The sequence below is a fragment of the Sphingomonas sp. LY29 genome (assembly GCF_035593985.1).
Classification (GTDB): domain Bacteria; phylum Pseudomonadota; class Alphaproteobacteria; order Sphingomonadales; family Sphingomonadaceae; genus Sphingomicrobium.
Genome location: NZ_CP141587.1, coordinates 226,509 through 281,969 on the forward strand (window position 1 = coordinate 226,509; position 55,461 = coordinate 281,969).

General features: G+C 64.5%; 57 protein-coding genes, 2 tRNA genes and 1 other RNA gene (2 of these 60 running past the window's edge). 32 read left to right on the plus strand and 28 right to left on the minus strand.

All coding sequences use genetic code 11. The features are described from left to right. From SH584_RS01135 to SH584_RS01145, 3 genes are all read left to right on the plus strand, one after another. Nucleotides 1–203, plus strand: the 3' end of a protein-coding gene (locus SH584_RS01135) for a pyruvate dehydrogenase complex E1 component subunit beta (RefSeq protein ID WP_324807893.1). It extends 1,189 nt beyond the left edge of the window; the window shows 203 of its 1,392 coding nt (coding positions 1,190–1,392); its start codon lies beyond the left edge, outside the window; the stop codon is at nt 201–203. 4 nt (nt 204–207) lie between these two features. After that, nucleotides 208–819: a hypothetical protein gene (locus SH584_RS01140; protein WP_324807895.1), complete on the plus strand. Its 612-nt coding sequence runs from the start codon at nt 208–210 to the stop codon at nt 817–819. A 113-nt stretch (nt 820–932) separates the two neighbouring features. Next, nucleotides 933–1,346, plus strand: coding sequence for an EF-hand domain-containing protein (locus SH584_RS01145; RefSeq protein WP_324807897.1), 414 nt, complete (start codon nt 933–935; stop codon nt 1,344–1,346). On the opposite strand, the gene trmFO is transcribed toward SH584_RS01145, so the two are convergent. After that, complete coding sequence (trmFO, locus tag SH584_RS01150) at nt 1,343–2,701, minus strand: methylenetetrahydrofolate--tRNA-(uracil(54)-C(5))-methyltransferase (FADH(2)-oxidizing) TrmFO (protein ID WP_324807899.1); 1,359 nt, start codon at nt 2,699–2,701, stop codon at nt 1,343–1,345. The two genes, SH584_RS01145 and trmFO, sit on opposite strands and share 4 nt — an antisense overlap. Nucleotides 2,702–2,741: 40 nt before the next feature. On the opposite strand from trmFO, the gene SH584_RS01155 reads away from it, so the two are divergent. Both SH584_RS01155 and SH584_RS01160 read left to right on the plus strand, forming a co-directional pair. Continuing rightward, on the plus strand, nt 2,742–3,131 hold the full coding sequence (locus SH584_RS01155) for a VOC family protein (protein WP_324807901.1): 390 nt from the start codon (nt 2,742–2,744) through the stop codon (nt 3,129–3,131). Further along, nucleotides 3,128–3,559: a DUF488 domain-containing protein gene (locus SH584_RS01160; RefSeq protein ID WP_324807903.1), complete on the plus strand. Its 432-nt coding sequence runs from the start codon at nt 3,128–3,130 to the stop codon at nt 3,557–3,559. The genes SH584_RS01155 and SH584_RS01160 overlap by 4 nt, the downstream gene beginning before the upstream one ends. On the opposite strand, the gene SH584_RS01165 is transcribed toward SH584_RS01160, so the two are convergent. From SH584_RS01165 to SH584_RS01175, 3 genes are all read right to left on the minus strand, one after another. Beyond that, nucleotides 3,556–4,023, minus strand: coding sequence for a host attachment family protein (locus SH584_RS01165; RefSeq protein WP_324807905.1), 468 nt, complete (start codon nt 4,021–4,023; stop codon nt 3,556–3,558). The genes SH584_RS01160 and SH584_RS01165 overlap by 4 nt on opposite strands. 64 nt (nt 4,024–4,087) lie before the next feature. After that, entirely contained in the window at nt 4,088–6,826 is a 2,739-nt protein-coding gene (gyrA, locus tag SH584_RS01170; protein ID WP_322841358.1) for a DNA gyrase subunit A, read from the minus strand. Between the two features lie 184 nt (nt 6,827–7,010). Further along, the gene (locus SH584_RS01175) at nt 7,011–7,769 is read right to left on the minus strand and encodes a YaaA family protein (RefSeq protein ID WP_324807907.1); all 759 of its coding nucleotides are present in this window, start codon (nt 7,767–7,769) and stop codon (nt 7,011–7,013) included. Between the two features lie 180 nt (nt 7,770–7,949). On the opposite strand from SH584_RS01175, the gene SH584_RS01180 reads away from it, so the two are divergent. The 3 genes from SH584_RS01180 (at nt 7,950) to SH584_RS01190 (ending at nt 10,943) form a co-directional block, all read left to right on the plus strand. Then, complete coding sequence (locus SH584_RS01180; protein WP_324807909.1) at nt 7,950–9,185, plus strand: tetratricopeptide repeat protein; 1,236 nt, start codon at nt 7,950–7,952, stop codon at nt 9,183–9,185. A 150-nt stretch (nt 9,186–9,335) separates the two neighbouring features. Next, nucleotides 9,336–10,820: a sensor histidine kinase gene (locus SH584_RS01185; protein WP_324807912.1), complete on the plus strand. Its 1,485-nt coding sequence runs from the start codon at nt 9,336–9,338 to the stop codon at nt 10,818–10,820. A gap of 46 nt (nt 10,821–10,866) precedes the next feature. Then, nucleotides 10,867–10,943: transfer RNA gene (locus SH584_RS01190), tRNA-Ile, on the plus strand. A gap of 189 nt (nt 10,944–11,132) precedes the next feature. Here SH584_RS01190 and SH584_RS01195 read toward each other — a convergent pair. The 6 genes from SH584_RS01195 to SH584_RS01220 form a co-directional block, all read right to left on the minus strand. Then, nucleotides 11,133–11,209, minus strand: a tRNA-Pro gene (locus SH584_RS01195). A gap of 140 nt (nt 11,210–11,349) precedes the next feature. Further along, nucleotides 11,350–11,619, minus strand: coding sequence for a hypothetical protein (locus tag SH584_RS01200; protein ID WP_322840573.1), 270 nt, complete (start codon nt 11,617–11,619; stop codon nt 11,350–11,352). A gap of 32 nt (nt 11,620–11,651) precedes the next feature. Beyond that, nucleotides 11,652–13,040, minus strand: coding sequence for a M28 family peptidase (locus SH584_RS01205; protein ID WP_324807916.1), 1,389 nt, complete (start codon nt 13,038–13,040; stop codon nt 11,652–11,654). 50 nt (nt 13,041–13,090) lie between these two features. Further along, nucleotides 13,091–14,161 carry a PA0069 family radical SAM protein gene (locus SH584_RS01210; protein ID WP_324807918.1) on the minus strand — a complete coding sequence of 357 codons (1,071 nt, stop codon included), beginning with the start codon at nt 14,159–14,161 and terminating at the stop codon, nt 13,091–13,093. Between the two features lie 41 nt (nt 14,162–14,202). After that, nucleotides 14,203–15,957 (minus strand): lytic transglycosylase domain-containing protein, encoded by a 1,755-nt coding sequence (locus SH584_RS01215; RefSeq protein ID WP_324807920.1) that lies wholly within the window; start codon nt 15,955–15,957, stop codon nt 14,203–14,205. Next, entirely contained in the window at nt 15,954–16,658 is a 705-nt protein-coding gene (locus SH584_RS01220) for a uracil-DNA glycosylase (RefSeq protein ID WP_324807922.1), read from the minus strand. The genes SH584_RS01215 and SH584_RS01220 overlap by 4 nt, the downstream gene beginning before the upstream one ends. Before the next feature lie 127 nt (nt 16,659–16,785). Here SH584_RS01220 and SH584_RS01225 point away from each other — a divergent pair, with 127 nt between their 5' ends. Genes SH584_RS01225 through SH584_RS01245 form a run of 5 tightly spaced genes read left to right on the plus strand, consistent with a single transcriptional unit; the run spans nt 16,786 to nt 23,401 of the window. After that, complete coding sequence (locus SH584_RS01225; RefSeq protein WP_324809418.1) at nt 16,786–18,432, plus strand: electron transfer flavoprotein-ubiquinone oxidoreductase; 1,647 nt, start codon at nt 16,786–16,788, stop codon at nt 18,430–18,432. Nucleotides 18,433–18,475: 43 nt separating this feature from the next. After that, on the plus strand, nt 18,476–20,059 hold the full coding sequence (locus SH584_RS01230; RefSeq protein ID WP_324807923.1) for a tetratricopeptide repeat protein: 1,584 nt from the start codon (nt 18,476–18,478) through the stop codon (nt 20,057–20,059). Beyond that, nucleotides 20,056–20,877 carry a 4-(cytidine 5'-diphospho)-2-C-methyl-D-erythritol kinase gene (locus tag SH584_RS01235; protein WP_324807925.1) on the plus strand — a complete coding sequence of 274 codons (822 nt, stop codon included), beginning with the start codon at nt 20,056–20,058 and terminating at the stop codon, nt 20,875–20,877. The genes SH584_RS01230 and SH584_RS01235 overlap by 4 nt, the downstream gene beginning before the upstream one ends. 8 nt (nt 20,878–20,885) lie before the next feature. After that, the gene (locus SH584_RS01240) at nt 20,886–22,232 is read left to right on the plus strand and encodes an NAD(P)H-hydrate dehydratase (protein ID WP_324807927.1); all 1,347 of its coding nucleotides are present in this window, start codon (nt 20,886–20,888) and stop codon (nt 22,230–22,232) included. Next, nucleotides 22,229–23,401: a class I SAM-dependent RNA methyltransferase gene (locus SH584_RS01245; protein ID WP_324807929.1), complete on the plus strand. Its 1,173-nt coding sequence runs from the start codon at nt 22,229–22,231 to the stop codon at nt 23,399–23,401. Before SH584_RS01240 ends, SH584_RS01245 begins: the two co-directional genes overlap by 4 nt. Here SH584_RS01245 and SH584_RS01250 read toward each other — a convergent pair. From SH584_RS01250 to SH584_RS01260, 3 genes are all read right to left on the minus strand, one after another. Further along, nucleotides 23,398–23,829, minus strand: a complete 432-nt coding sequence (locus tag SH584_RS01250) for an MAPEG family protein (RefSeq protein WP_324807931.1) — start codon at nt 23,827–23,829, stop codon at nt 23,398–23,400. The two genes, SH584_RS01245 and SH584_RS01250, sit on opposite strands and share 4 nt — an antisense overlap. Nucleotides 23,830–23,903: 74 nt before the next feature. Then, nucleotides 23,904–24,983 (minus strand): 1,9-bis(guanidino)-5-aza-nonane synthase, encoded by a 1,080-nt coding sequence (locus SH584_RS01255; protein WP_322840563.1) that lies wholly within the window; start codon nt 24,981–24,983, stop codon nt 23,904–23,906. Between the two features lie 92 nt (nt 24,984–25,075). Beyond that, on the minus strand, nt 25,076–26,293 hold the full coding sequence (locus tag SH584_RS01260) for a type III PLP-dependent enzyme (protein ID WP_324807934.1): 1,218 nt from the start codon (nt 26,291–26,293) through the stop codon (nt 25,076–25,078). Nucleotides 26,294–26,482: 189 nt separating this feature from the next. Between SH584_RS01260 and SH584_RS01265 the strand changes: the two genes are divergently transcribed. Next, the gene (locus SH584_RS01265) at nt 26,483–27,430 is read left to right on the plus strand and encodes a threonine ammonia-lyase (RefSeq protein WP_324807936.1); all 948 of its coding nucleotides are present in this window, start codon (nt 26,483–26,485) and stop codon (nt 27,428–27,430) included. On the opposite strand, the gene SH584_RS01270 is transcribed toward SH584_RS01265, so the two are convergent. Continuing rightward, nucleotides 27,427–27,693, minus strand: a complete 267-nt coding sequence (locus tag SH584_RS01270; protein WP_324807938.1) for a hypothetical protein — start codon at nt 27,691–27,693, stop codon at nt 27,427–27,429. The two genes, SH584_RS01265 and SH584_RS01270, sit on opposite strands and share 4 nt — an antisense overlap. 32 nt (nt 27,694–27,725) lie before the next feature. Here SH584_RS01270 and SH584_RS01275 point away from each other — a divergent pair, with 32 nt between their 5' ends. Further along, nucleotides 27,726–27,893 (plus strand): hypothetical protein, encoded by a 168-nt coding sequence (locus SH584_RS01275; RefSeq protein WP_322840558.1) that lies wholly within the window; start codon nt 27,726–27,728, stop codon nt 27,891–27,893. Nucleotides 27,894–27,904: 11 nt separating this feature from the next. Here the strand turns inward: SH584_RS01275 and SH584_RS01280 are convergent, their stop codons facing one another. Beyond that, on the minus strand, nt 27,905–28,561 hold the full coding sequence (locus SH584_RS01280) for an alpha/beta hydrolase (protein ID WP_322840557.1): 657 nt from the start codon (nt 28,559–28,561) through the stop codon (nt 27,905–27,907). A gap of 111 nt (nt 28,562–28,672) precedes the next feature. Here SH584_RS01280 and SH584_RS01285 point away from each other — a divergent pair, with 111 nt between their 5' ends. From SH584_RS01285 to ettA, 9 genes are all read left to right on the plus strand, one after another. Further along, the gene (locus SH584_RS01285) at nt 28,673–29,743 is read left to right on the plus strand and encodes a cysteine desulfurase family protein (protein ID WP_324807940.1); all 1,071 of its coding nucleotides are present in this window, start codon (nt 28,673–28,675) and stop codon (nt 29,741–29,743) included. Beyond that, nucleotides 29,740–30,849: a cysteine desulfurase family protein gene (locus SH584_RS01290; protein WP_324807942.1), complete on the plus strand. Its 1,110-nt coding sequence runs from the start codon at nt 29,740–29,742 to the stop codon at nt 30,847–30,849. Before SH584_RS01285 ends, SH584_RS01290 begins: the two co-directional genes overlap by 4 nt. Continuing rightward, entirely contained in the window at nt 30,846–31,181 is a 336-nt protein-coding gene (locus tag SH584_RS01295) for a 2Fe-2S iron-sulfur cluster-binding protein (protein ID WP_324807944.1), read from the plus strand. Before SH584_RS01290 ends, SH584_RS01295 begins: the two co-directional genes overlap by 4 nt. Nucleotides 31,182–31,219: 38 nt before the next feature. Then, nucleotides 31,220–31,314: signal recognition particle sRNA small type (gene ffs, locus SH584_RS01300), an RNA gene on the plus strand. A gap of 49 nt (nt 31,315–31,363) precedes the next feature. Further along, nucleotides 31,364–31,804 (plus strand): hypothetical protein, encoded by a 441-nt coding sequence (locus SH584_RS01305; RefSeq protein WP_324807946.1) that lies wholly within the window; start codon nt 31,364–31,366, stop codon nt 31,802–31,804. A gap of 10 nt (nt 31,805–31,814) precedes the next feature. Continuing rightward, the gene (locus SH584_RS01310) at nt 31,815–33,446 is read left to right on the plus strand and encodes a DNA polymerase III subunit gamma/tau (RefSeq protein ID WP_324807948.1); all 1,632 of its coding nucleotides are present in this window, start codon (nt 31,815–31,817) and stop codon (nt 33,444–33,446) included. Between the two features lies 1 nt (nt 33,447). Further along, complete coding sequence (locus SH584_RS01315) at nt 33,448–33,771, plus strand: YbaB/EbfC family nucleoid-associated protein (RefSeq protein WP_322840552.1); 324 nt, start codon at nt 33,448–33,450, stop codon at nt 33,769–33,771. A 100-nt stretch (nt 33,772–33,871) separates the two neighbouring features. Then, entirely contained in the window at nt 33,872–35,485 is a 1,614-nt protein-coding gene (locus SH584_RS01320; protein ID WP_324809420.1) for a long-chain fatty acid--CoA ligase, read from the plus strand. A gap of 83 nt (nt 35,486–35,568) precedes the next feature. Beyond that, on the plus strand, nt 35,569–37,242 hold the full coding sequence (gene ettA / locus SH584_RS01325; protein ID WP_324807951.1) for an energy-dependent translational throttle protein EttA: 1,674 nt from the start codon (nt 35,569–35,571) through the stop codon (nt 37,240–37,242). Nucleotides 37,243–37,297: 55 nt separating this feature from the next. Here the strand turns inward: ettA and SH584_RS01330 are convergent, their stop codons facing one another. From SH584_RS01330 to SH584_RS01340, 3 genes are read right to left on the minus strand one after another with little or no spacing between them, the layout of a single operon-like run. Then, nucleotides 37,298–37,735 carry a DoxX family protein gene (locus SH584_RS01330; RefSeq protein ID WP_324807953.1) on the minus strand — a complete coding sequence of 146 codons (438 nt, stop codon included), beginning with the start codon at nt 37,733–37,735 and terminating at the stop codon, nt 37,298–37,300. Next, nucleotides 37,735–38,262, minus strand: a complete 528-nt coding sequence (locus tag SH584_RS01335) for a pyridoxamine 5'-phosphate oxidase family protein (protein ID WP_324807955.1) — start codon at nt 38,260–38,262, stop codon at nt 37,735–37,737. The genes SH584_RS01330 and SH584_RS01335 overlap by 1 nt, the downstream gene beginning before the upstream one ends. Before the next feature lie 57 nt (nt 38,263–38,319). Continuing rightward, on the minus strand, nt 38,320–39,045 hold the full coding sequence (locus SH584_RS01340; RefSeq protein WP_322840548.1) for an NYN domain-containing protein: 726 nt from the start codon (nt 39,043–39,045) through the stop codon (nt 38,320–38,322). Nucleotides 39,046–39,160: 115 nt separating this feature from the next. On the opposite strand from SH584_RS01340, the gene SH584_RS01345 reads away from it, so the two are divergent. After that, nucleotides 39,161–39,490, plus strand: a complete 330-nt coding sequence (locus tag SH584_RS01345; RefSeq protein WP_324807957.1) for a glycine zipper domain-containing protein — start codon at nt 39,161–39,163, stop codon at nt 39,488–39,490. 18 nt (nt 39,491–39,508) lie between these two features. Here the strand turns inward: SH584_RS01345 and SH584_RS01350 are convergent, their stop codons facing one another. After that, the gene (locus SH584_RS01350) at nt 39,509–40,144 is read right to left on the minus strand and encodes a carbonic anhydrase (protein ID WP_324807959.1); all 636 of its coding nucleotides are present in this window, start codon (nt 40,142–40,144) and stop codon (nt 39,509–39,511) included. A gap of 68 nt (nt 40,145–40,212) precedes the next feature. Here SH584_RS01350 and lipA point away from each other — a divergent pair, with 68 nt between their 5' ends. Together lipA and SH584_RS01360 are read left to right on the plus strand one after the other, a co-directional pair. Then, nucleotides 40,213–41,142 (plus strand): lipoyl synthase, encoded by a 930-nt coding sequence (lipA, locus tag SH584_RS01355; RefSeq protein WP_324807961.1) that lies wholly within the window; start codon nt 40,213–40,215, stop codon nt 41,140–41,142. Continuing rightward, nucleotides 41,142–41,603, plus strand: coding sequence for a type II toxin-antitoxin system RatA family toxin (locus SH584_RS01360; protein WP_322840544.1), 462 nt, complete (start codon nt 41,142–41,144; stop codon nt 41,601–41,603). Before lipA ends, SH584_RS01360 begins: the two co-directional genes overlap by 1 nt. Here the strand turns inward: SH584_RS01360 and SH584_RS01365 are convergent. Together SH584_RS01365 and SH584_RS01370 are read right to left on the minus strand one after the other, a co-directional pair. Further along, nucleotides 41,564–42,064, minus strand: a complete 501-nt coding sequence (locus SH584_RS01365; protein WP_324807965.1) for a CinA family protein — start codon at nt 42,062–42,064, stop codon at nt 41,564–41,566. The genes SH584_RS01360 and SH584_RS01365 overlap by 40 nt on opposite strands. After that, nucleotides 42,061–43,218: a bifunctional 2-C-methyl-D-erythritol 4-phosphate cytidylyltransferase/2-C-methyl-D-erythritol 2,4-cyclodiphosphate synthase gene (locus SH584_RS01370; RefSeq protein WP_324807966.1), complete on the minus strand. Its 1,158-nt coding sequence runs from the start codon at nt 43,216–43,218 to the stop codon at nt 42,061–42,063. The genes SH584_RS01365 and SH584_RS01370 overlap by 4 nt, the downstream gene beginning before the upstream one ends. A 50-nt stretch (nt 43,219–43,268) precedes the next feature. Here SH584_RS01370 and dusB point away from each other — a divergent pair, with 50 nt between their 5' ends. The 5 genes from dusB to hflX are packed head-to-tail and all read left to right on the plus strand — an operon-like array spanning nt 43,269 to nt 49,746. Next, on the plus strand, nt 43,269–44,267 hold the full coding sequence (dusB, locus tag SH584_RS01375) for a tRNA dihydrouridine synthase DusB (RefSeq protein WP_324807967.1): 999 nt from the start codon (nt 43,269–43,271) through the stop codon (nt 44,265–44,267). 52 nt (nt 44,268–44,319) lie between these two features. Beyond that, nucleotides 44,320–46,575, plus strand: a complete 2,256-nt coding sequence (locus SH584_RS01380) for a sensor histidine kinase (RefSeq protein ID WP_324807969.1) — start codon at nt 44,320–44,322, stop codon at nt 46,573–46,575. After that, nucleotides 46,575–47,954: a nitrogen assimilation response regulator NtrX gene (gene ntrX / locus SH584_RS01385; protein WP_324807971.1), complete on the plus strand. Its 1,380-nt coding sequence runs from the start codon at nt 46,575–46,577 to the stop codon at nt 47,952–47,954. The genes SH584_RS01380 and ntrX overlap by 1 nt, the downstream gene beginning before the upstream one ends. A gap of 8 nt (nt 47,955–47,962) precedes the next feature. Beyond that, nucleotides 47,963–48,451 (plus strand): RNA chaperone Hfq, encoded by a 489-nt coding sequence (gene hfq, locus SH584_RS01390; RefSeq protein WP_322840538.1) that lies wholly within the window; start codon nt 47,963–47,965, stop codon nt 48,449–48,451. Continuing rightward, nucleotides 48,448–49,746: a GTPase HflX gene (hflX, locus tag SH584_RS01395; protein ID WP_324809422.1), complete on the plus strand. Its 1,299-nt coding sequence runs from the start codon at nt 48,448–48,450 to the stop codon at nt 49,744–49,746. The genes hfq and hflX overlap by 4 nt, the downstream gene beginning before the upstream one ends. Here the strand turns inward: hflX and mazG are convergent. The 7 genes in view from mazG to SH584_RS01430 are tightly spaced (at most 43 nt apart) and all read right to left on the minus strand, a layout consistent with a single transcriptional unit that may run on beyond the window. Further along, nucleotides 49,726–50,466 carry a nucleoside triphosphate pyrophosphohydrolase gene (gene mazG / locus SH584_RS01400; protein ID WP_324807973.1) on the minus strand — a complete coding sequence of 247 codons (741 nt, stop codon included), beginning with the start codon at nt 50,464–50,466 and terminating at the stop codon, nt 49,726–49,728. The two genes, hflX and mazG, sit on opposite strands and share 21 nt — an antisense overlap. Before the next feature lie 43 nt (nt 50,467–50,509). Next, nucleotides 50,510–51,094: a retropepsin-like aspartic protease family protein gene (locus tag SH584_RS01405; RefSeq protein WP_324807975.1), complete on the minus strand. Its 585-nt coding sequence runs from the start codon at nt 51,092–51,094 to the stop codon at nt 50,510–50,512. Further along, entirely contained in the window at nt 51,091–51,675 is a 585-nt protein-coding gene (locus SH584_RS01410; RefSeq protein ID WP_324807977.1) for a retropepsin-like aspartic protease family protein, read from the minus strand. Before SH584_RS01410 ends, SH584_RS01405 begins: the two co-directional genes overlap by 4 nt. Then, complete coding sequence (locus tag SH584_RS01415; RefSeq protein WP_324807979.1) at nt 51,672–52,439, minus strand: MBL fold metallo-hydrolase; 768 nt, start codon at nt 52,437–52,439, stop codon at nt 51,672–51,674. The genes SH584_RS01410 and SH584_RS01415 overlap by 4 nt, the downstream gene beginning before the upstream one ends. Continuing rightward, the gene (locus SH584_RS01420) at nt 52,436–53,212 is read right to left on the minus strand and encodes a TatD family hydrolase (protein ID WP_324807980.1); all 777 of its coding nucleotides are present in this window, start codon (nt 53,210–53,212) and stop codon (nt 52,436–52,438) included. The genes SH584_RS01415 and SH584_RS01420 overlap by 4 nt, the downstream gene beginning before the upstream one ends. Beyond that, entirely contained in the window at nt 53,212–54,717 is a 1,506-nt protein-coding gene (gene metG, locus SH584_RS01425) for a methionine--tRNA ligase (protein WP_324807982.1), read from the minus strand. Before metG ends, SH584_RS01420 begins: the two co-directional genes overlap by 1 nt. Nucleotides 54,718–54,741: 24 nt before the next feature. After that, nucleotides 54,742–55,461, minus strand: partial view of a DNA polymerase III subunit delta' gene (locus SH584_RS01430; RefSeq protein ID WP_324807984.1) — the 3' portion only. 252 nt of this gene lie beyond the right edge of the window; only the last 720 of its 972 coding nucleotides appear in the window; the start codon falls outside the window, past its right edge; the stop codon is at nt 54,742–54,744.

Here is a 55,461-nt window from a genome sequence, read left to right on the forward strand (position 1 = left end):
TCGAGGAAGGCTGGCCGACCTGCTCGATCGCGAGCGAGATCATCGCGATCTGCATGGAAGAAGGCTTCGACGACCTCGACGCGCCGGTGATGCGCGTGACCGACAAGGACGTGCCGCTGCCCTATGCCGCCAACCTCGAAAAGCTGGCGCTGGTCAAGGCGGACGACGTCGTCGCGGCGGCGAAGGCGGTCCTCTATCGCTGAGCCGATGCGGGATCTCGACCTGGTCCGGCATTATTGGCCGGTCGAGTTGCGGCCCGCGTTCGATGCGCTGATGGGCATCGACGATGCGATGGCCGACGTCGTCATGACGTCGACGCAGCCGGCGCTAGGCGCGATCCGCTTGGCATGGTGGCGCGAGGCGCTCGAGCGGCTCGACACGTCGCCGCCTCCGCCCGAGCCGAGATTAAAGGCGGTCGCCGACGAACTGCTGCCGCGCGGGATCAGCGGAAAGATGCTCGGCAGTATCGAGGAAGGCTGGGCGGCGGCATTCGAGGAGATGCCCGATCCGCGGGCGATCCGCGTGCGCGGCGAGCGGCTTTTCGCAGTCGGAGCGAAGTTGCTCGGCTGCGACGATCCCGATCTTGCCGAAGCAGGCGGAATATTCGCGCTGGGCGATGCGACACGGCGGGGGATTCTGCCGATTCCGGCGGCCCATGACGTCATCAGCGCACGGTACCCGACGAAGCTGCGGCCGCTGACGGCGCTGGCCCGATTGGGACTTCGCGATCTTCGCAACGGCCGCGACGTCGAACCCGAGGCGACGCCCGGCCGCGCCGCAGCGCTGCTGTCGCACCGATTATTCGGGACGATCGGCTGAAGCGGATTGATCTGCCGCCGCACCGGACCTAACAAGTGTAAGCCGGATCGCCCCCAATGTTGGAGGGGCCGATGACTCGTTTCCTTGCCGGTGTTGCTTCCTGTTTCCTACTGATGACCGGCGCCTTCCTGCTGTGGCAGGGACGAGCGCAAGGCTCCGCCCAGTTCACGGCACCGCCGCCGGCGCCGCGTCTAGCTGCCATGCCGACTACGGCGCCCACCTTCCTGTCGCCGATTCCGGAGGCGCCGAGCGCCGATCCCAAGAGCAGGGAAGAAAAGCGCTTCGCCCGCGCCGACAAGGACGACAACGGCCGCATCACGCTGGCCGAACTGGTTGAGCCACGGCGCAAGGCCTACGCGAAGCTCGACCTCAATTCCGACGGGAAGCTCAGCATCGAGGAGTGGGCGGTCAAGACGATCGACAAGTTTGCCGAGGCCGACGACGACAAGAGCAAATGGCTGACCCCGGCCGAATATGCGACCACGGCGCCGAAGCGGAAGGCCAAGCCGGCCTGCGCGTGTAGTTAGGCTTCGGCCTTCTCCAGCTGCGGCTCGACCCACTCGGCAAGCGCCTCGCGCGCCCGATCAGTGTAGAGCTTCTTGCGGTCGGCTTTCTTGCTCTTTGGACCAGTCAGCGGCGGCATCAGCCCGAAGTTGATGTTCATCGGCTGATAGGTTTCGGCATCGGCGCCGCCAGTGATGTGGCCCAGAAGCGCGCCGAGCGCGGTCTCGGGCGGCGGCGGAGCGAGTGCCGCGCCGGCGATCTCGGCGGCGGCGAAACGCGCCGCAAGCAAGCCGATCGCGGCGCTTTCGACATAGCCTTCGCAGCCGGTGATCTGGCCAGCGAAGCGAATGTTAGGCTGTGCCTTGAGGCGAAGCTCGCGGTCGAGCAGTTCGGGCGAGCGAATGAAGCTGTTGCGGTGGATTCCGCCCAACCGCGCGAACTCGGCATTTTCCAAGCCGGGAATGGTCCGGAAGATCCGCACCTGTTCGGCGTGCTTCAGCTTGGTCTGGAAGCCGACCATGTTCCACAGCGTGCCGAGCGCATTGTCCTGCCGAAGCTGGACGCAGGCATAGGGCCAGCGACCATTGGGGTGCTCGGGCGTCGCGGTGTGCGGATTGTCGAGGCCGACGCCCTTCATCGGGCCATAGCGAAGCGTCTCGACGCCGCGTTCGGCCATCACCTCGATCGGCATGCAGCCTTCGAAGTAGGGCGTGTCCTTTTCCCACTCCTTGAATTCGGTTTTCTTGCCCTCGTTCAGCGCCGCGACAAAGGCGCCATATTGCTCCTTCGTCATTGGGCAGTTGATGTAGTCCTTGCCGCCCTTGTCCCAGCGCGCGGCCATCCAGCAGGTGTCCATGTCGATGCTGTCGCGGTGGACGATGGGCGCGATCGCATCGAAGAAGGCGAGGGCATCGGCGCCGGTTACTCCGGCGATCGACGAAGCCAGACCCGGTGCGGTCAGGGGGCCGGTGGCGATGATCGCGAGGCCGTCGGTCGGGAGAGTATCGACTCGCTCCCGCACGACCTCGATATTCGGATGAGCTTCGATGCGGCGCGTGACTTCGCCGGCGAAGCCTTCACGGTCGACCGCGAGCGCCGAACCCGCCGGAACCTTGTGAAGATCGGCGGCGGACATCACGAGCGAATCCAACGCGCGCATTTCCTGGTGAAGCAGGCCGACGGCGTTGTTTTCGGCATCATCCGAGCGGAAGCTGTTCGAACAGACCATCTCGGCAAGCCGGTCGCTGTCGTGCGCAGGCGTGGTGTCGCCCCCGCCGCGCATCTCGCTCAAGCGAACGCGAATGCCTGCCTCGGCAAGCTGCCACGCGGCCTCGGAACCGGCGAGCCCGCCGCCAATGATGTGAACCTGATGCGTCATGGCGGCGTTTCCTAGTCGCAATGGGAAGAAGCCGCAAAGCATGATCGACCATATGGGAATCGCCGTCCGCGATATCGGCGCATCGCGGAGATTCTACGATGCGGCGCTTGGCGCGCTCGACATGAAGGTGAACATGGAAGCGATGCCGGACCAGACCGAAAGCGGCGGGACCGCGCTGGGCTATGGCGCAGGTGACGAAAAGATCTTCTGGATCGCCGACAACGAGCGACCGGGCGAGGGCACGCACGTCGCCTTTAAGGTCGAGCGCCGCGACCAAGTCGACGCCTTCCACGCCGCGGGACTGAAGGCTGGCGGCCGCGACAATGGCGCGCCCGGCCTGCGTCCGCATTACGGGCCAAACTATTATGCCGCCTTCCTGCTCGATCCCGACGGAGCGAACATCGAAGCCGTTTGCTACGCCGACCGATGAAGCTCTTCACGATCGGATATGAAGCGGCGACGCAGCCCGACTTTATCGCGGCGCTGAAGTCGGCCGGCGTCGAGCGTGTGATCGACGTGCGTGCGCTGCCGCTGTCGCGGCGACCGGGTTTTTCGAAGACCCCGCTGAAGAATGCCTTGGCGGAGGAGGGGATCGATTACGTGCACCTCAAGGCGCTGGGAACGCCCGCCGAAGGGCGCGAGGCAGCGCGGAAGGGTCGCCACGAGGATCTCAAGCGGATCTATGCCCGCCAGCTCGAACTGCCCGAAGCGATGGTGGCGGCCGAGCAGATGAAGGAATTGGCGGCAGACAAGCCGAGCGCGCTGCTATGTTTCGAACGCGATCCCGCCGGATGCCACCGGTCGCTCTTGTGGCGATCGGCGGCACCCGACTGGGACGTGGAGCATCTGTTCGCTTAGACGTCGGCGGGCTGTTCCGCCTTGGTGTGATTGACGATCAGCTTTTCGATGTCGGCGATCGTGTGGCCGGTCATTTCCTTGGGAATCTCGCACACGACGCGGCGCTCGGCCTCCTTGTGCAGCTTCTTGCGAAGCTCACCGAGAGTGCGCGGCGGGGCGACGATCGCGAGCGCCTCGAAGTCGTTCGACAGCGCGCGCTTGTTCACTTCTTCCGCCGTGCTCTTGGCCCAGCGATCTTCTTCGAGCTGGTGGAAGTCGGTTTCCTCATAGCTGGAGCGGCCGCTGCCGACCGACGACTGGACCGAGCCCGGCGCATCGGTCTTCATTTCGCCATCGCTCGCGTCTTCACGCTCGTCATGCGCCTCGGTACGCAGGTCGATCTGGTTCACATCGCCTTCGTTCCGGAAGAACAGGGTCTTTCGACCATCGGTCACGAGGACGAGGGCGTTGTTGACGAGCGGCATGGAGGTCTCCTTCACATTGACGATTGACTAGCCAACGCGAGGGCGACCGCCCACGTTCCGTCCCTTATTCGCCGTCGTCGGGGCCTGCCGCGAGATCGCTTCCGACTGTCGCGCCGTCGTCCGGGGCGAGCTCGCCGCTGACATCGAGGTCGATCTCATCCTCTTCGCTCTCGTCGATGCGCGCGACGCTGACGACCTTTTCGTTCGAGCCGACCTTGAAGATCGTCACCCCCTGCGTGTTGCGCCCGGCGATGCGGATGCTGCCGACCGTCGTGCGGATGACCTTGCCCTGGTCGGTGACGAGCATCAGCTGCTCGCCCGGCTTCACCGGGAAGCTGGCGACCACGCCGCCGTTGCGATCCGACGTCACGATGTTGGTGATGCCCTGACCACCGCGATTGGTGCGGCGATATTCGTAGGTCGAGCTGCGCTTGCCGAAGCCGTTTTCCGTGACGGTAAGGAGGAACTGCTCCTTTTCCGCAATCTCGGCATAGCGTTCCTCGGACAGGCCCTCGGCGGACGCATTGTCGCGCCATTTGGGACTGCGGAGATACGCCTCGCGTTCTTCCTGGTTGGTGCCGACGCGGCGCAGGATCGACATCGAGATGACCTGGTCGTCGCCGAGCAGGCGGACACCGCGAACGCCGGTCGACGAACGCGACTGGAATTCGCGGACATCGGTCGACAGGAAGCGGATCGCCTTGCCATTCTTCGTGGCAAGCAGGACGTCGTCCTCCTCGGTGAGGAGCTTGACCGCGATCAGCCGGTCGTCGGCGTCGCCTTCCTCGTCCTCGCCAAACTTCATCGCGATCTTGCCCGCGGTCGGGATGTTGGTGAAGGCGCCCATCGAGTTGCGCCGCACCGTGCCCTTGCAGGTGGCGAACATGATGTGGAGATTGTCCCACTCCGCCTCATCCTGCGGAAGCGGAAGGACGGTGGTGATGACCTCGCCCTCGGCCAGCGGGAGCAGGTTGATCATCGGGCGGCCACGCGCAGTTGGTCCGCCCTCGGGAAGGCGCCACACCTTCTTGCGATAGACGCGGCCGAGATTGGAGAAGAACAGCACCGGATTGTGCGTCGAGGTGACGAACAATTCGGTGACGACGTCCTCGTCCTTGGTATTCATGCCCGAGCGGCCCTTGCCGCCGCGCTTCTGTTCGCGGAACAGCGCGAGCGGGGTGCGCTTGATGTAGCCGGTCATGGTCACGGTGATGACCATGTCCTCACGTTCGATCAGGTCCTCGTCGTCGAGGCCATCGAAGGCGGCGGTGATCTCGGCCATGCGCGGGGTCGAGAATTCGGCGTCGACGACGTCGAACTCCTCGAGCATGACTTCGTAAAGCCGCGCGCGATTGCCAAGAATCTCAAGCAATTCGGCAATGGTCTTGGCAAGCTCCGCCAGCTCGCCGCCGATCTCGTCGCGGCCGAGCGCGGTGAGGCGGTGGAGGCGAAGCTCGAGGATCGCCTTCACCTGTGCTTCGGACAGGCGATAGGTGTCGCCACCGGCCTGCGGTTCGACCGCCTCGACCAGCGCGATGTATTCGCGGATGTCGCCGATCGGCCAGTCGCGGTTGAGCAGTTTCTCACGCGCTTCGGCGGGGCTCGCCGAGCCGCGGATCAGGCGAACGACCTCATCGAGGTTGGTGACCGCGACGACCAGGCCGAGCAAGATGTGCGCCCGCTCACGTGCTTTCAGCAGCTCGTGCTTCGAGCGGCGGGTAATCACTTCTTCGCGGAACTTGACGAAGCTTTCGATGATGTCGCGAAGGCTCAGCGTCTCGGGCCGGCCGCCGCGGATCGCGAGCATGTTGGCCGGGAAGGACGATTGTGCCGGGGTGTGGCGCCACAGCTGATTGAGCACGACCTCGGGGGTCGCGTCGCGCTTCAGCTCGATAACGATGCGCACGCCTTCGCGGTTCGATTCGTCGCGGATGTCGCTGACACCCTCGATGCGCTTGTCCTTGGCGGCTTCGGCGATCTTTTCGACCAGGCCGTTCTTGCCGACCTGGAAGGGGATGGCGGTGAGGACGATCGACTGTCGGTCGCCGCGGCCGGTTTCGACCACCGCACGGCTGCGCATCAGGATCGAGCCGCGACCGGTGGTGTAGGCGGCGCGAATTCCCGCGGTGCCGAGGATCAGCGGAGCGGTCGGGAAGTCGGGGCCCTTCACATATTCCATCAGGCCCTCGCTGCTGATCGTCGGATCGGCGACGTAGGCGCGGCAGGCGGCGATGACTTCGCCAAGGTTGTGCGGCGGAATGTTGGTCGCCATGCCGACCGCGATCCCGCCCGCGCCGTTGACGAGCAAATTGGGGAAGCGCGCGGGAAGGACCTGCGGCTCGCGCTCCGACGCGTCGTAGTTGGGCTGGAAAGTGACGGTGTCCTTGTCGAGGTCGTCGAGCAGGAAGCCCGCCGCCTTGGCAAGCCGCGCCTCGGTGTAGCGCATCGCCGCGGGGGGATCGGGATCCATCGAACCGAAGTTGCCCTGGCCGTCGATCAGCGGGAGCCGCATCGACCAGTCCTGGGTCATCCGGGCGAGCGCGTCGTAAATCGCGGTGTCGCCATGCGGGTGATATTTACCGATGACGTCACCGACGATGCGCGCCGATTTGCGGTAGGGACGGTTGTAATAGAACCCGTTCTCGCTGGCCGAATAGAGGATGCGGCGGTGGACCGGCTTCAACCCGTCGCGCACGTCCGGCAGCGCGCGACTGACGATCACCGACATGGCGTAATCGAGGTAGCTGGTCTTCATCTCCTCGACGATGGAGATGGGAGCGATATCGCCGCCGGCGGGGGGCATGGTCTGGTCGGAAGGAGGCTGGGTCGCCAAGGGAAATCCTGTCGAGAAATGGTCGTTTTGCGGGGGACGGAACCGGGCCGGCGCTGCCGCCGGCTTCCCCCTTCCTCCTGCTAGCCCAACGGGAGGGCGAACGCCACCCCGCGCGCACGCTTACGCGTGTACGCGCACGAGGGATTGGCGGGCTTCAGCCCTTGACGAACAGCGGACGGTCGGGGGTCGAGCCGTCGGTGTCGAAGCGCCAGCCGTCGCGGTCGAAGTCGGGCAGGGCGTCGGCGTTTTCGATCCGCTCCTCGCACAACCAGCGCGCCATCGTCCCGCGGGCGACCTTGGCCGGGAAGCTCTGGAACTGAAGGCCCTTGGCGGTGCGGTTGCGAAAGTCGGGGGCGATGATGCGGACGCGCTTGGGAAGTTGGTCCTTTACCACCGCGAAATACTCGTTGCTGGCGAGGTTGATCAGCACGTTCGAGCCGTCGCGGCGGAGGTCGGAAGCGAGCCGCTTGGCGACGCGGTCGCCCCAATGATCGACCAGCTTGCCGCCCTCGGGCGACCAGCGTGTGCCCATCTCCAGGCGATACGGGCGGATCGCATCGCGTGGACGGAGCATCCCGTAAAGGCCTGAAAGAATGCGCAAATGATCCTGCGCATAGTCGATCGTGTCGGCGTCGGCGCTGGTGGCGTCGAAGCCGCGGTAGACGTCGCCGGCGAAGGCGCGCATCGCGGGGCGCTCGATCGGCTTGGAGCGTCCGAATCGCTTGAACCGCTGATGATTGAGGAGCGCGAGATCGTCGGAGATGTGCATGAGCTCGCCCAAGCCCTTCGGCCCGATGTCCGCGGCAGCGCGCGCGAGGCGGCTTGCGTCGGCCGCGAACGGGGGACGGGTCGGGGTTTCGGGATAGGACGATTCGAAGTCGAGCGTCTTGGCGGGCGAAAGGAGGATGATCACGCGGCCGCGCTAGCGGGGGGCGCGGCGTCCGTCAAAGGCGGTTCAAACACGGTTCAGCGTTTGCTCGTCATCGCGCCTTTTCCACTTCGGGACCTGCCGCTATGGGGTTGGCCCGCAACGAAATACCCCCACGTCGCCGATCGAGATCGAACGATCCGGACGGCGAACCAGGAGACCAGCATGACGTCGACTTCCACTGCGCTTGGCCTGTTGTTCGCAAGTCTCGCGCTGACCGCTTCACCGGCGCTGGCCCAGCAGCCGCCCGCCGCCGCGGCGCCCGCAGCCCCGCAATATTCGATCAGCAAGGACGCCCAGGCCGAAGTCATCGCGCTGAAGACCGCGGTCGAGGCCAAGGACGTCGCCACCATCCCCGCCAAGCTCGCGGCGGCGCAGGCCAAGGCGAAGACCAAGGAAGATCGCTACGTCATTGCGCGGCTCGAGCTTAAGGCGGCGGCCGACGCCAAGAATTCGGCCGGCATGATGCGCGCGCTAGAGGCCGTCTCCGCCTCGGGCGTGGCGACACCCGCGCAGATCACCAATCTGTACACCGATGTCGGTGCGCAGCTTTACGAAGCGAAGGATTATGCGGGAGCTGCGAGCGCCTATGAAAAGGTGACGGCGCTGGCTCCGAACGACATCCAGGCGACGGTGCTCCTGGCCGAAGCGCGCAACGGGCAGGGCCGCAAGGCCGAGGCGGTCGCGCTGATCCAGAAGGCGATCGCCGCGCGGAAGGCGGCTGGCCAGAAGGCCGAAGAGAATTGGTACAAGCGTGCGGTCGCGCTGTCCTATGAGGGCAAGCTTCCGACGACGCCTTCGCTGGCGCGCGAATGGGCAAGTGCCTATCCGTCGGCCACGGCGTGGCGCGACACCATCAAGCTGACCCAGCAATCGGGCAACTTCGGCGAAGAGGCGACCCTCGACATCATGCGGTTGATGCACACCGCCGGCGCAATCGAAGGTGATGCCGACCATTTCAACTTCGCCCAGAAGCTGGTGGTGAAGGGCTATCCCGGAGAGGCGAAGGCGGTCCTGGAGCAGGGCTTCGCCGCCAACAAGATCAGCAAGTCGAACGCATCCTTCGCGGCTTTGTACAAGGAAGCGACGACCAAGTCGCAGGGCGACCGCGCCTCGCTCGCGGCGTCGGCCAAGTCGGCCGTCGCCGGTGCGGCTGCCAAGCCGGTGCTGAACACCGCCGACGCCTATTACGGCTATGGGGACTTTGCCGAGGCGGCGACGCTTTACCGTGCCGCGCTGACCAAGAGCGGCGTCGACAAGAACATCGCCAACCTGCGCCTCGGCATGGCGTTGGCGCGGTCGGGGGACAAGGCTGGTGCCAACGCGGCTTTCTCGGCCGTGACGGGTCAGCAGGGCGAAGTCGCGAAGCTGTGGATGGCCTATATGGCGACGCAGGCTTAATCGCCGCGAAGTGAATTTGGGGGCGTCGGAACGATTGGTCCGGCGCCCTTTTTTTGTCCCAAAATCGGACAGTTAACAATGGGTTTCTGTTAATTTGGCGAGTTAATGCATTTAGATGCGAACACCTCACTCCGAAGCCCGGGAAATCGATTGAGATTTGACGACCGCCTCAAGACGGTAATGACCCAGTCGGTCGCGGACGACCGCGACCGGGCGGTACGTTGGCGCCAGCTGGTCCACCTGCTGTCGCGTCCGCACGACCATCTGGATCCCGCCTTGTCGGAGGCCGCGCTGACCATGGTGCGGAGCGAAATGGGTGCCGTCGATCCTTCGGTCCGTGCGGCGACAGCCCGGAGCATTGCCGGGCGACCGGTACCGGCCGCCCTGTTGCGGCTGTTCGTCAAGGAGCCGATGTCGGTGGCGGCGCCGCTGATTGCCTCCGCGCATCTCGACGACACCGAGTGGGCCATGCTTCGGCGGGACTCATCGAACGAGGTTGCTGCCTTCATCGACACGCTCCGCCCGCCCGCACCCGAAGAGACGGTGGTTACGGCGCCAGAAGTGATTGCCGAACTTGCGAAGCCCGAAGTCGAGAAGCCGAGCCCGCGCCATGATCCGGTGCCTACCGCGCCGGCGGCTGCTCCGACCGGGCCAAACCTGTTTCGGTGGGAATGCGATGCGTCGGGGCAGATCGCTTGGGTCGAAGGCGCGCCGCGCGGCGCATTGATAGGTCGTGCCATTGCGGCGGAGGAGGGCGCCGACCGCCTGCTCGTTCGTGCTTTCGCCGATCGGATTCCGTTCGACGGCGCGACCCTGACCTTTCCGGCGCCGGCGCTCGACGGCGAATGGCGGCTGAGCGGGATCCCGGCCTTCTCGCCGAGCGACGGCCGGTTCATTGGCTATCGTGGCATCGCCCGCCGCGACGGGGACGATCAGGTGCAGGTGCCATCGTCGGCAATCTCCGCAATCGGCAGCGCCGATGCGGACATGCTTCGCGAGACGATCCACGAGATCAAGACCCCTTTAAATGCGATCATCGGGTTCGCCGAAATTATCGACGGGCAATATCTCGGCCCGGCGCATCGCAACTATCGGAGCCGCGCCGCGGAAATCGTTACGCAGGCACGCGTCCTTCTGGGTGCGATCGAGGATCTGGACTTCGCCGCGCGGATGAGGAGTTCGCGGGCATCGGCAGGTGCCGCCACCGCGCTCGACACCATGCTTCCGCCATTGACCGATGAACTGGTCCGGCGCGCAAAGGGTCGCGACGTCGAACTGCGGGTCTCGCCGCCGAAGCGCGGGGTCCGGTGTCGGCTTGAGCAGGATCTGGCCGAACGACTGCTGCGACGCCTGATCGGTGCAGTCATCGACGCAAGCGTTCCCGGGGAACGAATCCAGGCCTCATTTCGGGAGGATGCCGGGATGTGCGTGCTCGATTTGTCGCTTCCAGTCTCGGCGCAGGGGTTGAGTGACGAGCGACTGTTCGATCCCGCCTTCGCGACCGCTTCGGAAGACGGACAATCGCCGCTTGGCCTTGGCTTCGCGCTTCGGCTGGTGCGGGGACTTGCGAGCCTGGCCGGCGGGAAAATCACCACGAACGCCGGCGGTCTTTCGCTCGGCATTCCCAAAGCCTGACTTGCGCGCCGGTCGATGTCGCCGCTATCGCGCGGCATCGCAGGTGGGGCCTGTAGCTCAATTGGTTAGAGCAGGCCGCTCATAACGGCTTGGTTGCGGGTTCAAGTCCTGCCGGGCCCACCAATGCACGAGATTAGCGGAGCTAATTTCGAGACGCAAAATGTCGGGGGCAAGGCATCGAAGAGAATGTCACGGAGTACATCCGTGACGTCGATCCGGTCGCTGCGCGCCGGTCGGCCGGCATTCGCAGTCTCTTCGCGCTGCTTCCCTATTGCTTTGCAATCGGTCGCTACGCTCGGAGGCTCATGCAAATGGTCGGGGAGATAGGATTCGAACCTACGGCCCCCTGGTCCCAAACCAGGTGCGCTACCAGACTGCGCCACTCCCCGACGCGCCACGCGCCTAACAACAAAGCGCGGCGACGGGAACCCGTAATCCCGACGACCTTCGCAATTCATTCAAGTCGAGGCGCGAAGGGCAGCGTCACTTCCGGTTCGAGAAGCGACGCCACCGGAACGCATGTCTTAACCTAGTTGGCGTTCGCCGTGGCGCGCTCGCCATCGGTGTCGACATCGACATCAATGCTGACGTTGTCGACCTTGTCCTCCACCTTGTCGGCGGTCTGGGCGACGTCGTTGGCGATCTGGCCTCCAATCTGCTCGGCCTTGGCCGCGGCGGCCTCGACGCCATTTTCAGCGATGTCGGCGTTATACTGAACGCTGACCTGATCGTTCTGGTCGTCCGTGGTGACCTGGCAGGCGGCGAGCGCGAGCAGGGGCAGGGTGAACAGGATTCGCATATATTCCTCCGTTTGGTCGTGTCTTGATGGCATCAACGCCGGCGACGCGGCTTCGGCTCCTCGATACCGCCAGACAGGATGGCGAGCACCGCGGTCCATGCGGCGACGTTCTGGCGAAGCTGGACGGGATCGACCTTGTCCAACGTGTCGTCGGGGGTGTGGTGATAGTCGAAGTAGCGGGTTCCGTCCTGGCTCAGCCCAACCCCCGGCAGGCCGTCGGCGAGCATCGGGCCGATGTCCGAACCCTCGGCCTGTTCGAACGAGCCGGTGTTGATGCCGAGCGGCGCCAGCGCGGCGGCGATGGCGCGGGCTTCCTGACGGCGTTCGGCCCCAAGCTTGCTGTTGACCTGCCAGATGCGATCGGCGCCGAAGTCGCTTTCCATCAGCGCATAGTGCGGCTTCTTGCCGTGGCGGGCGCGGTAGTCGAGGCCGCCGAACAGGCCGACTTCCTCGGCGCCGAACCAGACGATGCGGATTGTGCGCAGCGGGCGGCCCGCGTCCATGATCCGCTTGGCGGCGGCGGCGGAAATGGCGACGCCGGTGGCATCGTCGATCGCGCCGGTCCCAAGGTCCCAGCTGTCGAGGTGGCCGCTGACGAGGATCGGCGGAAGGCTGGGATCACGACCGGGGACCTCGGCAATGACGTTGCCCGACTGGCGGGTGCCGAGATTGCGGCTGACAAGGGTCAGGCGCATCTGAACGGGAAGACCGCGCTTCAGGATGCGCGCCATTTGCTCGGCATCGGGAACCGTCAGTGCGCCCGCGGGGATCGGCGTCGCGCCGTCGGCGAAGCTCTGCACGCCCGCATGCGGATTGCGATGATGGTCGGTGCCGATCGAGCGGATGACGATTCCGATCGCGCCCTTTTTAGAGGCGAGCGTCGGACCCTGGCGGCGCGGCGCGCCGAACTGGCCGTAGCTGGAGCCGTCCTGCGTCGGCATCATGCGATGGTCGATGAAGACGATCTTGCCCCGGACCGCGGAGTCGGGCGCGGCGCGCAAGGCGTCGATGCTGTCGAAAGCAACGATTTCACCGGTAATTCCCTGCGGCCCGGTCGAAGCGCTGTTGCCGAGTGCGGCGACGACCATCTTCTGGGGGAAGGGCGAAAGTATCTCGGCGCTTTCGAAGCCGCGTTCCCACACCGGCATGTCGAAGGTTTCGACCCGGACGTTCGAGAAGCCCATCGCGCGGAGCTTGCGGACCGACCAATCGCGGGCGCGGGCTTCGGCTTCGGTCCCTGCCAGCCGCGGGCCGACTTCGGTGGTGAGGCCCTCGGTAATGTCCCACGCGTATTCATCCTTCAACGCGGCGTCGCGAAGTGCGACGACCTTTGCGTCGACCGCGACCGGCGGCAGGGGGGGAGTTTGCGCGAAGGCGGGGGTGGCGACGGCGGCGAGCAGCAGGGCTTGGAATCGGTTCATGGCGCGCACGCTAGCCAGCGGGGCGAGGCCTGTCACCATGGGCCTGTCACCTACAGCAATCGCAGTTGATTTCCGTGCGGCGCCTCGAAGAGGTCGGAGCGTAGCGCGAACTTGGCGCGGCCGAGGCCATGCCGCTTCATCGCCTTTTCGAAGCGGGCCTGCAGCAATTCGCCCCAGACGCCTTGACCGCGCATGCGCGTGAAGAAGCCGGGATCGTTGTCGCGGCCGCCGCGCATCGCCCGGATCGTCGCCATGACCTTGCCTGTTCGGTCAGGGTAATGGGCGTCGAGCCAGGCGCGGAACAGCGGCGCGACCTCGTGCGGCAAGCGGACGGGAAGGCAGAAGCCGCCGCGTGCGCCAGCCTCCGCTGCCGCCTCGACGATCGCTTCGAGTTCATGGTCGGTGATGTGCGGGATGATCGGCGAGATCGAGACATAGGCCGGAACGCCGGCGTCGGTCAGTTGGCGGATCGCGGCCAGTCGCTTGCGCGATGATGGAGCGCGGGGCTCGAGCGTCGCGTGGATGGACGGGTCGAGCGAGGTCACCGAGATGGCGACCGAGGCGAGTCCGAGCCTCGCGGCGGGTGCGATAATATCGAGGTCGCGAAGGAGGCGGTCGGACTTGGTGGTGATCGTGAACGGGTGCTTCGTCTCCAGCAGCAATTCAAGCACCGACCGCGTGACCCGCCACTCGTCCTCGATCGGCTGATAGGGGTCGGTATTGGTGCCGAGCGCGATCGGCGCGACCTCGTAGCCCGGGCGCGAGAGCGCGGCATGAAGCAGCTTGGCCGCTTCGGGTTTGACGAACAGCCGGCTTTCGAAATCCACGCCGGGCGACAAATCGTGATAGGCGTGGGTCGGCCGAGCGAAGCAGTAAATGCAGCCATGCTCGCACCCGCGATACGGGTTGATCGAGCGGTCGAAGCCGATGTCGGGCGAGGAATTGCGCGTGAGGATCGATTTGGGTTTTTCGATCGTCACCGTCGTCCGACGCGGCACGATGCCGTCGAGTTGCTCGACGCTGTCGAGCCAGTCGCCATCGACGACCCGCTCCGCCACGTTGAAACGGGTGGGGGTCGGATTGCGCGATGCGCCGCGTCCGTTGATCGATTCGACCGGCATAACCTCATGATGCGCCGGCCACTAGAACAAAGCAAGAACCGTCAGCGGGACTTCGCGGGAAAAGCTGGCCATTTATGTTGGGCAAGCGAGGTCAGCGTTGGCGTCTGCGTGCCAGCCAACCCTTGGATCACCCACATATTGCGGAGGATCGTTGGCACGTAGAAACGGGTCTCCCAATAGGGAATGCTCTCCATCCACAGCAGCGGATCGCCGCGGTCGTAATAAGCCCAGCGCGACACCGGCACGGGGCCGGCGTTGTAGGCGGCTATGATCTTGGGGAGTTGCCCCTGCGTGGCGCCGTGGCGGCGGAGGAGTTCGATGAAGGCTTGGCCGTAATCGATGTTGGCGAGGGGATCCTTCAGTCCCGCCACGCTGATCGACGTGCCGCGCTGGCGCGCCGTGTCGCCCGCGGTGCCGGGGCGAACCTGCATCAGGCCGACCGCTCCCGCAGGGCTCACAGCTTCGCTGCGGAACGTCGATTCCTGGATGATGTGGGCATAGGCAAGCGCCGGCTCGACCCGCCAGCCGTTGTAGGGCGTCCAATTGGGGGCGGGGTAGCGGTCGGCCGGATCGGATGAAGCGCCCGGCTGGCCAAAATGCGCAAGCCAGAACTGCGCGCCGGCAAGGTCCATTCGGTCGGCGATGCGGATCAGCGCGCGGTGATCCGATGGGCTTCCGATCTTGGCTTGGTGCCGGAGCAGTTCCTCGGCTTGAGCGCGCCGACCCAGCGCAATCAATTCGCGAGCGCGGACGATGTTGGGCAGCGCCTCGACGCGGGGAAGGTCGCGCACCTCGGCTGGCTTGGGCAGGCGCCCGTCGAGCCCCAGCGTCTCGCGCGCCATCAGGCCGTAGAAGCTTTCCTGTGAGCGGGCCGCGGCCTTGAGGAGTGGAGCGACCTCGCGCGGTCGGCGGCAAGCCTGCGCCGCGCGGGCGGCCCAATAATGAGCGCCGGCCTGCGTTTCCATCTCGCGGGCCAGGCGCCCGGACTCGCGGAACGAGATGAGCGCGGCGTTGCAATCGTTCAGACGCCATGACGCCAGCCCCGAGACCCACGCGGCCTGCGCGCTCCACTCACCGGTCGCGCCCTGACGACCATAGTCGGCCACGCGGCGGGCGTCGGCATCGCGGCCGCCGATGAAGTACATCCAGGCGACGCGATGCGCGGCCTCGGCGCGCGCCTCGAGCGAGAGGCTGCTGAAAGACTGGAGCATTAGTTGTTCGGCGCCGGTGCCGTCGTCGACCTTTACGTAGGGTTCGAGCGCGAGGCGAAGATGGTCGGCGAGGGGTTCGCCGGCGACGGGACGCGTGCGCCCCCGCCGTGGCGCGCTGCCGAGGCTGATCGTGCGCCGCGCGGTGAAGTAGGGCGGAAGTTCGATCGCGCCGCGGGTCTGCGCGAGCCGGGCGAGCTGCTCGGCCTGAGGGAGTTCGGGCGCCTGCGCGATCAGGGAAAGGACCGACGGCGCGTCGACCGCGGGCGACCCGCGCGCGGTGTAAAGCTCGGCGAGGGCGAGCGGTTTGAGCGGGTGCGCGGGAAGGGCGGCGATGCCGAGCCGTGCGCCTTCCCAATCCGCCGAATCGATCGCGGAGAAGACTCCTCGCCAATCCTTGGGAACGGGACGGACGATCACTGGCGGAGCGACTGGCAGGATCGGAGCGGGGAGGGTGATCGATGGGGTAGGCGTGGGCACCGGCTGCGTCGGCGCCGGATCGAGCGGCGCCAGCGGGTCATCGATTTCCTGCGCGAAGGCCGGACCGGCGAGCAAGGTCGACGCCAGAAGGAAACACGCAAACTTCATCGGTCGCTCTCGCTCATCAATAACAGGAGGTCGCGCCAGGCCAGCGCCTTGTCGGAGGGGCGCTGAAGCAGCCAGCGCGGGTGGAAGGTAGCGATCGTTCGCACTCCCTCCACCTTGTGAATTCGGCCGCGCGCCCGTGCGAGCGGCTCGCCGAGAAGGGCGCGCGTCGGGGCATCACCCATCAGGATCAGGCGCTGCGGCTTGGCATGGCGAATATGGTCACGGGCGATCATGCCGCACGCATCGAGTTCGTCGCGGCCAATGCGGGCGCCGGGGGCGTGAAAGCAGGCCAGATTGGCGTGATAAGCATCCTCGGCATCGACGCCGATCGCGGCGAGCATCTTCGTTACCAGCTCAAAAGCGTCCCCACCGATCGGGCGGCGGTCGGACGCGTCGTCACCATCGGGAAGGTCCGACAAGAGCATCACCGGCGCGGATTCCGTGCCGCGCGGGGCAACGCGGACCGCGCCGGCCTGATCAAGGGGGAGACCGGGGGCGCTGTCCAACCATGCCCGGAAGGAAGCGAAATCGGCGGGCTTATCGACCTTGATCGCAACCGTTTCAGCAACGGCGGCGGCTGGATCGCCACGAAGCCATGCGCGCGGCTGCTCACCGACGGCGACATCGACGCCGGCTTCGGCCCACCAATCGAGCAAGCTGTCGATTGCCGCCCGATTGAGGATATTCGTTTCCGCGCCCATGCCGCCACCTTCCACCAAGGTTGACGGCGCGGTCAAGGAATTGGCAGGGCTGTACCGTCGGAATATCGGCGCGCGTGACGAGAGGCGCGACGAACCGGCCGCTACAGGGGACGAAAGTGAGAAGCGCATGAGCGACCGGGAATCGATGGAATATGACGTCGTCGTCGTCGGCGCCGGGGTCGCGGGCCTGTCGGCCGCAATCCGCCTGAAGCAGCTGGCAGCTGCCGAGGACCGCGAATTGTCCGTCTGCGTGCTCGAAAAGGGCAGCGAGGTCGGGGCGCATATTCTGTCCGGCGCGGTGATCGACCCGCGCGCCCTGACCGAACTCATTCCCGACTGGCAGGAGAAAGGCAGTCCGTTGACGGTCCCGGTAACCGAGAATCTACACTGGGTGCTGACGAAGAACGGCAAATATTCGCTGCCCGCGTTCCTGATGCCGCCGTTTATGCACAACAAGGGCACCTATAGCGCGAGCCTGGGCAATCTGACGCGCTGGCTTGCGGGGCAGGCCGAGGAGCTTGGCGTCGAGATTTTCCCAGGGTTCGCCGCCGCCGAAATCCTGTTCAACGACGACGGCAGCGTCCGCGGCGTGGCGACCGGGGACATGGGCGTCGCTCGCGACGGCACGCACCGAGCCGATTACCAGCCGGGTATGGAATTGCACGCGCGCTATACCTTTTTCGCCGAGGGCGCGCGCGGCCATCTGACCAAGGAACTTACCCGCATCTTCGACCTGCGAAAGGATAGCGGACCGCAGGTTTATGGCATCGGGATCAAGGAGTTGTGGGACGTTCCTGCCGACAAGCATCGGCCCGGACGCGTGATCCACACGCAAGGCTGGCCGCTCGACGACGCGTGGGGCGGGAGCTTTCTCTATCACCAGGACAATGGCCAGGTCGCGTTGGGGTTCGTCGTCGCGCTCGACTACAAGAATCCCTATTTGTCCCCGTTCGAGGAATTTCAGAGGTGGAAGACCCATCCCGCGATCCGCGCCGAGATCGAGGGCGGCAAACGCATCGCCTATGGCAGCCGCGCGATCAACGAAGGCGGGTGGCAGGCCATTCCCAAGCTGGCGTTCCCGGGCGGCGCGCTGGTCGGTTGCGCGGCGGGTTTTGTTAACGTGCCCCGGATCAAGGGCAGCCACACCGCGATGAAGTCGGCAATGCTGGCCGCCGAGGCGGCCTATGATGCGGTCAAGGCCGACCGTCGCCACGACGAATTGACGGCCTATGAGCCTGCCGTGCGGTCGAGCTGGATCGCCGAGGAATTGAAGACGGTTCGCAACGCGCAGCCGGCGGTCGCGCGGTGGGGCGGGACGATCGGAACGGTCTTCGCCGGCTTCGACATGTGGTTAAACACATTGAAGATCCGCACGCCATGGACGCTCAAGCATCATGCCGACCACAAGCAGATCGGGCGCAAGGAGCATTTCCATCCGATCGCCTATCCCAAACCCGACGGGAAGCTGACCTTCGACCGCCTGTCGTCGGTGTTCCTGTCGAACACCAATCATGAGGAAGACCAGCCGATCCATCTGACGCTGAAGGATCCGGAAGTCCCGATCCGGGTGAACCTCGCGCTCTACGACAGCCCCGAGCAGCGCTACTGCCCGGCTGGCGTCTACGAGATCGTTGAGGAAGCCGGTTCACCCAAGCTTCAGATCAACGCGCAGAATTGCGTTCACTGCAAGACGTGCGACATCAAGGACCCGACCCAAAACATCAACTGGGTCGTGCCCGAGGGCGGCGGAGGACCCAATTATCCCAATATGTAAGCGCCCGTTGCTCGTCGCCCTGCTGATCGGCGCCGCGTCGTCCGTGAGCGCGACGCCGCTATCGACCTACGTCGAGGCGCGGGCGGCGGAGATGAACGGCGACGAGGCACGATCGGCGCGCCTGTTCGCGGCGCTCGCTGCCGCCAACCCATCGGACTCCACGATCGCGCGCCGTGCCATCTCGGCCGCGATCCAGTCGGGACAGAACGGGCTTGCCCTCGACCTGGCGCGAAAAATCGATCCGAAGCAGTTGCCGCTCGACGCCCGACTCCTGCTGACCGCCGACGCGCTTCGCCGCGGCAAGACCGGCGAGGCGATCACGACGATGGAGCGCGGCGACACGTCGACGGAGACCGACCTGTTCGGCCCGTTGCTTCGAGCGTGGGATCATACCGCGCGAGGGCGTATGGACGGGGTGACCGCCTTGGCCACGCAAGGCGTACAGGGGCCGCTGGGATCGATCGCCGACGAACATCGCGCGGCCATGCTGTTCGCGCTCCGTCGTCCCGACGAGGCGTTGCCGATCGCGCAGAAGGTCGTGGCACGGGGCGGGGGTCGCAGTTCGCGCCTGCGGGTCGCCTATGCCGACGCGCTGATCCGCGCCAAGCGCGTCGAGCAGGCGCAAGCGATGCTGGCTGGGAGCGATGCCACGCTTATCGCAGCCCGAAACCGACTGATCGCGCGACGTCCGTTGAATGCCGCGATCGATACCCCGTCGAAGGGGTTTGCCGAATTGCTGGTCGCACTGGCCGTCGATATCAGCCGCGACGAAAGCAAGTCGCTTCCGATCGCGCTCGTTCAGGTCGCTCGCCACGCCAGCCCCGACAATTACGAACCGACACTGCTGCTCGCCTTGCTTCTCGACGGCGATTCCCGGCCCGACGACGCCTTGGGCGCGCTTTGGACGATCCCAGCCGATGCCCTGCTGGCGGGCGACGCGCTCGACCTTGAAGCCAAATTGCTGAGCGACACGAAGCGCCGGGACGAAGCGCTTCGCCGCGCCCATGCTGCCGCCCAGTCGAAGCAAGCGACATCCGCCGATTATCGCCGGCTGGGTAATGTGCTTGGCGAAATGGAGCGTCATTCCGAGGCGGCGAGCGCGTATGCGCAGGCGATCCAGCGTAGCGGGGCAGAAGGGCAAAGCGACGACCTGTGGACGCTTCATCTGCTTCGCGCCGCCAGCCTCGAGCAAGCGGGGAATTGGTCCGAGGCCAAAGCGGCGCTGGAAACGGCAATGCGGATCGAGCCCGACAATGCCGTGCTGCTCAACTTCCTCGGCTATGGGAAGCTTGAGCGCGGCGAGGACCTCGACGCTGCCGAGGCGATGATCCGCAAGGCGAGCGCGCTTCGTCCGAACGACGCGTCGATCACGGACTCGCTTGGCTGGGCGCTCTACAAGCGCGGGCGACTGCCGGAAGCGGTCGAGACGCTGACCCGGGCGGCGGCGGGCGATCCGACGCAGGGTGAAATCCACGAGCATCTGGGCGATGCCCTGTTCGCGTCGGGCCGCCGGATCGAGGCGCGCTTCTCCTGGGAGGCGGCGCTGCTGGTGTCCGAGGATAAGGCCAAGGCGCGACTTCGCCAGAAAATCGCTTCGGGCCTGGATCGCGCCACGGCGGCGCCGTGAGCGAAGATATCGTCCCTGTGCGCGAACCGGCACCGGCGAAGGTCAATCTGGCACTGCATGTGCGCGGGCGGATGGCGGACGGTCGCCATGCGCTGGAGACGATCTTCGCTTTCTGCACCGACGGCGACCGGGTCGAGGCGACGGAAGCGTCGTCGCTGTCGCTCACAATCGACGGGCCCTTTGCCGGCGGACTCTCGACCGATGGCGACAATCTGGTCCTCAGGGCGGGCGAGATGCTTCGGGACGCTGCGGGATCGACGGCGGGCGCGGAGCTTCGACTGACCAAGAATTTGCCGGTCGCGTCGGGGATCGGCGGGGGATCGGCCGACGCCGCGGCCGCCCTGCGCGCGCTCACCGCCTTGTGGCGGATCGACCCGGCTCACGCCTCGACGGTCGCGCCCAAACTGGGGGCCGACGTGCCGGCCTGCCTGTTGAGCATGACCGCGCGGGGCGAAGGAGCGGGGGATCGCCTGCAACTGGTCGACGATCCACGCATCGCTGGAACGCCGATCCTGCTGGTCAACCCACTCGAGGCGCTGTCCACGGCGGCAGTCTTCGCGGGTTGGGACGGGACCGATGTCGGACCGCTCGATGACTGGATCGCCGGCCGCAACGACCTCGAACCGCCGGCGAGCGAGATCGTGCCCGCGATCGGGGACATCCTCGACTGGATGGGAGTGCAGGACGGTGTGACGCTGGCCCGAATGTCGGGCAGCGGCGCGACCTGCTTCGCGTTATTCGATGACGAGCCAACGCGGGATGCCGCCTCCGCTGCATGCCCGTCGAACTGGTGGCATCTGGCGACCAACCTGCGCTAGGGCGCGGCATGAGCAGACCGATCCTGACCGCCGCCGCGATGCGCGCCGCCGAAGCCGCGACCATCGCCGGCGGAACGTCCGAACAAATGCTGATGGAGCGCGCGGGCGCCGCACTGGCCGAAGCCATCCGCCGCTATACGGCGCCCGGCGACACGTTGGTGCTTTGCGGCCCCGGGAATAACGGCGGTGACGGCTATGTCGCAGCGCGCCTGCTGAAAGAAACGGGTTGGCCGGTCCGCGTGGCAGCGAGCGCGGAGCCGTCGACGGATGCAGGACGGGCAGCGAGGCAGGGATGGCCGGGTGCGGTCGAAAGCATCGACAAGACGAGCGGTGCCGCAATCCTCGTCGATTGCCTGTTTGGCACGGGACTGACGCGCGGCTTGGAAGCCTCGCTGGTCGAACGCTTTATCGAACTCGGAGAAAAAGCCGCGCTTGTCGTCGCTGCCGACTTGCCCAGCGGGGTGTCGAGCGACGATGGGGCCATGCTCTCACCGGTTCCGCGCATCGACCTGACCGTCGCGTTCGGTGCGCTGAAGCCGGCTCACCGTTTGATGCCGGCCATGGCGAGCATGGGACGGGTCGTGCTTGCCGACATCGGCATCGACGCCGCGCGTGACTGGCATGAGATCGAGGCGCCTTCGATCCCGCCGCTCGATCCGGCGGGTCATAAGTTCGACCGCGGGCTGGTGCACTGCCTTGCCGGGACGATGCCCGGCGCGATCGCGCTGTCTGCGACTGCCGCGGCGCGGGCAGGGGCGGGCTATGTCCGGGTCAGCACCTCGCGCGGGATCGACCATCTTCCCGCCGCGGTCGTTCAGACCGATACTGCCGTCGTCAATGATCCGCGCGTGGGCTGCATCCTCGTCGGGCCGGGGCTTGGCAATGTCCCGCAGGTGTTGACCCTCGCGCTCACCGCGCCGCGCCCGGTGGTGATCGACGCCGACGCGATAGGGCATGTCGGCGAGCCCAAGCGGCTGCACGGTCATGACGCCATCCTGACCCCGCACGAGGGCGAATTCGTCAAGCTGTTCGGCGATCTGCCCGGCAGCAAGGCCGACCGCGCCACCGCAGCAGCCGAGGCGAGCAAATCGGTGGTGATCTATAAGGGCGCGGACACCTTGGTGGCTTCGCCCGATGGCCGGGTTGGATTCGCACCGCCGGCGCCGGCATGGCTGGCGACCGCCGGAACCGGCGACGTGCTGGCCGGCATCGTCGCCGCGATGCGCGCGCGGGGATTGCCCAGCTTCGAAGCGGCTTGTGCCGCCGTCTGGATTCACGGACGCGCTGCAGAGGCGGCCGGGCCAGGAATGATCGCGGACGATCTTGCCGCCGCAATCCCTTTGGCGGTGCCATGAGCGACCCGGTGATTCGCATCGCCGCGCGCGGTGACGGCGTGACGGCGGCGGGCAAGCATGTCGCGTTCGGCGTTCCCGGGGACGTGGTGCTCGACGATGGCACGCTGCAGCAAGGGCCAGGGCATCAGGTGCCGCCATGCCGTCACTTCCCAATCTGCGGCGGATGCCAGCTTCAACACCTGACCGACGCCGCCTACGCCGATTATTGCCGCAGCCGGGTGGTCGGGGCGCTTGCCCAGCATGGCATCGAAACCGAGGTGCGCGAGCCGCACCTGTCGCCGCCGCGGAGCCGCCGGCGCGCGACACTGCGGGCGCTGTCACTGGGGAAGGGGATCGCGATCGGATTCAACGAAGCGGGCAGCAATCGTGTCGTCGACCTGCGCGAATGCCATGTGCTTCGGCCCGAACTGTTCGCACTCGTCGAGCCTTTGCGTCGTCTGTTCAAAACGATCCTTCCGGCGAAGCGGTCGGGCGAGATCCAGATGTCGCTGACGCAGGACGGCGTCGACCTGTCGCTGAAGGGCGTGCAGATCGTCGGTCTTGCCGCAATCGAAGGGCTGACCGAATTCGCCAAGACGCATGGCCTCGCCCGGCTGTCGGTGGACGAGGGATATGGCCCGGAGACGCGCTACGAGCCGAAGCCGACGTCGGTAAGCCTGTCGGGAACGCGCGTCGCGCTTCCGACCGGGGCATTCCTGCAGGCGACCGAGGACGGCGAGCGCGCACTGGTCGAGGCGGTGCTCGAGGCGACCGCGGGCGCGGCTCGGACCGCCGACCTGTTCGCAGGCCTTGGCACGTTCGCGCTGGCGATGCCGGGTGAGGTAATGGCAGCCGAGGCGGCACGCGATCCGATCCTCGCGCTCAAGGCCGCGGCGCCGCGGGTGAAGGCGGAGCATCGCGATCTGTATCGGCGCCCGTATGAGGCCGATGAACTCGCCGACTTCGACGCCGTCGTCCTCGATCCGCCGAGGTCAGGCGCGTTCGAACAGATCGCGCGGCTTGCGGAATCGAGCGTGCCGCGCATCGCCTACGTCAGCTGCAATCCCGCCACGTTCGCGCGCGATGCCGAGAAGCTGGTCGAGGGCGGCTATCGCCTTGCGTGGGTTCGGCCGGTCGGCCAGTTCCGCTGGTCGACGCATGTGGAGTTGGCCGCAGCCTTCACGCGCTAGCCGTGAAGCAGCCTGGCGCCGGCGTGGACGGTCAGGCCGACGAGGCATAATGTCGACAATGCGAAGATTGGAAAACGGATCGCGACGCGGTTGATCGTCGTCTGGACGATGCTGTGCAGCACCCGCAGTCCGACATAGCCCCACGCCAGCCACAGGTTGATGGCGATGGTGTCGCCCATCGCCACGAGCGTGAGGACGATCGCGTAGAACAGCGTCGGCTGCTCCATCAGGTGGGCGTAATTGTGGGCGGGCCAATTGGCCTCGTCGGGGAGCACGCCTTCGAGGTTCTGGCCGCGCCCGCCCTTGCTCGCCATGATGTTGATCCGCGCCTTGCGCACGGCCTTGCCACGAACCGCGGCGAGCCACACCAGCATTACCAGCGTCCACGCCACCAGCGCGACGACCGGTCCGAGCAACGGATTAGCCATGAAAACACCCTCCCCCAATGAAGGAGGAGGGTGCATCAATCGTTCGGTGCTGGCAATCGGCCAGCGGGAAGGGATTAGTCGAACAGCTTGGCGAACGAGCGCTTGGCGCGGTTCTTCCACGCGCCGCGGTGCCATGCGTCGCTGGCGATCAGCGGCAGGACCGAGGTCGCCTCGGCATAGACCATCTGCTCGAGCGCGGTGCTGACCTTCCCCCAGCTCGCCGCTTCCTGAAGTGTCGATGAGGAGCAGGCGCCGTCACGGACGTCGGCGACGGTGATCTGCACGGCATATTTGTGAACCTCGACATCCTCGTGGCCGAGGATTTCGGCGCAAACGACGGTGTCCTGCGCGAAGTTCTTCGGCACGCCGCCGCCGATCATGAGCAGGCCGGTGGTGCCCGCCTTGATCTTGATGTCGGTCAGTTCGCGGAAGTCGGCGATGCTGTCCATCGTCATGTAATGGCCGCCGCGCTTCATTGCATCGACCTGATGCTTGACGAGGCCGAAGCCCGCCGAACTGTCGGTGAACGCCGGGCAGAAGATCGGCACGTCATGCTCGTAGGCGAGCTTGACGAGGCTGTTGTCCTTCTTGCCGTGCTCGACCAGCCACTTGCCCATTTCCTTGATGAAGGCGCGGCTCGAGTAGGGGCGCGGTTCGAGCGAGTCGGCGATCTTGCCGACCGTGAAGTCGCAATCCTGGAGTGCGATCTCGTCGATGTAAGTGTCGTAGATGCGGTCGATATAGAGCGAGCGCAGCGTGTCGTCGTCAGGGATTTCAAGCGCTTGATAATGCTTGTGGCCAAGCGCTTCGAAGAAATCCATGTCGACGATGGTCGCGCCGGTGGCGACGATCGCGTCGACCATGTTGGATCGCACCAGCTCCGCGTAGAGATCCATGCAGCCGCCCGCAGAGGTCGAGCCGGCGATGACGAGGATGACCGAGCAGTTCGGGTCCGACAGCATTTGGTTGTAGAGGTCGGCAGCACGCGCGGTGTCGCGGCTGGTGAAGCTCATCTTGCCCATCGCCTCGACGATCGGGCGCGCGTCGAAGCTGGTAATGTCGATGTGCTCGACCGTCGACGACAGCAATTCCGCCTTGCGGGTGTCGTTGATCTGGCTCTCGTCCTGGACCTTGTTGAGCGTTTCGGTGGTCATTCTTGGCTCCATAATGCGCAAGGGTCCCCCGGCCGGAGCCGGGGAACTGGTCAATGTGTTACGGGGCGCCGGGAAGGCCGGCGCGGATCAAGCTACAGTTGAACGACGTTCGAGCGCTGCTCGCGTTCCGTCTCGGCATAGAGGCTAGCCATCGGCTCGTCGGTGACGACGACCCGTTCCTCGACTCCGAAGCCGTTGAATCCGGTGCGCATCGCGCAACCGTAGGCGCCGAGCATCCCGACCTCGATATAGTCGCCGGCGCGAACGTCGGCGGGCAGCTCGAACGGGCCTGCCATGTGATCCAAGTCATCGCAGGTCGGGCCGTAGAAGCTGAACGGCATGTCGCGCGTGTCGCTTTCGACGTCACGGATCAGACGAACGGGGTAACGCCAGCCGATATGCGCCGCATCGAACAGCGCGCCATAAGCGCCGTCGTTGATGTACAGCTCGGCATCGCGGCGCTTCTCGACGCGGACAAGGACGCTGGCATATTCGGCGCACAGCGCACGGCCCGGCTCGCACCACAGTTCGGCCGAATAGCTGATCGGCAACGCTTCGTAGGCGTTCGAAATGACCTCGAAATAATTCTCGAGCGCAGGCGGCTCCATGCCGGGGTACCAGCTGGGGAATCCGCCGCCGACATCGACGATGTCGACCGTGACGGCCGCACCGACGATCGCGTCGCGGACCTTGCCCAGCGCTTCGGCGTAGGCGGCCGGGCTCATCGCCTGGCTGCCGACATGGAAGCAGATTCCGAGCGCGTCGGCAGCCTGGCGGGCCGCGAAGAGCAGGCGCGTCAGTTCCGACGGGTCCGCACCGAACTTCGAAGCAAGGCTAAGCTTACTATGCTCGGAGCTAACACGAATACGAACGAGAAGGCTGAGATCGCTGGCGCCGCGCGTGGCGCGCATGATCTTGTCGAGCTCTTCCATCGTGTCGAGGCTGAACGTCTTCACGCCATGCGTGAAGTAAGCCTCGGCGATCGCTTCCTCAGCCTTGACCGGGTGCATGAAGCACAGGGTTGCTTCCGGAAGCGTTTCCGCGACCAGGCGCACTTCGCCGAGCGAGGCGACATCGTAATGGGTAATGCCGGCATCCCACAGCACCCGCAGAAGATCGGGCGAGGGATTGGCTTTGACCGCATACAGCGACTTGCCCGCAAACTTTTCCACGAAGAAACGCGCCGCGCGACGGGCGGCGTGTGGACGAAGCAGCGTGACCGGCTGGACCGGGCGGCTCGTGGCGATGTCGGCAGCAGAGCTGACGAAAGGGGCTTTCGCTAGCCCCAGCGCGCGATGATGCTTGTGCAATTCAAGGGACCTCCAACGGGTAGTTCGAGAAAAGCTGCCTTGCGGTTGGAAGTCCCATGGGGCAGCGGAAGCGCGATATATGGTCGGTGGACCCCAGTGTAAAGAAGAATTGCCCCGATCGCTTCGGCACGCGATGCGGTCGATCCTCACCCAGCAACGGTTGGACGAAAACGAAGAAAGAAGAATGACTTGGCAGCATTGTCGAAGATCGATCGCAACGACGTTCTGGCGGCGTCGGCTCGCATTGTCGGGTCGATCGAAGAAACCCCGCTGATTGAGGCGAGGATTCGAGGTCACAAGCTGTGGCTCAAATGCGAGAATCGGCAGACCGGTGGGGCGTTCAAGCTTCGCGGAGCGACCAATCGCCTGCTCCTCCTGTCGGCGGAAGAGCGGTCACGCGGGGTCGTCGCCTTTTCGTCGGGCAATCATGCGCAGGGCGTGGCAATCGCCGCACGGCGGCTTGGGATCAACGCGATCATCGTCATGCCGTCCGATGCGCCAACGTTGAAGGTGGAAGGCACCAAGGCCCAGGGCGCGGAGGTCGTCTTTTACGACCGGCGGACCGAAAGTCGCGAAGCCATTGCGGCTGCACTCGCGGGAAAGTCGGGAGCAATCGTGGTGCCAAGCTTCGACGATCCGCACATCGTCGCCGGCCAGGGCACGGTGGGCGTCGAGCTTTCCGCGCAGTTGGGGCGGACGCCGCGTCGGATCGTCATACCGTGCGGCGGCGGCGGACTCGCGGCGGGGATCGCCGTGGCATGCCCGGACAGCGAGATCGTGATCGTCGAGCCCGATGGGTGGGACGATATGCGGCGCTCCATTGCCCTCGGGGAGATCGTCCCGGTCGAAGCCGGTGCGCCGGCAACCTTGTGCGACGCGCTGCAGACGCCGCGCGTGTCGCCTATTACCTTCGACATCCTCCAAGGGCGGAACGCTAAGGCCTTGGCCGTCAGCGAAGCGGACGTTGTCGCGGCAGTGAAATGGCTTTGGGACGAGCACCGCCTGATCGCCGAGCCAGGCGGGTCGGTAGCGATCGCGGCGATCCTCAGCGGCAAGGTGGAGTTCGCGGAGGATACGGTGGCGATCGTGTCAGGCGGGAATATCGATCCAGCGCTGCATGAAAAGCTGATCGCCTAGGCGGTCGCGACGCGATATTCACCTGGCTCTACACAGACCGGCGAATTTCGTTCGACGGCGCGGGTCAGCTCTTCGAGCTCGGCGGCGAGAATCTGCAATTCCGCGGCGAGGGCCTTGGGGTCGATGGCCGCAAGGTTGGCCGATGCGTCAAGCAGGGTGTCGAGCATCATCGCGATGCACGGCAGGATCGTTTCTTCGATCCGCTCGAATGCGTCGTCTAGGCGCGCTTGTTGATGCTGGACATCGGGCATGGCGCGAACCATGGCCGATGAGGGTTAAGGAGGAGTGAAAGTCGATGAGCGGGATTGCAGCGGGCGCCCTGTCGCTCACGGTTATCGCTGCGGCGCTTTTGCTGATCTTCGGGTTTCGTCAGGCCATTCGCCCCGACACGCGCAAGCGCGGCATCCTGATGATCGTCTGCGGGCTGGTGTTCATCGGCAACGTGCTGATCCTGACCCTCTGACGAGGCCCCGATCAGCGGATCGGGCAGCTCGGGTCGAGGCGATAATCGAGATATTTGTCGACGCTGCCCATCAGCAGATCGAGCTCGTTCGCGAAGAAATGGTTCGCGCCGGGGATCGTGTCGTGCGCAATCGTGATGTGGCGCTGGGTCCGAAGCTTATCGACCAGCTTCTGGACCGCGATCGGGGTGACGACCTCATCGGCCTCACCCTGGATGATGATTCCGCTGGCCGGGCAGGGGGCCAGGAAGCTGAAATCGTACATGTTCGCCGGCGGGGCGATCGAGATGAAACCTCGAATTTCGGGGCGGCGCATCAGCAACTGCATGCCGATCCACGCGCCGAAGCTCACGCCGGCAACCCAGGTCTGTTCGGCTTCGGGGTGGATCTGCTGGACCCAGTCGAGCGCGCTGGCAGCGTCGGACAGCTCGCCAATGCCGTTATCGAATGTACCCTGGCTCTTGCCAACGCCGCGGAAATTGAAGCGGAGAACGGCAAAGCCGCGGCGAACGAAATCCTTGTAGAGCAGCTGGACGAGCTTGTTGTTCATCGTCCCGCCGGCCTGAGGATGGCTGTGCAGGATCATCGCGACGGGCGCGCGTGGGCGCGGTCCCGGGCTGAAACGTCCTTCGAGGCGACCTTCGGGTCCGGGGAAAATCACTTCGGGCATGGGCGCTCACTTGGGATCGATGAGTGAAAAAGTCCGATCGCGAATGGGTGCACCGCGACGGCGGGTCCTATATAGGGCCGGGTCAAGCTCTGGCAACGGCAGGTTCGCTTCGTGTCTCATGAACGTATTTTTCTGGATCATGCCGCGACGACGGCGGTGCTCCCGCAAGCGCGTGAGGCGATGGCGCGCGGGTTCGACCATTGGGCAAATCCAAGCTCACCGCATGCCGAGGGGCGGAAAGCCCGCGCGTTGCTGGAAGAGGCGCGAACGACGCTCGCCACCGAACTCGGCTGGCGCCATGACGTCATTGTCACCAGTGGCGCGAGCGAAGCTGTGGAGATGGTCGCAAGCCGTGCTGCGCTGACGCGCCGGGCGCACATGGTCAGCGAGCATGCCATCGTCCCGCATGCGATGGGCGGGGCGTCGACCGTCATACCCGTGGGTTCCGACGGCTTGATCGACGAAATTGCGCTGCAGGCAGTGCTTGATGAAGGGCCCGCCCTTATCGCCATCCAGGGCGTCAACAACGAGACGGGCGTCCTGCAGCCGCTCGACCGGCTTGCGCCAATGATCCGCGAGGGGGGATCGCTGCTCCTCGCGGATTGCGCGCAAAGTGCCGGTAAGACTCCGCTTCCCGATGCCGACTTCATTGCGCTTTCGGCGCACAAGCTTGGCGGCCCGCCGGGCATCGGAGCACTGCTCGTGCGAGATTTGAGCATGCTGTCGCCTGTCGGTGGTCAGGAGAAGGGCTATCGGCGCGGGACGCAGGACGTTCCCGGCGCACTAGGATTTGCCGCGGCACTGTCCGCACGACCCTATGAGATGGCTAGACTTACGGCACTTCGCAATCGACTAGACGACGGCGTCGAAGCGGCGGGCGGGGTCGTGATTGCTCGCAAAAGCCCGCGCTTGCCGACGATCGGATCGGTCGCGATGCCGGGCATGTCGAGCGCCGCCTTGTTGGTCCAGTTCGACATGGCGGGGATCGCGGTCTCGGCGGGAAGTGCCTGCTCGTCTGGCAAGATGCAGGCCAGTCACGTCCTGTCGGCGATGAATGTCACCGCCGACATCGCCTCCAGCTTCCTCCGAGTCAGCTTCGGTCCCGATACCAGCGAGGCCGAGGTCGATGCATTTCTGGCTCAGTGGCGTCGCATTGCCGAGCGTCGCGCGCAGGCGGCGTGATCTATCTCGATTATCAGGCAACGACGCCGGTCGCGCCCGAGGTTGCGGCGGCAATGCGCCCGTGGATCGAGGAAAAATTCGCCAATCCACACAGTCCGTCGACGTGGGGGCGGGAGGCGGCAGCAGCGATTGAAGTGGCGCGCGACAAGATTCTGTCGGCGGCCGCGCTCGACGAGGGCCGCTTCGCCTTCACCAGCGGCGCGACCGAGGCGCTGAACTGGGCAATCGCCGGCACGCTCGAGCGGTCGGAGCGGCGAAAGATCGTGACGATCGCCACCGAGCATGCCGCCGTCCTCGACTGCGCGGACTGGTTCGAGAGCAAGGGCTATCAGGTGGTTCGGCTGCCCGTCGGTGCGGACGGCCTCGTCGATCTCGATGAGGCCCGCCACGCCATCGACGGTCGTACCGCGCTGGTCGCGGCGATGCTGGTGAACAACGAGATCGGCGTGATGCAGCCCGTGGCCGAGCTTGCCGAACTGGCACACGCCGTGGGCGCGACGATGCTGTGCGACGCAGTGCAGGGCTTCGGGCGGATGGACCTTCCTGTCGGACCCGACCTGATCGCCGTGTCGGCGCATAAGGTGCACGGTCCCAAGGGGGTCGGCGGCCTGTGGATGCGCAAGGGATTCGAGCCTCGACCGCTGCTTCATGGCGGCGGACAGGAAATGGGCCTTCGGTCGGGCACCTTGTCGCCGGGATTGTGCGTCGGCTTCGGCGAGGCAGCCGGCATCGCGGTCGACCGGCGTGACCGGGACGCCTCCCATGTCGAAAAGCTATGGGTCGCTGCGGCCAACGCGCTGGGGCCCGACTGGCAGATCAATGGCAGCGTCGAACCCCGCTATCATGGCAATCTCAATATCCGGAGGGAGGGGTTGGATGCCGCTCGACTAATGAGCGATCTTCGCAACCTCGCATTCTCCTTGGGAAGCGCGTGCGCCTCGGGATCGGGCCGTCCCAGTCATGTGCTTCGGGCGCTCGGCCTGAGCGATCGCGAGGCGCGAAGCTCCATTCGACTGGGCTTCGGACGATACACGGGCGAGGGGGAGTTGACCTCCGCCTGTCGGTCGATCGAAGAAGCCGCGCGAAGCCAGCGGGTGTACGGATGACGGTACAGGTGCACTTTCTCCGCCCGGACGGATCGGAAGATCGGCAGGTTGAGGCGGAAGCAGGAAGTAATCTGCTCGATCTCGCGCAGGCGAATGGCCAGCCGCTCGAGGGATCATGTGAAGGGGCGATGGCCTGTTCGACCTGCCATGTCATTGTTGCGGCCGAAGATTTCGCTCGGTTGCCGCCAGCAAGCGAGGAGGAAGACGACCTCCTCGATCTCGCCGCGCACGTCACCCGCACTTCGCGTTTGGCGTGCCAGATCATGCTGTCGGACGACTTGGGTACGCTCACGGTCCGCATCCCTGGCGCGGCACACAACCTCGACCGCTAGGCCACTTGCGATTTCGCGGTGGCGCGGCCATATGCGCGCTCGGAAGTCGGCGGACGGCGTTGTCGCCAACCTGGTCAGGTCCGGAAGGAAGCAGCCACAACGATTTCGCGCCGGGTCGTCGGCTTCCACCTTTTGCAAGTCCGCCTTGATCACGATGAGCCGCGCCGCGTAAGCTCGACGCGATGTGGCGTTGGATCGGGATCGTGAGCCTACTGCTCTTCACGTTGTCGCTATTGTTGCCGGCAGCTTGGCTTGTACCAACTGAGCCCAACCCGCGCTTCCCACCATTTTCACGCTCCGGTCTTTGGTTTCTGACTGCCGGGTGGTTCGGACATTTTTCGTGGTGGGCAAACGTCACGATCCTCGTTTCGAGTTTCGCGCTCATCTTCGGTAGGCGGCGGCTGGCTTGGATAGGCATCCTGAGCTTGCCATTGGCACTGGCGAGTCACTCTTACGCTGGTGCTTCCTTCGCTCTCGATCACGGCAAGTGGCGCATTGATCATTTTCAAATCGGATATTGGGTGTGGGTGGCCACGGCCGCCTTGCCGACTGTCGCCCTCCTGATCAGTGCGGCGAGCCGCCGCCGCGACGCGCGACTGGCGCCGGTTGAGGCGGAACAGTAGACCTCGGCACATGAATGACGACGAATCGCCAGGCCTTGGGCTCGAACTTCCCGAAGTGAGCCAGAAACCCGCCGAGGCATCGCCGTATCGAGTGCTTGCGCGGAAGTACCGGCCGCAGACTTTTGCCGAACTGATCGGGCAGGATGCGATGGTGACCACGCTCGCCAACGCGATTGAGCGAGGGCGCATTGCCCATGCGTTCCTGCTGACCGGGGTTCGCGGGGTCGGCAAGACCTCGACCGCGCGGCTGGTCGCCAAGGCGCTTAACTGCATCGGGCCGGACGGGCAGGGGGGGCCGACGATCAATCCGTGCGGCGTGTGCGAACCGTGCCGGGCGATCGCTGAGGGCCGCCATATCGACGTCATCGAAATGGACGCCGCGAGCCATACCGGCGTCGACGACGTTCGTGAGATCATCGAGGCGGTGCGCTACGCCGCGGTGTCGGCGCGCTACAAAATCTACATCATCGACGAAGTTCATATGCTGTCGAAGAACGCCTTCAATGCGTTGCTGAAAACGCTTGAGGAGCCGCCGGCGCACGTGAAGTTCCTGTTCGCCACCACCGAAGTAAACAAGGTGCCCGTGACCGTCCTGTCGCGGTGCCAGCGGTTTGATTTACGACGCATCCCCGCCGACAGCCTGGCGCAGCATTTCGCTCGCGTGGCGGAAGCGGAGTCGGTCGAGGTCGAGCCCGAGGCCCTTCAAGCCATCGCCCGCGCCGCCGAAGGCTCTGCGCGCGACGGCCTGTCCATCCTCGACCAGGCGATCGCGCATGGGGAAGGCAAGGTCACGGCCGCGCAGGTCCGCGACATGCTCGGCGCCGCCGATCGCGGCCGGATCCGGCGACTGCTCGACACGTTGCTCAGCGGCGACGCGGCGGCGACGCTGGGGCAGCTGGACGAAGCGCATGCGCTGGGGATCGAACCGGCATCGCTACTTCGTGGCCTGATGGAATCGCTTCACGCGGTCACGCGGTCCAAGGCGGGCGGGAGTGCCGACCTGCTGGCCTCGGTCGAGGAGAGAGAGGCAGCGGCGGACGTCGCGGCGCGCCTGTCTTGGGGTCATATTCACCGGCTGTGGCAATTGCTGTTGAAGGGGCTTCAGGACGTCGGCGTCGCGCCCGACCCCCAGGAAGCGGCGACGATGGCATTGCTACGCCTGATCCACGCCCTCGATATGCCCGATCCCTCCGCGCTGGCTGCGATGCTTTCGGGGGGCGGGGCGGTGACGGCCACAACGACCGCATCGGCCGGCGCTCCGCCCGCTAAGGCTGATCCTGCACCCGCCGATTTCGCCGCCTTCATCGCCGCGATCGAAGCAGGCGGTGGCAAGCTGCTCGCGCTGCAACTGCACGACATGGTCGGACTGGTGAGCTACGCGCCCGGTGAAGTCGTTCTGAAGCCGCTTCGCCCGCTCGGCGCCGAGTTCCCGCGCCTGCTTGCGACGGCGGCGAAGGAAGCGACGGGAATGCCGTGGGAAGTGCGGCTTGCGGACGATGGTGGTGCACCGTCGCTGCAGCAGCAGGAGATCATGGCGGAGGAACAGGCGCGGGCCGCCGTCATGCAGGATCCGAACGTGCGGGCACTGCTCGACGCATTCCCCGACGCGACGCTCGAATCGATTGACCAGAAGGAAGCCTGACATGCCAAGCCTCGATGAAATCATGAAGATGGCGCAAGCCGCGCAGGAGCAGCTGCAAAGCGCCCAGGACAATCTTGAAAAGGTCGAGGTCGAAGGCGTTGCCGGCGGCGGGCTGGTAAAGGTGCGCGCCACGGCGAAGGGCCGCATTCTTGGGCTCGACATCGACGACAGCCTGATCGATCCCAAGGAAAAGGGAATGCTGGAGGATCTGATCGCGGCCGCCATCAACGACGCGCGTGGCAAGGCCGACGCGGCGGCAGGCGAGCAGATGAAGGCGATGACCGCGGGAATGCCGCTGCCGCCGGGCTTCAAACTGCCGTTCTAGGCGTCACGAAACCGCTTGAATCCCCCATCGCTTGAGGCGAAGCTGTCCCTGCTCGGGACGGATCGTTGGCGGGGGAAGTGGCGTGATCAAATTGGGTGCGATGCAGGATTGGCCGCTCCGCGTGATGCGACTGGTCGATCATGCCGAGCGTGAACATGGCGACGGTGAAATTGTCTCCGCCTGGGCCGATGGTTCGGTCACGCGCACCAATTGGCGAAGCATCGCGCATGATGCGCGCCGCATGGCGCAGGCGCTCGAGGCGGTCGGCCTGCACCGGGGCGACCGCGTCGCGACGCTGGCGATGAACCACGATCGGCACCTGACGGCCTGGTATGGGGCGATCGGGATGGGCGGGGTGCTTCACACGATCAATCCGCGCCTGTTCGACGACCAGCTCGACTACATCGCCAACCATGCCGAGGACCGTGTTCTCCTCTACGATCACATGTTCGCGCCGCTCGTCGAGAAGATGAAGCCGCGTTGGACGACAATCGACACCTACATCTGTTTCGATCCTCCGGCGGATTGGCAGGGGGACCAGGCTTTCACCGACTGGATCGCGCCGCACGACGGCGACTATCGATGGGTCGAGGGCGACGAGCGCGAGCCGTGCGGACTTTGCTACACGAGCGGCACGACCGGCAATCCGAAGGGTGTCCTCTACGAACATCGCTCGACGATGCTCCACGCGCTGGCCGAGGTCGCACCCGACTGCTTCGATCTCAGCACAAACTCGACCGCCCTGCCGATCGTGCCGATGTTTCATGCCAATGCCTGGGGCCTGCCGTGGGCGGCGCCGCTGACGGGGTGCGAGCTGGTGCTTTCGGCGGACTATCGCCCGGACAAGATGGTCAAATTGTTTCGCGAGGAGGGCGTCACCCATTCGGCGGGCGTGCCGACGATCTGGATGACGATGATCGCGCATATCGAGGCGACCGGCGACGACCTTGGCCCGCTCAAGACTGTGACGATCGGGGGCTCGGCAGCACCGCGTGCGATGATCGACTGGTTCCGCAAGCGCGGCATCCACGTCGGCCATGCTTGGGGGATGACCGAAACCTCGCCGATCGGGACGCTCGCGGGGGCGCCGCGCAACTGGGACCAGATGACCGACGAGGAACAGCTTGGCTGGACCGCGCGACAGGGCAGGGTGCCGTTCGGGATCGAACTGAAGATCGTCGACGACGAGGGTCAGGAGTTGCCACGCGATGGTGTCACTTCGGGCAATCTGCTCGTCCGCGGCGCCTGGGTGATCGAGCGCTATTTCAAGTTCGACGAATCCGCGACCGATGCCGACGGCTGGTTCGACACGGGGGACGTCGCCGCGATCCATCCCGATGGAGCGATGCAGATTACCGATCGGTCGAAGGACGTCATCAAGTCGGGCGGTGAGTGGATCAGTTCGATCGAGCTCGAGAATGCCGCGGTCGGCTGTCCGGGTGTGGCCGAAGCCGCCGCGATCGGCATCCCGCACCCCAAGTGGGACGAGCGCCCGCTGCTGGTCGTGGTGCGGTCCCCGGGCGCCGAAGTGTGCGAGGTCAAGATCCGCGAGCATCTGGAGGGGCAGGTCGCCCGCTGGTGGCTGCCCGATGCGGTCGAGTTCGTCGACGAACTTCCCCACACCGCAACCGGCAAGCTCAGCAAGCGGCTGCTTCGTGAGCGGTTTCGGGAGTACCGGTTTGCCAATGCGGAGGCGATGACCGGCCGCGACTAGGCGTCGCGAGCCACTGGAATTCGAGCGCCGCATCCCCTAAGTGCGCACCTAATTCCCACCGATTCCAAAGGATCCGCGACCCCATGGCCGCCCAGTACAGCTACGTGATGAAGGGTCTGAGCAAGACCTTCCCCGGCGCACCCAAACCGGTGCTTAACGGCATCAACCTGCAATTCTATTCGGACGCCAAGATCGGCATCGTCGGCCCGAACGGCACCGGCAAGTCGACCCTGATGAAGATCATGGCCGGTCGCGACACCGAATTCACCGGTGAAGCCTGGCCGGGCGAGAACATCACGGTCGGCTATCTCGAGCAGGAACCGCAGCTCGACGAAAGCAAGACCGTCATGGAGAATGTTCGCGAAGGCGTGAAGCCGGTCGCGGACCTCGTTGATCGCTTCAACGAGATCAGCGCGCTGATGTGCGAGGAAGATGCGGACTTCGACGCGCTGGGCTCGGAGATGGGCGAGCTTCAGGAAAAGATCGACGCCGTCGACGGCTGGACGCTCGACAACCAGCTTGAAATCGCGATGGACGCGCTCCGCTGTCCGCCGGGTGACGCCAGCGTCGGCAATCTGTCGGGCGGTGAGAAGCGCCGCATCGCGCTGACGAAGCTGCTGCTTCAGAAACCGAACATCCTGCTGCTCGACGAACCGACCAACCACTTGGATGCCGAAAGCGTCCAGTGGCTCGAAAAGCATCTCGTCGACTATCCGGGCAACGTCATTCTCGTCACCCACGATCGCTACTTCCTCGACAATGTCGTGAACTGGATTCTCGAACTCGATCGCGGAAAATACTTCGTCTACGAGGGCAACTACTCGACCTACCTCGACAAGAAGGCGAAGCGGATCGAGCAGGAAGGCCGCGAGGACGAGGGCCGCCAGAAGGCGATCGCGCAGGAACTCGAGTGGATCCGACAGAGCCCGAAGGCCCGGCAGTCCAAGTCGAAAGCGCGTATCAAGGCGTTCGACGCCCTGGTCGAAGCGTCGGAAAAGCGCAGCATCGGCAAGGCCCAGATCGTCATCCAGGTGCCCGAGCGCCTTGGCGGCAACGTCATCGAGGCGCAGGGCCTGACCAAGGCCTATGGCGACAAGCTGCTGTTCGACGACCTGTCGTTCAACCTGCCGCCGGGCGGGATCGTCGGCGTGATCGGGCCGAATGGCGCCGGCAAGTCGACCCTATTCAAGCTGATCACCGGGCAGGAAGAGCCCGACGGCGGCGCGATCAAGGTCGGCGAGACGGTCCGACTGGGCTACGTCGACCAGAGCCGCGATCATCTCGACGCCAAGAAGAACGTCTGGGAAGAAATTTCCGGCGGGCACGAGTTGATGACCATCGGCAAGCAGGAAATGCAGACCCGCGCCTACGTTGGCGCATTCAACTTCAAGGGTGTCGACCAGCAGAAGAAGGTTGGCCAGCTTTCGGGTGGTGAGCGCAATCGCGTTCACCTCGCGAAGATGCTCAAGGAGGGTGGCAACGTCCTCCTGCTCGACGAACCGACCAACGACCTCGACGTCGAGACGCTTCGCGCGCTGGAAGAGGCGTTGGAGAATTTCGCGGGCTGCGCCGTGGTCATCAGCCACGATCGCTTCTTCCTGGACCGCCTCGCGACGCACATCCTCGCGTTCGAGGGCGATAGCCACGTCGAATGGTTCGAAGGCAATTTCGAGGCCTATGAGGAGGACAAGCGTCGCCGCATGGGACCGGAAGCCGATCGGCCTCATCGCATGACCTATAAGAAGCTGACGCGATAACGAGAAAGGGGAGCGACCCGCGTCGCTCCCCGCCTTTTTCCTTCAAGCGTTCGACTTATCGCCGGACGTCGACCGGACCTTCCTCGTAAACGGTCACGCGGCGGCGGCCGATCGAACCGTCCACACTCCATGGACCCGCACCGGCCGCTGCGAGGTACAGAAAAACGAAGCAATAAAGGATGGCGAGTTCGCCGCCGTTCTGGATCGGGAAGGTCGATTGCGGCGCGTGCGCCATCCAATAGGCGACCGCCATCAGGCCGGACAGCAGGAACGCCACTGGCCGCGTGAACAGTCCGATGATGATCAGCACGCCGCCAACCAACTCCATCACGCCGGCAATCCACGGCAAGGATCCCGCCGCGGGCATCATGTTGGTCTGGGGGAAGCCGAGCAGCTTCGCCGTGCCGTGTTGCAGGAACAGCAACCCGGTGACGATCCTGAGCAGGGCATGGGTGGGGCCGACGAACCGGCCAGTGTCGACGACCCCCGCCATTACAGCTGCACCGTCGCCTGATGGTCTTTCTGGTGCTCCTTGCCCGGATCGATGTCGAACAGAGCCTTGAGCGCCGCGGCCTTCAGCGTCGATCCAGTGTCGGCTTCCCAGACGTCGGCCTTTTCGGTGTCGAAGCGCAAGAGAAGCAGGTCGGGATCGTCCTTGCCGTCCTTGTACCAGCTGGCGATGAACGGGTTCCAGAGACGCTCGATGACGTCGCGGTCGTTCGATGCGACCAGGCTGCCATGAATGTGCGCGAAGACCTTGTGATCCTTCGACGCGTAGGTCGCGACGGCACGCGACGAGTCCGCGATATCCTGTCCGACGCCATCGGTGCGCGAGGCAAAGAAGTAGATCGGGCCGCCATCTTCCTTGTCGCGGTCCTGCCGGTCGACCTGCGCGGTCATCGGGCGGGTGCGATCATCTTCCACGCCTTTGAGGCCGAGCATGATGAAGGGGCTGTCGTCGAGCGCGGTCCAGAATTTCTTGCGCAGCTTGATCTCGGGGCTGTCGTCGTTGCCGAACATCGTCAAATCTCCTGATGGTTCGGGGCGACAACGACAGGAGAGGGGAGGCGTTCCCGGTCAGCGCAGGCGCTTGACCATCATCCGTCCGTCGGGGCCGAGCCTAGTCCCGAAATTCGGCACCGCCTTGATCAGGTCGCTCAGCCGCGTGAAGCCGTAGTTCCGCACCGCGAAGCTGGAGACCGCCTTCGCGCGCTGTCCCATTTCGCTGAGCGAGGCGTAGCCTTCCTCGTCGCGTTTCGATGCCTTGAACGCGGCGCCGAGAACTTGCAGCAATTCCGCGTCTATCGCCCGCTGGCCTTCCGCGGCGGGCGGCGCCTCGAGCGCATCGCCCTTTTCGTTCGCCAGGGCCGCGACGTCGTAGAAGCGCGAGCAGGCTTGCTGGAAACTGATCGGGGTCTTGGCGGTGCCGAAGCCGTAAACCGGGAGCCCATCCTGCTTGATCCGCATCGCCAGCGGGAGGAAGTCGCTGTCGCTCGACATGATCCCGAAGCCATCGACGCGCCCGCCGAACAATAAGTCCATCGCTTCGATCACCATCCGCATGTCGGTGGCGCTCTTGCCCTTGACCACATCGAACTGCTGGACGGGCAGAATCGAGTGCATGCCGGTCAGGTCGCCCCATCCCTTGAGGCTGGATTTCGCCCAATTGCCGTAGGCGCGGCGAATGTTGATCGTGCCGAGCTCGCCGAGGACCAGCAGGACCTCGTCCAAGTGGTCCGGCGACGCATTATCGGCATCGATCAGCAAGGCAATGTTGAGCTCGGGTTCGTTCGTCGTCGTCATGATCGCTCCGTCATCATGCTTCGTGTCGCAGCCGCAACGGAACGAAATCGCGGTCCGCACGTCATACCATTCTTACCTTGGCGCATCTGTACCCGAGTATCGGAGGAACGAAACCATGAAACGCATCATTCTTGCATCGACCCTTGCCGTCAGTCTGTCGGCCTGCGCGACCAATCCCTACGGATACAACGACCCCTATTACGGCAACCGCGCCGACGGTTCGCGCGTTGCGACCGGTGCCGCTCTTGGCGGTGCAGCCGGTGCCGTCGTCGGTGCGATCGTTCCTGGCGTTAACCCCGTCACCGGCGCGATCGCTGGTGCGGTTCTGGGCGGTGTTGCCGGCGCGGTCATCAAGGGTCGCCAATATTATCGCGATACCCGTGGTTACTGCTACTACACCGACCAGTACGGCAACCCGATCTACGATTATAATACCCGCTGCTAATCGCTTAGCGGACGAACCTTAGACGGGGCGGAAGCTTCCTTCCGCCTCGTCGAGGGTTTCGAGTTTGCCGTTCTCGATCGAGAAGCGGCAGCCGTGAAGGGCGAGCTTCCCCTCGATCTCGCGACGAGCGACGAACGGGAACGTGCGGAGGTTGCGCAGCGAAATGCGCACCGCGGCGCGCTCCATTTCCGCCAGCGCATCCGGCGTCACCGCGCCATGCTTCGACAATATTTCATCCCGAGCGTCATCGAGTTGGCTCACCCAGTCGGCGATGAAGCGACCTTCGCCGGGCTTGGCATCGGCAAACTGGCCGGTGAGCGACGCCGCACAGCCGCCGCACAGACCGTGGCCCATCACCACGATTTCCTCGACCTCGAGCTGAGTAACCGCAAATTCCAGCGCTGCGGAGACGCCGTGGCGGCCGGGCGTCGTTTCGTAGGGCGGGGCCAAGGCGGCAACGTTGCGAACCACGAACATTTCGCCCGGCTTGGCGTCAAAGATCGTGGCCGGTTCGACGCGACTGTCGGAGCAAGCGATCACCATGACGCGGGGACTCTGTCCCGTTGCGAGTTCGGCCCAGCGTTGGCGCTCGACCGGCCATTCGGATGTGCGGAAACGGCGATAGCCGTCGATCATGTCGGAAAATCTCGTCATGGCTGCGCTCGCTACCGGCTTTCCCCAAGGGGTGGCAAGCGCGACCATCAATCGCTATCTGGCAGCCCATGAACGCACCGCTTCCCATTCCGCCCAAGCAGCGCAAGCCCGACTGGATCCGCGTCAAGGCGCCGGTCAGCGAGGGTTATGCCGAAACCCGCCGGCTGATGCGATCGCTCGGCCTCGCCACGGTTTGCGAGGAGGCGGCGTGTCCGAACATTGGCGAATGCTGGACCAAGAAGCACGCCACGGTGATGATCCTTGGCGATACCTGCACCCGCGCTTGCGCCTTCTGCAACGTGAAGACGGGAATGCCGCGCAAGGTCGACGCGATGGAGCCCCAACATACCGCCGATGCGGCAGCGGCGCTCGGGCTGAGCCATATCGTCGTGACGTCGGTCGACCGCGATGACCTTCCCGACGGCGGGGCGAGCCAGTTCGTGAAGGTGATCGAGGCGCTTCGCCGCACGACGCCGTCGACCACGATCGAAATCCTGACCCCCGACTTCCGCAACAAGCATGAAGCGGCGGTCGAGGCGATCGTCGCTGCGCGTCCCGACGTCTACAATCACAACCTCGAAACCGTGCCGAGGCTCTATCCGACCATTCGCCCGGGTGCGCGCTATTATGCGTCGCTGCGCCTGCTGGAGACGGTCAAGAAGCTTGATCCGTCGATCTTCACCAAGTCGGGGGTCATGGTCGGGTTGGGCGAGCAGCGGCTCGAGGTTCACCAGGTGATGGACGACATGCGATCGGCCGGAATCGATTTCCTGACCATGGGCCAATATCTGCAGCCGACGCCGCGCCACGCGACGGTAGAGGAATTCGTTACGCCCGCGCAATTCGACGCGTACGCAGCGATCGCCCGCGCCAAGGGCTTCCTGGTGGTAGCTGCCTCGCCGTTGACGCGATCCAGCTACCACGCCGGCGACGATTTCGAACGGATGCGCGCGGCGCGGCAGGCGCAACTGGCGCGGGCAGGGGGCGTTATTGCCTGATGCCGAGGCATTCCGAGACGAAGTATCTTCCCTACTCACCAGACCAATTGTTCGACCTGGTCGCCGATGTCGGTCGCTATGATGAGTTCCTGCCGTGGGTGACCGCGGTGAGGATCCGTTCATCGACCGAGCAGGAGTTGGTGGCGGACCTGATCGTCGGCTTCAACGCGTTCAAGGAGCGCTTTACCAGCCGTGTGACCAAGCAGCGTCCCGACCGGATCGTCGTCGACTATGTCGAAGGTCCGCTCAAATATCTGACTAACGAGTGGAAGTTCGAGCCCGCTCCGGAAGGGGGAACCAACCTCCACTTCACCGTCGATTTCGCGTTCCGCTCACGCCTTTTCGAAACCCTGGCCGGCGCGATGTTCGATCGCGCGCTTCGCCGAATGACCGGCGCCTTTGAGCAGCGCGCAGCGGCGCTTTACGGAAGCAGCAGCTCAAGTGCGCAGAGCGTCGCCTGACGCCGGATATCTGAACGACCACCGCTGGCATCGAACAATTTCTGGTCGGCCATGGTGTCGTCGGGACCGTCCGATCGCGCCGCGCGGGCAAAAACGACCGTTCCGACAGGCTTGCGATCCGAGCCGCCATCCGGGCCGGCAATACCGGTGATCGAGACGGCGACGTCGGCACCCGACGCGTCGACCGCTCCACGAGCCATCGCCCAGGCGGTGGCGACGCTAACAGCGCCGAAGGTCTCGATAACGTCGCGCCCTACCTTGAGCATCCCCTGCTTCGCTTCATTCGAATAGGTCACATATCCGGCGACGAAGACTGCGGATGATCCGGCAATCTCGGTGAGGGCCGCGCTGACGAGTCCGCCTGTGCAGCTTTCCGCTACTGCGATCGTCCGGCCGGCGGCGCGATTGGAGTCGATGACCTTGCGCGCAAGATCGACGACGTCGTCAGGAAGCAGGCTCATGCGACTGCCGGCATGCGGATCGTCGCGACCGCCTGCGCGGCGATTCCTTCGCCCCGGCCAGTGAAGCCAAGGCGCTCGGTCGTCGTCGCCTTGATGCTGACGGCGTTCCGCGAAATCATCAGGATGTCCGCGACACGATCGCGAATGGCGTCGCGGTGAGGCCCGACCTTTGGTGCTTCGCAGATGACGGTGCAGTCAACGTGGTCGATGATCCCGTCTTCGTCGCGGATCAGCGAGGCTGCGTGCGCAAGGAAGCGGTCGCTGCTCGCGCCTTTCCACTGCGGGTCCGACGGCGGGAAATGCTGTCCGATGTCGCCTTTGGCGGCCGCGCCCAGCAAGGCGTCGGTGATCGCATGCAGGACGACGTCCGCATCGCTATGCCCTGCCAATCCACGCTCGAACGGGATGGTGATACCGCCCATGACCAGCGGTCCGTCGCCCGCAAAAGCGTGGACGTCGAACCCCATTCCGGTTCGCACGATCATTTGCGCCGCTTGCCCGGTTTCGGCGCGGTCCCAATCGGACGAGGTGGTCAGCTTGTCGAGCATCGGGTCTCCTTCGACCGCTATCACCTTGAGCCCGGCTGCGATCAATAGCGAGGATTCGTCGGTCGCGCCGCGACCATGGCCTTCGTCGATGGCATAAAGCAGATCTTCGACGTGGGCCGCCTGCGGGGTCTGAACGCGCATCAATTTTCGCCGGTCGACGATGCGCTCCAAGATGTTTTCGCCAGATGCCAGCGTGTCCGCCACGCACAGGACCGGGACCGCGCCATCGCCGCGAGCGAGGGCATCGATCAGGCGGTCGACGACGACCGGTGGGCAGAAGGGACGGGCGGCGTCGTGGACCAGCACAATACCGCTGCCGATCGCACGAAGTCCCGCCTCGACGCTTTCGGCGCGTGAGGCGCCGCCGACGATGAAATCGCCGATGTCCCGCTCGGCGATAGCGCGCCGGGCAACTTCTTCCTGTCCCTTGGCAATGACGACGCGAACAGCGTCGATCAGGGGGTGTCGGCTAAGCGCATCGATGGCGTGCGCAAGCACCGACCGGCCGGCAAGCGTCCGAAATTGCTTGGGAAGGTCGCCGCCCATCCGTTCGCCCGATCCGGCGGCGACGATGAGCGCGGTCACGCGGTCGGGTGTGCTGGCCATGGCCTGCGCCTTGCCCGCAGCAGGCCCTTTCTGTAAAGGCGCGCCTTCCCATGAGCATGATGAAACCTATCTACGTCGGCCCGCTGACTATTGACGCGCCGGTGATCCTGGCGCCGATGACCGGCGTCACCGACCTGCCGTTCCGCAAGATCGTAAAGCGCTATGGCGCCGGCCTGACGGTCAGCGAGATGATCGCCAGCCAGGCGATGATCCGCGAGACTCGCCAGAGCCTGCAGAAAGCGGCGTGGGACCCTAGCGAGGAGCCAGTCTCTCTCCAGCTGGCGGGCTGCGGCCCGGTCGAAATGGCCGAAGCCGCGCGCCTTAACGAGCAACGCGGCGCCGCGATCATCGACATCAACATGGGCTGCCCGGTCAAAAAGGTCGTCAACGGCGATGCCGGATCGGCGCTGATGCGCGACCTGAAGCTTGCCGGATCGATCATCGACGCGACCGTCAAAGCAGTAAAAGTGCCGGTCACGCTGAAGATGCGGATGGGCTGGTGCCACGACAGCCTCAACGCGCCCGAACTCGCCCGCATCGCGGAGGATCTCGGGATTCGGATGATCACCGTTCATGGTCGTACGCGCAACCAGATGTACAAGGGATCGGCCGACTGGCGGTTCGTTCGTAACGTCAAGCAGGCGACCAGTCTTCCGGTCATCGTCAACGGCGATATCTGCAGCGTCGAGGACGCGACGAGCGCGCTGGAGCAGTCCGAAGCGGATGGCGTGATGATCGGGCGCGGGGCCTATGGTCGTCCGTGGTTGCTCGGTCAGGTGATGAGCGCGTTGGGGGGTGGGGGCGAGCGCCGCGATCCCTCGCTCGACGAACAATTGGCAATCATCCTCGAACAATATGAGATGATGCAGTCGCTGTATGGCGTGCAGACCGGCGTCAATCTCGCGAGGAAGCACATCGGTTGGTACACGAAGGGCCTGACGGGATCGGCGGAATTCCGCAATAACGTCAATCGGCAGGACGATCCCAAAGTCGTCACGGCGATGCTTCGCGAATTTTATGCGCCGTGGTGCGCAAAAAGCGCGGCCTGACCCTCCTTAACTGTGTTCTTTATGCAACGCGGTCATGCTAGGGAGTGTCCGGATGGATGCTCGCGTGGCCGATTCAGATTTTGTGACGACCGAAAAGGGTTGGCTTTCGCGCGAGCGCGATAGCGGCCGCATCTATCAATGGGCGATGATCGGCAGCGCCGTCGTGCTCGCGCTGATGCTGGCGCTCAGCGTCAACCTGCTCACTCGTGAAGCGGCGCCGGGCTCCCTGCTGTCACCGCCGCAGATTGCGCTTCTTCTCATCGCCAATCTCATTCCGGCGATTGCGCTGATGGTGCTTTGGTCGCGCAAATTGGCGCGCGATCGAGCTATGAGCCGCGCGATCGGGACGGGAAAGTTACACACGCGCCTCGTCGCGCTGTTCTCCGTCATCGCGGCGGTCCCGACGGTCATCGTCGCCATTTTCGCCTCGCTATTGTTCCAGGCCGGACTGGAATTCTGGTTTTCGGACCGAGCGCGGGGGATGCTGGAAAACACCGCGGCGCTTGCGCAATCGAGTTATGATCGGGAAGTGAATAAGGTGGGCGGCGAGGCGGTGATCATGGTCACCGACTTTTACGACAACCTCGGCGCGAAGCCGATGGAAAGCCCGCGCTTCGACGAATATCTCGCTTATCAGACCTACGTGCGCAGCCTGAACGAGGCGGCGGTCGTGGCAATCGCGCCGAACGGTGCGGTGCGGGTGCTCCGGGGCGTGAATTATTATGATGGCCTGATTGACCAATCGCGGCTGGCCCAAGCTTTGGCGCAATTGAAGGGGACGACCCAGGCGGCCGAAGTGGTGACGCAGGGTCGCATCGCGGTCCTCACGCCTCTGGTCAACGATCCCGGCACCTATCTTTTTGTCGCGCGCGAAGTCGACGACGATTTCCGCGAGCAGATCGAGCGCGCCAATGGTGTGCTGACCGATTATCGCGCATTGCTCGAGCGGAGCCGCGCGAACCAACTCCGCTTTAATGCCGCCCTGCTTGCCGGTGCGCTGATCATCGTCGCGCTTGCGATCTTCACTGCGTTGAAGCTGGCCGACCGTCTGCTTCGCCCGGTTGAAGAACTGGTCGACGCCGCCGGCCGCATCGAGGAGGGCGACCTTTCCGCCCGAGTGCCCGAAATGAAGTCGACCGACGAAATTTCGACGCTTGGACTGGCGTTTAACCGGATGACGGGGCGGCTGCAGGCCCAGACCGGCGCCCTGATGGCGGCCAACGAGCAGTTGGACACCCGCCGCGCCTTCATCGAGGCGGTGCTTTCGAGCGTGACCGCTGGCGTCATCGCCGTCGACGGCGATGCCAAGGTGCAGTTGACCAATCGGTCGGCGGAGACGCTTCTTCGGCACGGCGAAGAGGGGATCGAAGGCCGCGACCTGGCCGACGTTTCACCCGAACTGAAGGAATTCGTCGATGGCGAAACGAGAGAGGCAAATGTCCTTCTCCGCTCCGCCGAGGGCCAGCACACGCTGGCGGTGAAGAGAATGCGCTATGCCGACGGGTCGGTCCTGACGTTCGACGACATCACCGAACAATTGAGCGATCAGCGCCGTGCGGCATGGTCGGATATCGCCCGCCGCATCGCGCATGAGATCAAGAATCCGCTGACACCGATTCAACTCGCCGCGGAGCGCCTGCAGCGCCGCTACGGCAAGGACATCCAGACCGACGCCGAGACGTTTTCGCGGCTCACCGAGACGATCATCCGCCAGGTCGGAGACCTGCGCCGCATGGTCGACGAATTCTCCAATTTCGCGCGGATGCCCAAGCCGGTGTTTCGCGAAGAGAACGTGCACGAGATCGCGCGCGCCGCGTTGTTCCTACATGAGGTGGCGCATCCGGGGATCGAATTTCATCTCGATCCGCCGCGCGCCGACATGCGCCTCGTCTGCGATCGACGCCAATTGGGTCAGGCGCTGACCAACATCGTCAAGAATGCGGTGGAAGCCATTGAAGCCCGGCGCAACCGGGGCGAGAGTCATCCTGAGGGTGACCGCGTCGACCTCTACCTGAAGCAGGATGACGACAGCCTGGTGATCGAACTGAACGACACCGGTGTTGGCTTGCCCGAAGAGCGCGAACGGCTGACCGAGCCCTACATGACGACCCGCATTCGCGGCACCGGCCTTGGGCTGGCGATCGTGAAGAAGATCGTCGAGGAGCATCTCGGCGAAATTGCGTTCCTCGATCGCGCTCGCGGGGGAACGCGCGTGCGCATCGCTTTCGACGCGGCTCGGCTTGCCGAACTCGACAGTGGCACGGCGGGTACGGCGGAAGACAATATTGACGAGAAGGAAATCGGCTGATGGCCCTCGAAGTTCTTGTGGTGGATGACGAAGCCGACATTCGGGAACTGGTGTCGGGCGTGCTCGAGGACGAGGGCTATGCCGTTCGGACGGCGGGCGACAGCACGTCCGCGCTCGACGCGATCGAGGAAAGGCGTCCAAGCCTCGTCCTGCTCGACGTCTGGCTTCAGGGGTCGAAGATGGACGGCCTGCAATTGCTCGAGGAAGTGAAGCGCCGCGACGCGTCGCTGCCGGTGATCATGATTTCGGGCCACGGCAATCTCGACACTGCGGTCGCAGCCATCCGCGAGGGCGCGGTCGATTTTATCGAGAAGCCGTTCCAGGCCGACAAGCTGCTCCACCTCGTCGCCCGCGCGACCGAGACCGATCGCCTGCGCCGCGAGAATGCGACTCTTCGGCAGCAGGTCGGGCCCGACGATCAGCTCGACGGGACATCAATCGCGATTAACTCGGTGCGCGCCACCCTGAAACGGGTTGCCCCGACCGGCAGCCGCGTGATGATCACGGGTCCTGCGGGTGTTGGCAAGGAAATTGCGGCGCGGATGATCCATAACTGGAGCCCGCGCGCCAACGCGCCCTTCATCGTGCTGTCCGCCGCGATGATGAGCCCGGAGCGGGTCGAAGAAGAGCTGTTCGGAAGCGAATTGGACGGGACGTCGCGTCCCGGACTTCTGGAACAAGCGCACGGTGGAACGCTGTTCCTCGACGAGATCGCGGACATGCCGCTGACGACGCAGGGAAAGATCCTGCGCGTCCTGACCGACCAGAGCTACAATCGGGTAGGGGGACAGCGCCCGGTGAAGGTCGACGTCCGCGTCCTTTCGGCCACGTCGCGCAACCTGTCGGACGAGATCGCCGTGGGCCGCTTTCGCGAGGACCTCTATTACCGGCTCAACGTCGTTCCCGTGAAGATCCCGCCGCTTCGCGACCGACGTGAAGACATTCCCGAACTCGTCGGCCATTTCCTGGCACGCTACGCCGTCGAGCGGCGTATTCGCACCCCCATGCTGTCGAAGGACGCGATGGCGGCGCTACAGGCGCACGACTGGCCGGGCAATGTCCGCCAGCTTCGCAACATTATCGAGCGGACGATGATCTTGGCGCCGAGCGATCGCGTCGACTGCATCGAAGTCGATCTCCTGCCCACCGAGATCGTGGAAAGCCAAGGGACGGCGAGCCTCGGCAGTTCGTCGATGGCGATCATGGGGTCACCGCTGCGAGAGGCACGCGAGAGTTTCGAACGCGAATATCTCAAAATTCAAATTCGCCGCTTCTCGGGCAACATCTCGCGTACAGCCTCGTTCATCGGCATGGAGCGGTCCGCGCTCCACCGGAAGCTGAAGGCGCTGGGGCTGGGTGACAAGCGCGATGAGGAATGACCCGAATAATGGCTGACAAGTCTCCCAATTTGCAGGATCAATTCCTCAACAGCATCCGTCGATCGAAGACGCCGGTGACGGTCTTTCTCGTGAAAGGCGTCAAGCTTCAGGGCGTCGTCACCTGGTACGATGCCTTCTCCTTGCTTCTTCGCCGTGACGGAAACGCCCAATTGGTCTTCAAGCACGGCATCAGCACGATCATGCCACTTCAAACGCCGTCGGATCTGTCGTCAGACCTCCTGCCCGCGCAAGGTGGAAAGCGTCCGGCTCTCCAGGAGCTGTTCCTGGCCGCCGCGGCGCGTGAGCACGACGCCATGACCATCTATCTCGTGAACGGCGTAATGCTGCAGGGCGCGATCGCCGGCTTCGACCAATTCTCGCTTCTGCTCGAGCGCGGTGGTCAGGTGCAACTCGTCTACAAGCACGCGATCTCCACGATGCAGCCGGGTCAACCGCTCGACCTGGGCAGTGCCGAACCAGCAGAAGACGACCGCTGAGCGTTTTCAATCGCCAGGAAGATAATGGGCTCGCGCGCGGCGAACGTGCGATGCTCGTCCTGCCCGATCGTGTCGGGGAAGGGGGGCTTCGATCGATCGAGGCCCGTCTCGACGAAGCCCGCGGACTGGCGGAGGCGATCGGGATCGAGGTCGTCGGTCGCAAGGCTTTCCGGCTGCGGCAAGTCCGCCCGGCGAGCCTGTTTGGAAAGGGACAGGCGGACGAAATTGCCGAACTTGCCCGCGATGCGGACGCGACCCTCCTGATCGTCGATGCCAGCCTGTCGCCCGTGCAACAGAAAACGTTGGAAGACCTGACCAAGTGCAAGGTCATCGATCGCACCGGTCTCATCCTCGAGATCTTCGGTGAGCGTGCCGCGACCGCCGAGGGGCGGCTGCAGGTCGAGCTGGCCCATCTAGACTATCAGGCGGGCCGCCTCGTTCGCAGCTGGACCCACCTTGAGCGCCAGCGCGGCGGTTTCGGCTTCCTTGGAGGCCCAGGCGAAACTCAGATCGAAGCCGATCGACGTCAGATCCGCGATCGGATGGCGAAGATCCGCAAGGAGCTGGAGCAGGTCACGCGCACCCGGGGGCTGCACCGCGGACGCCGCCAGAAAGCGCCGTGGCCGGTCATCGCGCTGGTCGGCTATACCAATGCGGGAAAGTCGACCCTTTTCAATCGGATGACCCAAGCGTCGGTGATGGCGGAAGACCTTCTCTTCGCCACGCTCGACCCGACCATGCGGCAAGTCCGCTTGCCGGGCTTCGACAAGGCCATTCTGTCCGACACAGTCGGGTTCGTGTCGAACCTGCCGACGGAACTCGTCGCGGCCTTCCGCGCGACGCTTGAAGAAGTCGCGTCGGCCGACTTGATCCTTCACGTCCGCGATATCTCGCATCCCGACAGTGACGCGCAGGCGGCAGACGTCACGTCGGTCCTTGCCTCCCTGGGGCTCGACGAGGACGATTCCCCTCCGCGGATGGAAGTCTGGAACAAGATCGACCTGATGCCGGCGGGAGACGTCGAAGCCATGTTCGGGACGGCGGGCCGCCGCGAGGACGTCATCGCGGTGTCCGCCGTGACTGGCGCCGGTGTCGAAGAGCTACGCGAAGCGGTCGCCGCTAAGTTGAGCGACGGATCGATCGAGCATGACATCGACCTCGATGCAGGCGACGGCCCGCGAATTGCCTGGCTTCACGCGCGAGGAGAGGTCGTCAGCCAGCACGGCGACGATGAGAAAATCCATGTGAAAGTGAAACTTAGCCCCGAGAATTGGTCACGTTTCCAACGCCTGTGACCGCTTCGCCTCGGTCCACAACGCTTCCATTTCGTCGAGTGTCATTTGGGAAAAACCGGGCGCGGTCTCAATCGCACGAAAGCGCTTCTCGAACTTCCGGTTGGCCTGCCGTAACGCTTCTTCGGGATCGACCTTCAGATGCCGTGCGAGGTTGACGACCGCAAACAACAGGTCGCCGATTTCCTCCGCTTGCTCGCTCTCGGGAGCCTGCGCGACCTCTTCCAATTCCTCGAATATCTTCGATCGTGGGCCGTCCAAGTCAGGCCAGTCAAAACCGGTCCGCGCCGCACGTTTCTGCAATTTATGGGCTCGTTCGAGCGCGGGCAGGGCGATGGCGACGCCCGCAAGCGCGCTGGCGTCTGCATTGCCGATCCGCTCTTCGGCCTTGATCGCTTCCCAACCGGGACTTTGATCGAGTCCGCCGAACAGATGCGGGTGCCGACGCTCCAATTTGTCGCAAAGGCCGTCGAGGACGTTCTGAAGATCGAAGTGTCCGGCTTCTTCCGCCATTTGCGAATGGAAAACGACCTGAAGTTGCAGATCGCCGAGCTCGTCCGCGAGTGACGTCATGTCGTTCCGGTGGATTGCGTCGGCAACCTCGTACGCTTCTTCGATCGTATAGGGAGCGATCGTGCTGAAGGTTTGGACACGATCCCATTCGCAACCACGTTCGGGATCGCGAAGGCGCTTCATGATGGCAACGAGACGATCCAAGCTCATGCAAACCTCGGTATGATAATATGTATTATGTAAAGTGTGAGAGTTATCCGCGCAGGATCAGCCAGCGCCCTTCGACGCCCCAACTATCTAGCGACGAAAGGAAATTCATCCCGAGCACGTTCAGATCGCTGTTCGTGGCAACGTGAAGGCCGACGTTCCGCCGTTCGATATCGCCGATCGCAAATTCCTGAGCCCGAGCGCTTCCAACACGGATCAAGCCGTTGCCCGTGCGGACGTTCTGCCGAAGGTCGATCACCGATAACCCTGCCGCCGCCGCTGTGTCGCGGCCGATCGTCGTCATCGTCGCGCCGCTATCCACCAGGAACCGCACCGAAATGCCGTCGACCGCCGCGTCGACCCAAAAGTGCCCGTCGACCGACATTGGCACTCGCAATTCCTGTCCAGCAACGATCGGTGCGCCGGTGGCCTCGGACTTGAGTCGCTGCGCCACCATTCCAAGATCGTCGCGGTACGTGAACAGGACGAAGCCGGCTGCGAAAACGGTCAGCCATCCGACCGTCAGTGTCATCAGCCTGAACGGCCGCTCGCGACGCGAAATTAGCATTCCCGCGAGCAGCATGATCGCCATGAGAATATACAGGCTGCCGAGTTGGAGGTCGTTCGTCACGGCTGCAGCACCAGATAGTTTCGCTCGACCCGCCAACTGTCGAGGGACGAAAGGAAATTCATTCCCAGCACATTCGCGCCGTCGCGATCGTTGATGTGGATCGTCAAGTTCGGGCGCGCGATCGGGCCCAGCTGGAAAAGTTCTGCCTGCGCAACGCGCATCTGAACCTCGCCGTTCGCCGTTTCAACGGTGGACACCCGCATTCCGGGCACCACCTGCGCCGCTTGCGCCGCATCCTGCGTGATCGTGGTGATCGAAGCACCGCTGTCGACCAGGAACCGCTCGTCATGGCCGTTGACGCTGGCCTGCACCCAGAAGTGGCCATCGTCGGCAATCGGGATCCTGATTTCCTGTCCCTTCACAATCGGATTGCCCGTCGCCTCTGCACGAAGACGAGCCCCCAGAGAGGAAAACTCCCCGCGAAAGGCAAATACGATGAAGACGATCCCGAAGATTGCGGCCCATGCAGCGGCCATCTTGGCCACTTTGCCAAAAGGAAGTCGCATGCTGATCAGCGAGCCCGCAACGAGCATCAGGCACAGCACCAAGTACAGCGTGTTCATTCCCTGATCGCCGCTCATGCGAATCCAATCTCCAGTCCATCGTGCGCGGGCGCGGCCCAGGCCGGAAGCTCTTCAGCCAATTTCGCATAGTCCATGCTGTTGTCGAGATGGCTGAGGTACAGCTGACCGACCTTCAACTGCGCAGCCCAATCCAGCACGGCCTCCAGATGGGCATGGGTAGGATGCGGTCGGCGCCGGAGACAATCGGCGATCAGGACGTCAACGCCTTGGTACATGGCCAACATGTCGTCAGTCATGTCGTGGAAATCAATTGCATAGCCGAGGGATTTGCCATCCTCATCGAACCGCAGACCAAGCGACTGGATCGAACCGTGGGGCTGGTCGACAAAGCGGATCGCGGCATTGCCCCACTCCATCCCCTCCCCGATGTCGTGAGTGGTGAGGACTGCAGGATAGAGCGCTGTGCCTTTGGTCATATAGCCGAACCGCCGCTGAAGGGCGGCCAGCACTTTGGCCCGAGCGAAGAGCGGAACCTGGTCCCGGTTCATTTGCGCGATCTGGCGAAGGTCGTCGATGCCGTGACAGTGATCGGCATGGTCATGCGTGATGACGACGCCGTCGATACGGTCGACGGTGTTGGCGAGCAATTGGCAACGCATGTCGGGGCCGCAGTCGATGAGCAGCTTCTTGCCGGCACTTTCGAACAGAATCGACGATCGCGTGCGCGCATTGCGGGCATCGTCGGGGTCGCAGGCACCCCAATCATTTCCGATCCTGGGCACCCCCGACGACGTGCCGCAGCCCAGGACTGTGACCTTCACGTGACCGCTTTTCCGAACAATCGGAAGAAGTTGGCGGTGGTGTTCGCGGCGATTTCTTCGACTGGTTCATCGCGAAGGTCGGCAAGAAAAGCGGCAGTGTCGGCCACGAACGCCGGCTCGCACGGTCGCCCGCGATGCGGAACGGGTGCCAGAAACGGGGAGTCGGTTTCGACCAGCAGCCGGTCCTTCGGGATGGTGCGGGCGACGTCCTGCAAGTCCTTGGCATTCTTGAACGTGACGATCCCGGAGATCGAGACGTAAAAGCCCAAGTCGAGCCCTGCCTTGGCGAGTGCCGCGCTTCCGGTGAAGCAGTGCAGGACACCCTTCACCCCGCCGGCCGCGACCGCCGACGTCAATATGTCGACCGTGTCACCCTCCGCATCGCGGGTGTGGATGACCAACGGCAGCCCAGTCTGGCGTGAAGCGTCGATGTGCGCGGCGAAGCGGTCGCGCTGCGCCGCCCGGTCCGACTTGTCGTAATGATAGTCGAGACCGCATTCGCCAATCGCGATTACGCGAGGATGCGCGGACGCCTCGATTAATGCCGCTGCGCCAAGGTCCGGATGAGCGTCGGCCTCATGAGGATGGACGCCAATGCTCGCCCAGACGTCATCGTGCTTGTCGGCGGCTGCGACGATCTCTGCCCATTCGCGCTGCCGCGTGGAGATATTCAGAAATCCCGCGACCCCGCGATCGCGTGCGGTCTGCAATACCTCGTCTTGGCGCTCGACCAGCCCATCATAATTGAGATGGCAGTGGCTATCGATCAGCATCAGGTCGCGCTTTCGTCCTCGCCGAGTTCGAGCCGCGGGAAGATCGGAGTAGGCGCGGCGATCGGGACGCCCCCCTGCCCGGCATCGATGTTCGCGATCAAACGAGCTGCTGCGCCGGGGATGACGGGAATGACCGCTTCGGCCAGTCGGCGAACTGCCGCTACCAACGTGCCAAGCACCTCGGCCATGCGATCGGGATCGGTTTTCCGAAGTGCCCACGGGGCTTGCGCGTCGACATAGGCGTTGCAGGCAAACACCGCCGCCATCCACGCTTCGAGCCCGATCGAGAAGGCGAAGCGCTCGAACTCCGTCGAGAGCGTCGCGCAACCTTCGTTTACCTGAGCGAGGAGACGAACATCATCATCATGCTTGCCCGATGCCGGAACGACGCCGCCCAAGTTCTTGAAAACCATCGACAGACTGCGCTGCGCAAGATTGCCAAAGCTGTTGGCTAGCTCGCTGTTGACGCGATTGACGATCGCCTCATGGCTGTAGCTTCCGTCCTGCCCGAACGTCACTTCACGGAGCAGGAAATAGCGCAGCGCGTCGACGCCGTAGCGGTCGGCCATCTCGATGGGGTCGACGACATTGCCGACGCTCTTCGACATCTTCTCGCCGCGCGAAAGTAGGAAGCCGTGTCCATAGATTTGGCGCGGGAGTTCGATCGCTGCCGACATCAGGAACGCCGGCCAATAGACGGCGTGGAATCGGACCACGTCCTTACCGATCAGGTGGCAGTCGGCCGGCCAGTATCGATCGACCATTTCTCCGCCATCGGGATAGCCCAGACCGGTCAGATAGTTGGTGAGCGCGTCGAGCCAAACGTACATGACGTGGCGCTCACTGTTCGGCACCTTGATGCCCCAGTCGAAGCTGGTTCGCGAAATGCTGAGGTCGTTGAGCCCGCCTTCGACGAAGCGAAGCACTTCGTTGCGGCGGCTGTCAGGCTGGATGAAGTTTGGATTCTGGATGTAATGCTCAAGTAGCCGATCCTGATACGCCGATAGCCGGAAGAACCAGCTTTCCTCAGCGGTCCATTCGACCGGCGTCTGTTGTGGCGACAGGCGCACACCCCCCTCACCTTCGGTCAGCTCGCTCTCGTCGTAGAAGGCCTCGTCGCGGACCGAATACCAGCCCTCGTAGCGATCGAGGTAAAGGTCGCCATTGGCTTCCATCGCCTGCCACAGGGCCTGGCTGGCGCGGTGGTGGGCCGGCTCAGTCGTGCGGATGAAACGATCGTAATCTACCTCAAGACGGTCGCACATTTCCTTGAAAAGGGCAGACATTTCGTCAGCGTAGACCGACGGTTCGAGCCCCTTTGCCTTCGCGGCCTGAGCCATCTTGAGGCCATGCTCGTCGGTCCCGGTCTGGAAACGAACATCGAAGCCTTTCGACTTCTTGAAGCGCGCGATCGCGTCGGCGGCGATCGCTTCGTAAGCATGTCCGATATGCGGCGCGCCGTTCGGATAGCTGATAGCGGTGGTGATGTAATAAGGCTCGGCCATGTCGTTGGCCCTAGCCGCGCCGCCCTAACGCTTCAAGGCGACCGACGCGAGGATTCCGCCAAGCTGGAAAACGGTCGCGCCCGGATCGAGCGACAGGCGCGGCGCCAGGGCGGTCGTCTCGCGCGCCCGCGCATATGCCGTCAGCGCTCTCCCCCGCTGCTCACCGGACGCCGTGATCGCCTCACGGGCAATCAGAGCAGGCACAAGCGCGAGAAACGCCGAGTAGCGATCTGCCGCGGCCTTAGTGGACAACGACGAGGCGAGCTTCGAGCGCCGGATGTTGTCGGCATCTCCATCACGCATAATCCGACGGGCATCTTCTTCGAGCGGCGCGAGATCGAGCTTGGCCATCGACATTGCGCGCCCGGGTGATCCTTGAGCCAGGCCGATCAGTCGCTCGATATCGGCCGACGACAAACCATTGGCCGGGTCCGACAGCACCGACTTCATGGAGTCATTATCCAACCGCGCAAAGTCGAGGCGACGGCACCGCGATCGGATGGTCGGAAGCAAACGCCCCGGCGCGTGGCTGACCAGGAAGAACAAGGTCGATGGCGGCGGCTCCTCGAGCATCTTCAGCAGTGCGTTGGCCGCCGAGGCCTCCAGATGGTCCGCAGAATCGATGACGATGGCGCGCCAAGAACTGAGCGAAGGAGTGACACTCAGCAAGTCGCCGAGTGAACGGACCTGATCGACGCTGATGTTACGGGCGAGACCACCCGTCGGTTTCTCCAGCCGCCGAAG

Excerpts from the sequence above, each read along its gene's own strand:
- SH584_RS01140 (WP_324807895.1), top strand. The coding sequence starts at position 208 with ATGCGGGATCTCGACCTGGTCCGGCATTATTGGCCGGTCGAGTTGCGG.
- SH584_RS01145 (WP_324807897.1), top strand. The coding sequence starts at position 933 with ATGACCGGCGCCTTCCTGCTGTGGCAGGGACGAGCGCAAGGCTCCGCC.
- trmFO (WP_324807899.1), bottom strand. The coding sequence starts at position 2,701 with ATGACGCATCAGGTTCACATCATTGGCGGCGGGCTCGCCGGTTCCGAG.
- SH584_RS01155 (WP_324807901.1), top strand. The coding sequence starts at position 2,742 with ATGATCGACCATATGGGAATCGCCGTCCGCGATATCGGCGCATCGCGG.
- SH584_RS01160 (WP_324807903.1), top strand. The coding sequence starts at position 3,128 with ATGAAGCTCTTCACGATCGGATATGAAGCGGCGACGCAGCCCGACTTT.
- SH584_RS01165 (WP_324807905.1), bottom strand. The coding sequence starts at position 4,023 with ATGCCGCTCGTCAACAACGCCCTCGTCCTCGTGACCGATGGTCGAAAG.
- gyrA (WP_322841358.1), bottom strand. The coding sequence starts at position 6,826 with ATGCCCCCCGCCGGCGGCGATATCGCTCCCATCTCCATCGTCGAGGAG.
- SH584_RS01180 (WP_324807909.1), top strand. The coding sequence starts at position 7,950 with ATGACGTCGACTTCCACTGCGCTTGGCCTGTTGTTCGCAAGTCTCGCG.
- SH584_RS01200 (WP_322840573.1), bottom strand. The coding sequence starts at position 11,619 with ATGCGAATCCTGTTCACCCTGCCCCTGCTCGCGCTCGCCGCCTGCCAG.
- SH584_RS01205 (WP_324807916.1), bottom strand. The coding sequence starts at position 13,040 with ATGAACCGATTCCAAGCCCTGCTGCTCGCCGCCGTCGCCACCCCCGCC.
- SH584_RS01210 (WP_324807918.1), bottom strand. The coding sequence starts at position 14,161 with ATGCCGGTCGAATCGATCAACGGACGCGGCGCATCGCGCAATCCGACC.
- SH584_RS01215 (WP_324807920.1), bottom strand. The coding sequence starts at position 15,957 with ATGAAGTTTGCGTGTTTCCTTCTGGCGTCGACCTTGCTCGCCGGTCCG.
- SH584_RS01220 (WP_324807922.1), bottom strand. The coding sequence starts at position 16,658 with ATGGGCGCGGAAACGAATATCCTCAATCGGGCGGCAATCGACAGCTTG.
- SH584_RS01225 (WP_324809418.1), top strand. The coding sequence starts at position 16,786 with ATGAGCGACCGGGAATCGATGGAATATGACGTCGTCGTCGTCGGCGCC.
- SH584_RS01240 (WP_324807927.1), top strand. The coding sequence starts at position 20,886 with ATGAGCAGACCGATCCTGACCGCCGCCGCGATGCGCGCCGCCGAAGCC.
- SH584_RS01245 (WP_324807929.1), top strand. The coding sequence starts at position 22,229 with ATGAGCGACCCGGTGATTCGCATCGCCGCGCGCGGTGACGGCGTGACG.
- SH584_RS01250 (WP_324807931.1), bottom strand. The coding sequence starts at position 23,829 with ATGGCTAATCCGTTGCTCGGACCGGTCGTCGCGCTGGTGGCGTGGACG.
- SH584_RS01255 (WP_322840563.1), bottom strand. The coding sequence starts at position 24,983 with ATGACCACCGAAACGCTCAACAAGGTCCAGGACGAGAGCCAGATCAAC.
- SH584_RS01270 (WP_324807938.1), bottom strand. The coding sequence starts at position 27,693 with ATGGTTCGCGCCATGCCCGATGTCCAGCATCAACAAGCGCGCCTAGAC.
- SH584_RS01275 (WP_322840558.1), top strand. The coding sequence starts at position 27,726 with ATGAGCGGGATTGCAGCGGGCGCCCTGTCGCTCACGGTTATCGCTGCG.
- SH584_RS01280 (WP_322840557.1), bottom strand. The coding sequence starts at position 28,561 with ATGCCCGAAGTGATTTTCCCCGGACCCGAAGGTCGCCTCGAAGGACGT.
- SH584_RS01295 (WP_324807944.1), top strand. The coding sequence starts at position 30,846 with ATGACGGTACAGGTGCACTTTCTCCGCCCGGACGGATCGGAAGATCGG.
- SH584_RS01305 (WP_324807946.1), top strand. The coding sequence starts at position 31,364 with ATGTGGCGTTGGATCGGGATCGTGAGCCTACTGCTCTTCACGTTGTCG.
- SH584_RS01310 (WP_324807948.1), top strand. The coding sequence starts at position 31,815 with ATGAATGACGACGAATCGCCAGGCCTTGGGCTCGAACTTCCCGAAGTG.
- SH584_RS01315 (WP_322840552.1), top strand. The coding sequence starts at position 33,448 with ATGCCAAGCCTCGATGAAATCATGAAGATGGCGCAAGCCGCGCAGGAG.
- SH584_RS01320 (WP_324809420.1), top strand. The coding sequence starts at position 33,872 with ATGCAGGATTGGCCGCTCCGCGTGATGCGACTGGTCGATCATGCCGAG.
- ettA (WP_324807951.1), top strand. The coding sequence starts at position 35,569 with ATGGCCGCCCAGTACAGCTACGTGATGAAGGGTCTGAGCAAGACCTTC.
- SH584_RS01330 (WP_324807953.1), bottom strand. The coding sequence starts at position 37,735 with ATGGCGGGGGTCGTCGACACTGGCCGGTTCGTCGGCCCCACCCATGCC.
- SH584_RS01335 (WP_324807955.1), bottom strand. The coding sequence starts at position 38,262 with ATGTTCGGCAACGACGACAGCCCCGAGATCAAGCTGCGCAAGAAATTC.
- SH584_RS01340 (WP_322840548.1), bottom strand. The coding sequence starts at position 39,045 with ATGACGACGACGAACGAACCCGAGCTCAACATTGCCTTGCTGATCGAT.
- SH584_RS01345 (WP_324807957.1), top strand. The coding sequence starts at position 39,161 with ATGAAACGCATCATTCTTGCATCGACCCTTGCCGTCAGTCTGTCGGCC.
- SH584_RS01350 (WP_324807959.1), bottom strand. The coding sequence starts at position 40,144 with ATGACGAGATTTTCCGACATGATCGACGGCTATCGCCGTTTCCGCACA.
- lipA (WP_324807961.1), top strand. The coding sequence starts at position 40,213 with ATGAACGCACCGCTTCCCATTCCGCCCAAGCAGCGCAAGCCCGACTGG.
- SH584_RS01360 (WP_322840544.1), top strand. The coding sequence starts at position 41,142 with ATGCCGAGGCATTCCGAGACGAAGTATCTTCCCTACTCACCAGACCAA.
- SH584_RS01365 (WP_324807965.1), bottom strand. The coding sequence starts at position 42,064 with ATGAGCCTGCTTCCTGACGACGTCGTCGATCTTGCGCGCAAGGTCATC.
- SH584_RS01370 (WP_324807966.1), bottom strand. The coding sequence starts at position 43,218 with ATGGCCAGCACACCCGACCGCGTGACCGCGCTCATCGTCGCCGCCGGA.
- dusB (WP_324807967.1), top strand. The coding sequence starts at position 43,269 with ATGAGCATGATGAAACCTATCTACGTCGGCCCGCTGACTATTGACGCG.
- SH584_RS01380 (WP_324807969.1), top strand. The coding sequence starts at position 44,320 with ATGGATGCTCGCGTGGCCGATTCAGATTTTGTGACGACCGAAAAGGGT.
- ntrX (WP_324807971.1), top strand. The coding sequence starts at position 46,575 with ATGGCCCTCGAAGTTCTTGTGGTGGATGACGAAGCCGACATTCGGGAA.
- hfq (WP_322840538.1), top strand. The coding sequence starts at position 47,963 with ATGGCTGACAAGTCTCCCAATTTGCAGGATCAATTCCTCAACAGCATC.
- mazG (WP_324807973.1), bottom strand. The coding sequence starts at position 50,466 with ATGAGCTTGGATCGTCTCGTTGCCATCATGAAGCGCCTTCGCGATCCC.
- SH584_RS01410 (WP_324807977.1), bottom strand. The coding sequence starts at position 51,675 with ATGAGCGGCGATCAGGGAATGAACACGCTGTACTTGGTGCTGTGCCTG.
- SH584_RS01420 (WP_324807980.1), bottom strand. The coding sequence starts at position 53,212 with ATGCTGATCGATAGCCACTGCCATCTCAATTATGATGGGCTGGTCGAG.
- metG (WP_324807982.1), bottom strand. The coding sequence starts at position 54,717 with ATGGCCGAGCCTTATTACATCACCACCGCTATCAGCTATCCGAACGGC.